The sequence below is a fragment of the Aquimarina algiphila genome, assembly GCF_007489275.1.
GTDB classification, from domain to species: Bacteria; Bacteroidota; Bacteroidia; order Flavobacteriales; family Flavobacteriaceae; genus Aquimarina; species Aquimarina algiphila.
On sequence record NZ_VLNR01000041.1, the window covers coordinates 1 to 57,671 of the forward strand.

38 protein-coding genes and 1 pseudogene (1 of these 39 running past the window's edge) are annotated in these 57,671 nt (G+C 33.1%); 23 read left to right on the plus strand and 16 right to left on the minus strand.

From position 1 onward, the window contains the following. Both FOF46_RS32585 and FOF46_RS18135 read left to right on the plus strand, forming a co-directional pair. Positions 1-115, plus strand: a pseudogene (locus FOF46_RS32585) (IS982 family transposase); the annotation flags it as partial. Then, entirely contained in the window at positions 116-619 is a 504-nt protein-coding gene (locus FOF46_RS18135; protein WP_143917432.1) for an STM3941 family protein, read from the plus strand. 93 nt (positions 620-712) lie between these two features. Here the strand turns inward: FOF46_RS18135 and FOF46_RS18140 are convergent, their stop codons facing one another. After that, a complete protein-coding gene (locus FOF46_RS18140) occupies positions 713-1,123 on the minus strand; it encodes a hypothetical protein (RefSeq protein WP_143917433.1) in 411 nt (136 codons plus the stop codon). Between the two features lie 173 nt (positions 1,124-1,296). On the opposite strand from FOF46_RS18140, the gene FOF46_RS18145 reads away from it, so the two are divergent. Together FOF46_RS18145 and FOF46_RS18150 are read left to right on the plus strand one after the other, a co-directional pair. Continuing rightward, a complete protein-coding gene (locus FOF46_RS18145) occupies positions 1,297-1,926 on the plus strand; it encodes a GyrI-like domain-containing protein (protein ID WP_143917434.1) in 630 nt (209 codons plus the stop codon). Between the two features lie 147 nt (positions 1,927-2,073). Then, positions 2,074-2,967: a PD40 domain-containing protein gene (locus FOF46_RS18150; RefSeq protein ID WP_167571874.1), complete on the plus strand. Its 894-nt coding sequence runs from the start codon at positions 2,074-2,076 to the stop codon at positions 2,965-2,967. Positions 2,968-3,296: 329 nt separating this feature from the next. On the opposite strand, the gene FOF46_RS18155 is transcribed toward FOF46_RS18150, so the two are convergent. Then, positions 3,297-4,934 carry an ABC-F family ATP-binding cassette domain-containing protein gene (locus FOF46_RS18155; protein WP_143917436.1) on the minus strand — a complete coding sequence of 546 codons (1,638 nt, stop codon included), beginning with the start codon at positions 4,932-4,934 and terminating at the stop codon, positions 3,297-3,299. Between the two features lie 261 nt (positions 4,935-5,195). Between FOF46_RS18155 and FOF46_RS18160 the strand changes: the two genes are divergently transcribed. The 6 genes from FOF46_RS18160 to FOF46_RS18180 all read left to right on the plus strand — a co-directional run bounded on the left by FOF46_RS18160 (position 5,196) and on the right by FOF46_RS18180 (position 12,653). Beyond that, positions 5,196-7,904: an ATP-binding protein gene (locus FOF46_RS18160; RefSeq protein ID WP_143917437.1), complete on the plus strand. Its 2,709-nt coding sequence runs from the start codon at positions 5,196-5,198 to the stop codon at positions 7,902-7,904. Further along, positions 7,894-8,538, plus strand: coding sequence for a response regulator transcription factor (locus FOF46_RS18165; RefSeq protein ID WP_109436563.1), 645 nt, complete (start codon positions 7,894-7,896; stop codon positions 8,536-8,538). The genes FOF46_RS18160 and FOF46_RS18165 overlap by 11 nt, the downstream gene beginning before the upstream one ends. Positions 8,539-8,894: 356 nt before the next feature. Beyond that, a complete protein-coding gene (locus tag FOF46_RS18170; RefSeq protein ID WP_143917438.1) occupies positions 8,895-10,703 on the plus strand; it encodes a fibronectin type III domain-containing protein in 1,809 nt (602 codons plus the stop codon). Between the two features lie 205 nt (positions 10,704-10,908). Further along, positions 10,909-11,070 (plus strand): hypothetical protein, encoded by a 162-nt coding sequence (locus FOF46_RS31650; RefSeq protein WP_167571876.1) that lies wholly within the window; start codon positions 10,909-10,911, stop codon positions 11,068-11,070. 150 nt (positions 11,071-11,220) lie between these two features. Then, entirely contained in the window at positions 11,221-11,607 is a 387-nt protein-coding gene (locus FOF46_RS18175; RefSeq protein ID WP_143917439.1) for a LytTR family DNA-binding domain-containing protein, read from the plus strand. A gap of 323 nt (positions 11,608-11,930) precedes the next feature. Next, positions 11,931-12,653, plus strand: coding sequence for a class I SAM-dependent methyltransferase (locus tag FOF46_RS18180; RefSeq protein WP_143917440.1), 723 nt, complete (start codon positions 11,931-11,933; stop codon positions 12,651-12,653). 29 nt (positions 12,654-12,682) lie between these two features. Here FOF46_RS18180 and FOF46_RS18185 read toward each other — a convergent pair whose 3' ends face one another. The 5 genes from FOF46_RS18185 to FOF46_RS18205 all read right to left on the minus strand — a co-directional run bounded on the left by FOF46_RS18185 (position 12,683) and on the right by FOF46_RS18205 (position 17,628). After that, positions 12,683-13,186, minus strand: coding sequence for a hypothetical protein (locus FOF46_RS18185; RefSeq protein ID WP_143917441.1), 504 nt, complete (start codon positions 13,184-13,186; stop codon positions 12,683-12,685). 27 nt (positions 13,187-13,213) lie between these two features. After that, a complete protein-coding gene (locus FOF46_RS18190) occupies positions 13,214-13,936 on the minus strand; it encodes an alpha/beta hydrolase (RefSeq protein ID WP_143917442.1) in 723 nt (240 codons plus the stop codon). 168 nt (positions 13,937-14,104) lie between these two features. Further along, positions 14,105-15,646: an acyl-CoA carboxylase subunit beta gene (locus FOF46_RS18195; RefSeq protein WP_143917443.1), complete on the minus strand. Its 1,542-nt coding sequence runs from the start codon at positions 15,644-15,646 to the stop codon at positions 14,105-14,107. A 4-nt stretch (positions 15,647-15,650) separates the two neighbouring features. Beyond that, on the minus strand, positions 15,651-17,093 hold the full coding sequence (gene accC / locus FOF46_RS18200) for an acetyl-CoA carboxylase biotin carboxylase subunit (RefSeq protein WP_143917444.1): 1,443 nt from the start codon (positions 17,091-17,093) through the stop codon (positions 15,651-15,653). 49 nt (positions 17,094-17,142) lie between these two features. Beyond that, complete coding sequence (locus FOF46_RS18205) at positions 17,143-17,628, minus strand: biotin/lipoyl-containing protein (RefSeq protein WP_109436571.1); 486 nt, start codon at positions 17,626-17,628, stop codon at positions 17,143-17,145. A gap of 74 nt (positions 17,629-17,702) precedes the next feature. Here FOF46_RS18205 and FOF46_RS18210 point away from each other — a divergent pair, with 74 nt between their 5' ends. Further along, positions 17,703-18,302, plus strand: a complete 600-nt coding sequence (locus FOF46_RS18210) for a LysE family translocator (protein ID WP_143917445.1) — start codon at positions 17,703-17,705, stop codon at positions 18,300-18,302. 57 nt (positions 18,303-18,359) lie between these two features. Next, positions 18,360-18,860 (plus strand): DUF1761 domain-containing protein, encoded by a 501-nt coding sequence (locus FOF46_RS18215; RefSeq protein WP_143917446.1) that lies wholly within the window; start codon positions 18,360-18,362, stop codon positions 18,858-18,860. Positions 18,861-18,915: 55 nt separating this feature from the next. Here the strand turns inward: FOF46_RS18215 and FOF46_RS18220 are convergent, their stop codons facing one another. Next, positions 18,916-19,929 carry a metal-dependent hydrolase gene (locus FOF46_RS18220; RefSeq protein ID WP_109436574.1) on the minus strand — a complete coding sequence of 338 codons (1,014 nt, stop codon included), beginning with the start codon at positions 19,927-19,929 and terminating at the stop codon, positions 18,916-18,918. After that, positions 19,929-21,119, minus strand: a complete 1,191-nt coding sequence (locus tag FOF46_RS18225) for a peptidogalycan biosysnthesis protein (protein WP_143917447.1) — start codon at positions 21,117-21,119, stop codon at positions 19,929-19,931. Before FOF46_RS18225 ends, FOF46_RS18220 begins: the two co-directional genes overlap by 1 nt. Before the next feature lie 278 nt (positions 21,120-21,397). Here FOF46_RS18225 and FOF46_RS18230 point away from each other — a divergent pair, with 278 nt between their 5' ends. The 11 genes from FOF46_RS18230 to FOF46_RS18280 all read left to right on the plus strand — a co-directional run bounded on the left by FOF46_RS18230 (position 21,398) and on the right by FOF46_RS18280 (position 51,348). Further along, on the plus strand, positions 21,398-21,808 hold the full coding sequence (locus tag FOF46_RS18230; RefSeq protein WP_143917448.1) for a response regulator: 411 nt from the start codon (positions 21,398-21,400) through the stop codon (positions 21,806-21,808). Positions 21,809-22,108: 300 nt separating this feature from the next. Then, a complete protein-coding gene (locus FOF46_RS18235; RefSeq protein ID WP_143917449.1) occupies positions 22,109-22,522 on the plus strand; it encodes a response regulator in 414 nt (137 codons plus the stop codon). Between the two features lie 236 nt (positions 22,523-22,758). Beyond that, entirely contained in the window at positions 22,759-25,383 is a 2,625-nt protein-coding gene (locus FOF46_RS18240; protein WP_420885151.1) for a TonB-dependent receptor, read from the plus strand. Further along, positions 25,380-27,200, plus strand: coding sequence for a YfiR/HmsC family protein (locus FOF46_RS18245; RefSeq protein ID WP_109436579.1), 1,821 nt, complete (start codon positions 25,380-25,382; stop codon positions 27,198-27,200). The genes FOF46_RS18240 and FOF46_RS18245 overlap by 4 nt, the downstream gene beginning before the upstream one ends. 273 nt (positions 27,201-27,473) lie before the next feature. After that, complete coding sequence (locus tag FOF46_RS18250) at positions 27,474-30,011, plus strand: TonB-dependent receptor (RefSeq protein ID WP_143917451.1); 2,538 nt, start codon at positions 27,474-27,476, stop codon at positions 30,009-30,011. A 3-nt stretch (positions 30,012-30,014) separates the two neighbouring features. Next, entirely contained in the window at positions 30,015-36,626 is a 6,612-nt protein-coding gene (locus FOF46_RS18255) for a fibronectin type III domain-containing protein (protein ID WP_143917452.1), read from the plus strand. A 74-nt stretch (positions 36,627-36,700) separates the two neighbouring features. Then, positions 36,701-37,087 carry a hypothetical protein gene (locus tag FOF46_RS18260; RefSeq protein ID WP_167571877.1) on the plus strand — a complete coding sequence of 129 codons (387 nt, stop codon included), beginning with the start codon at positions 36,701-36,703 and terminating at the stop codon, positions 37,085-37,087. Between the two features lie 160 nt (positions 37,088-37,247). Beyond that, positions 37,248-41,858, plus strand: coding sequence for a hypothetical protein (locus FOF46_RS18265; RefSeq protein ID WP_143917454.1), 4,611 nt, complete (start codon positions 37,248-37,250; stop codon positions 41,856-41,858). Next, entirely contained in the window at positions 41,851-43,953 is a 2,103-nt protein-coding gene (locus FOF46_RS18270) for a fibronectin type III domain-containing protein (RefSeq protein ID WP_143917455.1), read from the plus strand. Before FOF46_RS18265 ends, FOF46_RS18270 begins: the two co-directional genes overlap by 8 nt. A gap of 12 nt (positions 43,954-43,965) precedes the next feature. Then, the gene (locus tag FOF46_RS18275; RefSeq protein WP_167571878.1) at positions 43,966-50,490 is read left to right on the plus strand and encodes a T9SS type A sorting domain-containing protein; all 6,525 of its coding nucleotides are present in this window, start codon (positions 43,966-43,968) and stop codon (positions 50,488-50,490) included. Positions 50,491-50,577: 87 nt separating this feature from the next. After that, positions 50,578-51,348 carry a T9SS type A sorting domain-containing protein gene (locus FOF46_RS18280; protein WP_143917457.1) on the plus strand — a complete coding sequence of 257 codons (771 nt, stop codon included), beginning with the start codon at positions 50,578-50,580 and terminating at the stop codon, positions 51,346-51,348. A 94-nt stretch (positions 51,349-51,442) separates the two neighbouring features. On the opposite strand, the gene FOF46_RS18285 is transcribed toward FOF46_RS18280, so the two are convergent. From FOF46_RS18285 to FOF46_RS18315, 7 genes are all read right to left on the minus strand, one after another. After that, on the minus strand, positions 51,443-52,252 hold the full coding sequence (locus tag FOF46_RS18285; RefSeq protein ID WP_143917458.1) for a 3-keto-disaccharide hydrolase: 810 nt from the start codon (positions 52,250-52,252) through the stop codon (positions 51,443-51,445). Positions 52,253-52,273: 21 nt separating this feature from the next. After that, positions 52,274-53,326, minus strand: coding sequence for a sugar phosphate isomerase/epimerase family protein (locus FOF46_RS18290; RefSeq protein WP_143917459.1), 1,053 nt, complete (start codon positions 53,324-53,326; stop codon positions 52,274-52,276). 4 nt (positions 53,327-53,330) lie between these two features. Continuing rightward, the gene (locus FOF46_RS18295) at positions 53,331-54,476 is read right to left on the minus strand and encodes a Gfo/Idh/MocA family protein (protein WP_143917460.1); all 1,146 of its coding nucleotides are present in this window, start codon (positions 54,474-54,476) and stop codon (positions 53,331-53,333) included. Between the two features lie 148 nt (positions 54,477-54,624). Next, entirely contained in the window at positions 54,625-55,854 is a 1,230-nt protein-coding gene (locus tag FOF46_RS18300) for an MFS transporter (RefSeq protein WP_143917461.1), read from the minus strand. Between the two features lie 3 nt (positions 55,855-55,857). Beyond that, positions 55,858-56,856 (minus strand): sugar phosphate isomerase/epimerase family protein, encoded by a 999-nt coding sequence (locus FOF46_RS18305; RefSeq protein ID WP_109436592.1) that lies wholly within the window; start codon positions 56,854-56,856, stop codon positions 55,858-55,860. 24 nt (positions 56,857-56,880) lie between these two features. Beyond that, a complete protein-coding gene (locus FOF46_RS18310) occupies positions 56,881-57,516 on the minus strand; it encodes a gluconate 2-dehydrogenase subunit 3 family protein (protein WP_143917462.1) in 636 nt (211 codons plus the stop codon). A gap of 11 nt (positions 57,517-57,527) precedes the next feature. Next, a protein-coding gene (locus tag FOF46_RS18315) for a GMC oxidoreductase (protein ID WP_109436594.1) crosses the window boundary here: on the minus strand, positions 57,528-57,671 show its 3' end. Its footprint extends 1,548 nt past the window's final position; 144 of the gene's 1,692 nt are visible here — the last part of the coding sequence; the start codon falls outside the window, past its right edge; it ends in the stop codon at positions 57,528-57,530.

The window sequence follows — 57,671 nt, forward strand, 5'->3', positions numbered from 1 at the left end:
TGAGGGATTTAAAAATAGAATCTTATCAAAGATCACAGCAATGACCATTATTCAATATATCAATAGGTTTGAATTCAACAGAAATATAAACAACCTAAAAATTAATATTAACTAAATGCACAACGGGTTTCTATTATTAATTGGAGCATTAGTATTTGTAATATTAGGGGTGTTGTTCATAATGAGTCCTGGTTTGTTTGCGTCAGGATTTTTTCGTAATTCAGAAATTGTTAGAATTATTGGGATTGTAGCTGTTGGATTTTTTGGACTTTGTTTGGGATTTGCTGTTAAAAAACTTTTTGATAATAAAATGGGTTTGATAATTGACCAAAATGGAATCACAGACCATACCAATGCAACAAGTGTCGGATTAATAGAGTGGAACGATATCACAGGAATTGAGACTGTACAAATTGCTTCGACCAAAATTTTAATGTTACTAACAGATCAACCAGATAAATATATTGAACGTGGAAAAAATATGCTGTCTAAACGAGCATTGAAAGCCAATCATAAAATGTATGGCTCTCCATTATCAATAACATCCAATTCTTTAAAAATAAAGTATGATGATTTAGAAAAATTGATTAGTAGTGAACTTAAAAAACGAAAAAAATAGAAGATCACAATAATATCTGATATGGTATTAAAAAAGGATACTTGAATCTTTATGTTCAAATACCCTTTTTTAGTGTAGATTTATTTTGTTGCATTAATCCGTATATGAATAGTCTCTACAATTGGTAATATTAATAGGTTTTGATTTAACACAATTACCATTATATGATACATCTACGGTCCCAATAGTATTATAATGCTGTACCTGTCCTTCTGGCCTTCTAAGTTTTACTTTACATGAGTATCTGCTTGTACTTACAATTTCTATTTCACTAGTGCTGATTTCCCATGTAGGAAATCCACTGATTTGACCTACATTAGTAAGCCAAACATTGTATTCAATAGGGTCGCCATGTCGATCAAATCCACAGAGACCTACAACCCCATTAAGTTCTCCTGGGCACGAAGATTTAAGTGAACTGTTTTTTTCTTCTATGGTACTATTTTCTTCTACACTACAGGATAACATCAAGGTGATTACGAATAAGGAAATAATTTTTCTCATAATATTTAGGTTTTAAGTTACTTTAAAAATACAATGAGACGAATAGAGGAATGATAAACCAAAATTATCTTATGATCAAATAATTGTTAGTTTCGAGAAGGAAATTTATATACTTGACATAGGGTTGTCATACTTACTCTTTACCTTTATTTTTTATTATAAAACAATTCGTTATGAAACAGGAATGGAGAAAAAAGGAAAAGACAGTCTACCTCCCTAAAAATGAACCAGAGATTATTAATATTCCAGAATATAAATTTTTGACTATCAGAGGAAAAGGAAATCCCAATAGTGATATTTTCCCAGGATATATTAGTGCCTTATACTCCTTGTCATACGCTATCAAAATGAATCTCAAAAAAGAACCAACGCCTAATGGTTATGTGGATTATACAGTGTATCCTCTCGAAGGCGTCTGGGATATTAATGAGGAGGCAAAGAAAACTTATGATGGTACATTAGATAAGAATGATTTGATTTTTACATTGATGATTAGACAGCCTGATTTTGTTGAGGAAGAATTTGTACAAAAAATGATGACACAAACAAAAAGCAAAAAGCCCCATCCATTATTAGAACAAGTAAAGTTTGAGTGTATAAAAGAAGGAAAATGTATACAAATGATGCATTTGGGCAGTTATGATAATGAACATAAAAGCTTTAGAATCATGGAGACTTTTGCTCAAAAGAAAGGTCTTACAAGACTTTCTAAAGTACATCGAGAAATTTACTTAACAGATTTTAGAAGAGTTGCCGCAGAAAAATTAAAAACGGTATTACGCTTTAAAGTAGCATTTTTATAGCTGATTATTTTGTTTTATTCTTGGTGACCATATGATATATTGGTCCATAGATTTAGGTGATTTGTTATACGATTTTGGATGTAAGTGGTTGATAAATAGAGTATAAGATTTTATTTTTGTATATCAATCATCACATTTCACATGGTCATGAAAAAAAAAGCATCTTGTATTCTTATCATTTGTTGTTTTATGTTTTTCAGCTACAATATATGTGCCCAACAACAACCCCAAATTAATTATTTTGATAGCGAACCACCTCCTGCAGATGCGGCAGTTCTTTTTGCAGAAGGCATAATTTCATTAAAAAATCGATGGGAAGAAAAAATTACTTTTTCTCCAGATGGGAAAGAATGTTTTTTTGGGAGACATCCTGATGGAGGAAACAATTACTTTAAACCAAAATTGATGCACTCCATATTTGAAAATGGAAAATGGTCTACTCCTAAAATTGCCAAATTCACTGATAACAAAATTATAGGTTATCCTTTATTTAGTGCAGATGGAAAAAAAATATTTATGGAACAACCTATAGATAATGGAGCGATTGCTCGTATCGTCTTTTCAGAAAAAGAAAATAATACTTGGTCTGAAGTTGATTCAATAATTCCAAATATAAAAGCTAAAAAAGGTTTTGGTTTAGCTCAGCTTACTAAAAACAATACTTTTTATTTTTACGATAGGCATCTTTACAATGCATATTCTTCAAAGTTTAAAAATGGAAAGTACTCAAAACCAAAATTACTTCCGTATAGAATTAACCCTTGTGCAGAGTTTTTTATTTCACCAAATGATGACTATATCATTTTTAAACCTTTACATTGGTCAAATCCATTTCATATAAGTTTTAAAAATGATCAAGGAAAATGGTCCTTGCCCCTTAAATTAAACCAAAGCTATTTTACTAAAAACCCTATAACTGGTTATGGGCCTTACGTTTCTCCGGATGGTAAATATTTTTTCTTTGGAAAAGATGGAGATATTTATTGGGTAAAAACAGATTTTATAGAAGTATTACGAAAGAAATCACAATCTAATTTATAGAATTAAAAATGAATAAAACATCTTGATATATTTTATGAGTTAAAACATAAAAAAACACTCAAAGTGATACATAGAGACTAGATCAAACACATTTTGTCGAAAAGTTAGCGATAATAAATCATAACTTCTTTATGAGGTTAATGATGAAATTTTTGTCCCATACAATATTGAGATTTAGGCTTTTAGCGTTATTTTGAATGTCACAATTTTAAAAAGTGGTGTCAAGATGTTTTAAAATTAGCCAACTAGAATCAAAACGTCATTACTACAGTAAGAAGATAATTTTTTTCATTGCTAACAGATTACTTCACTACAAGTGTAATGGCGTTTTATGATTTTAAATCAATTTGTTTTAAGTTTTCGATTCTATTTCTGATTAAGAATTCATCTATAGTTTCAAAATGTTCGATTACTCTTTTGTCTTTAAATTCAAATACTTTTTGGGATAATCCTTGTAAGAAATCACGATCGTGAGAAACTAATATTAGTGTGCCATCAAATGCTAAAAGAGCTTCTTTTAATACATCTTTTGATCTAATATCCAAATGGTTGGTTGGTTCATCAAGTATAAGGACATTTACAGGTTCCAGTAAAAGTTTTACCATAGCCAGTCGAGTCTTTTCTCCACCAGAAAGTACCGATACTTTTTTATCAATATCATCTCCACTAAACATAAACTGCCCCAATATATTTTTAATTTGTGTTCTGATATCTCCTTTAGCCACTTCATCTACTGTTTGAAAAACAGTAAGACCAGGATCTAGCAGTGAAGCTTGATTTTGTGCAAAATATCCAACTTTAGCATTATGACCTAATGTACATTCTCCTTCAAAATCTATTTCACCCATTATGGCTTTGATCATAGTTGATTTTCCTTCACCATTACGACCTACAAAAGACACTTTTTCTCCTCTGGATATTGATAGGTCTGCATCTTTAAATACAATATGTTCTCCGTAGCTTTTTGATAAACCTTTTGCCAGAACAGGATAATCTCCTGATCTCATTGAAGGAGGGAAACGTAATTTTAAAGCAGAATTGTCGATTTCATCAATCTCTATAATTTGCAATTTTTCAAGCATGCGCTCTCGCGAATTGACTTGATTAGTTTTAGAGTAAGTGCCTTTAAATCGTTCTATAAAATCTTTAGTGTCTGCAATAAATTTTTGTTGTTCCTGATACGCTTTAATTTGATGTGCTCGTCGATCTTCTCGTAATTGAAGATAGTGCGAGTAGTTGGCCTTGTAATCATAGATCCTACCCATAGTAACTTCGATCGTACGATTAGTGATATTATCTATAAAAGCCTTATCATGTGAAATTACAATCACTGCTTTTGCTTTATTAATCAAGAAATCTTCAAGCCAGATTACAGATTCAATATCAACATGATTAGTAGGTTCGTCAAGGAGGATTAAATCTGGTTTTTGCAATAAGATTTTAGCAAGTTCGATGCGCATACGCCAACCACCACTAAACTCGCTGGTGGGTCTTGTAAAATCTTCTCTTTTAAACCCTAAACCTTGTAGGGCTTTTTCGATTTCTGCGTCATAATTTACTTCTTCTATAGCATAGAATTTTTCGCCTAGGTCAGTTACCTTTTGGATAATATTCATATACTCTTCTGATTCATAATCGGTTCGAGTCTCGAGTGCAGTATTAAGTTGATCCATCTCTTGTTGCATCGCAGCGATATGTCCAAAAGCTTTAGACGCTTCTTCGAATACAGTACAGTTGTCATCGGTTAAAAGATGTTGAGGTAGATAGGCAATAACAGCTTCTTTTGGATATCGTATATTCCCTTTGGTAGCATTTTGTACTCCGGCAATGATCTTCATCATAGTAGATTTACCAGCACCATTTTTACCCATGAGAGCAATCTTATCATTTTCATTGATGACAAAAGAAACATTGTTAAACAAGGTTGCACCACTAAACTCTACAGCGATATTATCTACAGAAATCATATCATTTTCTTTAAAGATGCAAAACTAAAAAAAAGCGAGTGATGACAAAGGAAATATTTGGGTTTTAGTGTTTGAGAGTTGATACTATACATTAACCCATTATCCATGCAGGATACATTATTTTTTTTGAAGAAATAGTAATACAAAATAAAATATAATGGCTATTATAAATCTCACCCTATTTATAGGGTATTAGACAGAATTTTTTTGTTGTAATTTTATGACAATATTTCCTCTATTAAAAAATCGGATATCAAGAATATGACTAAGAAGATAATATATGTACTTTTTATTCTTTGCAATGTTTGCTTTAGTCAGGTAAAACCCACCGATGAGGATAGAAAACTCATTAATCAGCATATTGATTATGTGATTCATTGTAATGAATACCTTTTAGAAGTAATTGAAGAGTTAGATGAATTGAATGGGTATATTAAGACAAACGCAGATAATCATATTGACGGACATATAGATAATGATGATCTGATTGAAATAAAAAATGCTCATGAACCTTTACCAATAATAAATAGATATGAAAAATGGGATTGGTCTCCAGGAAAACTACAACAAGAATTTATACAATTAGGTGAATTTAGAAAAAAGAACCCTTCAGAAGTTAGTAGGAAATTAAAAGAAGTAATCAATACATATCAGAGTAAGTTTAATGAATTAAAAGATTTAGAAAACCAATTAGTTAAATTATCAAATAATAAAATGTTGTTTTTTGAGTCTTTAACATTCGAAAACTCCTATGGCTTACTAACAAAATACGAATTAAAGTACAAAGAGCTGATTCTAATAAATTACCAATTTAGACAAACAACACAAAAAATATTCGGAGAAGAAGAATTGCCAATAGTTTTACAACTAACTAAAGATATTATATCCTCAGCTCAAGGTATGATTCATTCAGTACGTAAAAAAGATAAGAAACAGCTTCAAAAGTTTATAAACATCTATAAAAAAAGTATAAGAACTCATAATACATTTAAAGATAAGCAATATGAGGAATTAGAAGTTTTTTTTGAAGAGCATCATCTTGGTGTAAAACTTCGCTGCAACAATATAAAAAGTTGGAGTGATGATATTATTAATCAATCAATAAATTATCTTAAAGAAAAACATGAACCAATAACAAAAATGGGAGGTATTGATTGTGAGGGGTATAAAGGATTAGGGTATGAGATAAGAATGATAGATAGGTTTAATAGCATTTTATTAAGAAAATATAATGATTTTAATCCTAAGGTCCCTATGTTGCACATTGTTAAAGAATTAACGCCTTTTAGAGTATGTTTTCCAACGGCTATACCAGAAGAAGAATATGCTGCTGTAATGCGATGGGATGAAGATGGTTTGCATATTAAAGGAAATGTCTTTATTAATGGAAAAAAGGTAACCAGTAGAGAAAATCTTCCAACCAAGATAACCAGTAGAGAAGATCTTGTAACCAAACAAAAAGGGACTACACCAAAAAAAGAAGTCACTAATAACCTAGTGGTGCTTATAGATTTATCTACATCAAAAAAAGAAAAAAGAAAGTTAGATAAGCTAAAAAGTACTGTAATTGGTCTCATTGAAACATTACAACCAGAAGATCAACTCACCATAGTTACCTATACCGCTATAGCAGTAAATAAAATAATAAAAACAGGTACAGATTATGATAAAAAAACACTAAGACAGATAATTTCTGGGTTAACGTTTACTACAAATACTAATAAAAAAACAAGTGCAAAATCAGGGTTAATGCTTGCTTATAAGGAGAGTTTAGATAGTTTTATTGAAAAAGGGAGCAATAGGATTGTTATTTTATCTGACGGGGATTTTGAAGCGAGTACTGAGTTTAAAAACGAAATCCAGAAACAAGCAGATAAAGGAGTTTATCTATCAACACTACACTACACCACAAAAAAACAACCAGGAACCAATACACTTACAGATCTTGCTAAACTAGGAAAGGGAACCTACAATCCGATTATTAATGAGGGTGATGTGTTAGAAACATTAAAAAATGAAGTACTATCGCTAAAACAGACACAATTGCTCAAGGAAAATGAAATATTATCCCTTAGAAAAGAACAGTTGGTTAAAGAAAATGAGATATTATCGCTTAGAAAAGAACAATCGCTTAAAGAAAATGAAATAGCCCGGCAACGTGCTGTAAAGAAAACAATCTTAATCGCATTTATCATCATTTTGATCCCCATCATTGTTTTACTATATGTATACTTCCAAAAACTAAGAGCACAACATAAACTACGTGATAAGCAAGAAGAGATAAATCAACAAAAAGTAACTTCTCTAATCAAAAATCAAGAATTAAAACTGATCAAAGCTTCTATAACAGGAGAGCATAAAGAACGTGAACGTATTGCACAAGAACTTCATGATAGTATTGGAGGGAATTTATCTAGTATAAAGTTACAACTTGCAAATTTTAACGAAGGCACTTTTAATTATGATAAAATTGTAAATCAAATAGATGAGACTTATGAACTGGCAAGAGATATGTCTCATAACTTAATTCCAAAAAAGTTTGTTCAGAACCCATTTACTAATCTTATTGAGGAATATGTAGAGAATCTCAATAGTACCAGGAATCATCATATAATTTGTGACTTATATCCTGTTGAAGAATTAAATATGATAAATGAAAATCTACAGGTAGAAATTTTTAAAATTATACAGGAATTACTTACTAATACGATTAAACATGCCAATGCAGATAAAATTACGATTCAACTTAACCACTTCGAAGATGCAATTAAGTTGTTGTTTGAAGATGATGGGGTGGGGTTTGTAGTTTCAAAAAACAGATTTGGTATTGGATTAACCAATATAAAAAATAGACTAAAGAAATTGGCAGGAGAGATGCATATCGATTCTACACCAAAAAGAGGAACTATAGTAAATATTGATATTCCTATAGTTATACCAACATTAAATAATACACACGATGAAATATAACTTGATTATTGCAGATGATCATAGTATGTTCTTAGATGGTTTACTTAGTATTTTCAATGAACATGAAAAGTATACAATCTTATTTACTGCAAAAAATGGAGAAAATATTATTAAATACCTAGATATCAATCCTCCTAAATCGGTTGATCTGGTGATTAGTGATTTGAGTATGCCTTCTATGGATGGTATTACCCTAAATAAACTTATAAAAGAAAAGCATCCCGAGGTAAAAACCTTAATCGTTAGTATGCATGCAGATGTCTCCAAGATAGGAACACTTATAAATGATCATGTAGATGGGTATATACCAAAAAACGCTAAGAAAGAAGAACTACTAACTGCTATAGACACAATTCTAAATGGTTCGAGTTTTTTTTCTGATACCATCAAAAATATATATCAAGATTTCTTGTTCAACAGTAATAAAATAAAAGAAAAACAAGTGATGCTTACTCCGCGCGAAAAAGAAGTCCTAAAACTTATTGCCAAAGAACATACTTCTCAGGAGATTGCTGATATACTTATGCTAAGCAAATATACTATAGAAAGCTATCGCAAAACATTACTAGGTAAATTGGGAGTGCGTAACATCGCAGGGCTTACAAGATATGCTATAGAATCTGGATTAACTTGATATACTTATGTTAGCTTACCTCTGTTTTTTACAAGTTGTATTCCTTTAGATTTAGGTTTAACGTATTCTATGTTAAACAGAATTATCAGTATTTCTGCAATTCTTATATCTTCAATTATATATTAATACATAGGAACATATACTAGCTATTGAGCACCCGGTTTCAACTCATTAATAGGTTAAATTAGGTTTCATTACCCGATAAATAGGGTAGTGATTTTCGCCAAAAGTAGGGAAGTCAACGTCATGTTAACTTGATAATTTTGAGTATTACTAAAAAAAACTAATTCTTATTGAAATAGTGATAACCAAATGAATATCCCTAATATCAAATTAAACCTTTAAACCTATTCACTATGAAACAAATACATCTTTTTCTATCATTTTTTTTTCTAGCATTAGTAATAAGTTGTTCTAAAGATGATGAAACTATAAATGAACCATTAGAACTTGAACAAGAATTAAATAATTTACCTATTGCTCCAGAGAATATATCTCATACTATTATAGCTTTGAATTGGGAAGCAGTTAAAGCTGATAATAATGCCAAGGTTACATATGATATCTATCTGGAAGGAGTAAAAATTAAAGAGGATAATGAAGATACAGATTTTACCTTAACAGGATTAGAAAGTGATACTGATTATACAGGAGAAATTATAGCAAATAGTAGCAGCGAAAAATCAAAAAGTAAAACAAGTAAAGTAAGATTAGATAAAATACCTTTTTCTGCTAAAACTAAAAAATATAAAAATGCTAATGCTCCAGAGCCAAGTGATTTTTTGATTGAAGTAACCAATATAACATTAGTAAGTGCTACACTGCAATGGGAAGCGGCTACAATAACTGATAATTCAGAGATCAGGTATGATGTATATTTAGAAGGTGATAAAGTGTCAGAAAACAGTACTTCAACAAGATTTTTATTACCCTTATTAAATAGCAATACCGAATATACAGGTGAAATTATCGCCATAAGTTCTAATGAGAAAACCAAAAATATTGGTTTTTCTTTTAAGACAAAAGAAAGCAATAATTTGAGTACTGAGCCTTCAGATTTTACGGTCGATATTGAGTTTGTACGAGATGATTTTGCACGTGCACTATGGAAAAGACCAAACTTTGACAATGATGCAGAAATTCTATATGATGTTTATTTAGGAGATGAGAAAGTTTTAGAAAACAACACTGATGCTCGTCAACTTTTAAATATTCAATTACGTGATTTAAAACCCAATACTTCGTATTCTGGTAAAGTAGTCGCAAAAAATACTACTACTACTACTACTACTACTAAGACTGGTCATTTCTCTTTTATAACCCCTGAGACTATCACACTTTCTGATTTCACAATGAGTATTGATGATATTACTTCTAATAGTGCAAGAATTAACTGGACCTCATCTGTTGCATCAGATAATTCAGAAGTATCGTACAAACTTTTAGGAATAATAGCATCGGACAGTAGTACAGAAACATTTTTCAAGGCGAATGATTTAAGACCCTCTACGAGATACGTAATTACAATTCAAGCAACAGCAGGGAATGTTTATCAAGTAAATCAATTTATACAAAAAGAGTTTACAACGGCAGCAAGTCCCGTAGACAACCCTAACATATCTTTTCCACTATCTCATGTAGGAGGAGGTGTGATTGAATGGGTTCCTCCAATTGCTCCAGATGGTCAGGGTTTTATATATAATGTTTATGAAGGCCTTGAGTTAAAAGAAGCAAACTTACCTGGTACAACAAACATGCTTAATAACATTGTCCCCGTAGATGAGTTCGGACAATTTACTTTTGAATCTTATGGGAATTATGATATTGAAGTAGAAGCGGTTTTTTCAGATGGAAGTATAGCCATTGAAAAGTTAAATTTCAGAATAGATCCACCACCACCTTACCCCGTAGAAAACCTATCAGTAGAAAATATAACAGGCACAACCGCCACTATAAATTGGTTGCCATCCTATACTCCTAATGGGGGAACTATATATTACAATGTGTATCTAGATGGTAATCCAGTGACAAACATGTATACTTATTTCGAAACATCATATACCTTCGAAAACCTTACCCCTAATACTTTTTATAATGTGACGGTAGAGGCGCTTTCAGATGGAGGTTCGAGTGATCCTGTAGATATTTCATTTAGTACATTATAAGCAGTTATAACTTTTGATTTAAATTGATGTATCGAACTAGGGTTTAGATAATAGTTATACCTACGAAGACTAGAAGTTTTCCTTGCAATATATTACACATCTCTGCAGCTAATATTCTTTTCCAGCATATAAAAAGTGAATCCCGGTACCCAAAGCTAGTTTCCTAGCCACCGGGAACTATTAATCTATTACCGGGGGGAGTCATATGGTTGCTGGGAGAGGTCATTACTATGGTGCCGGGAGCTATCAATCTATTGCCGGGGAGAGTCATATAGCTGCAGGGAGAGGTCATTACTATGCCGGGAAGCACCAAAATACTGCCGGGATGAGTTATATCAAGGGATTGTTCCTTATAATATCTGCTTAAGAAAACATTAATAGCAAAGTTAGGGTTGTAATACGTAAAATGATCGGTAGCTAGATCCACTCAGAGTACAATATCGAATAATTAAAGCTTAGTAATTTTAAAGAATATAATTACCTTCGAACTCATATATAATTGGTAATATCTTTTATTATGGATGAAGAGTATTCAATATTTAGAAAATTTCCAACTTTAGAACAGGCAAAAGAACTAGAAGTTTTATTAAATGAAAATGGTATTGAAACTATTTTGGCAGATAACGTAGCTCCTGTTGATATTACCTTTTCGGGAAGTACATTGAATAATGAAATATATACTATCAATAAACGTTGTTTTTTACACGACAAAAATTTAGAAAAGCTAACAAAAAAACTTCCAGATAGTTTTGTTAAAGTTCATCGTTCATATATTGTTGAAAAATTTAAAATCAGTAAAGTTATTAAACATGATGGGGGAAAATATAGTTTAAAACTAATAAGTGGTGAAATAGTATCATTAAGTCGTACAATGTATAAGGAATTCTTCCAGAATAATTATTGAAAATAAAAATCAAGATGTGTATAGCGAATTCCTCCTTCTATGCATACCTGGAAAACTCTATGGATTTCCCTCTGTTTCCTTTTCTTTTATTAACTTAGGTCTATACCTTAACAACTTTTTATACACAAAGCCTTAGTGGCTATTAAGCAAAAAAACAAGTGGAATAGAATTCAATTCACTATTAAGAAAAATAATTTCACTGAAAAAAGGGAGAAAATATTCATTTAAGCTATTTACATTTGCTTTAACATTATTACATAATTTTGAAACCTCTTTCAAAAATGAAATAAGATAATGTTTACATTAAAAGATTGCTAAATATAATGAATAACCAATATGATCCAGAATATATAAAAACGCTATTCAATAAAATGAGTGGTTCATATGAAAGAGTAAATTATATTACTTCTTTTGGGTTTTCACTACGATGGAGAAAGCAATTTCTTGATCCTATCAAACCTTCTGATCAGGAACTCGAAGTTATTGATTTAATGACAGGTATGGGAGAAACATGGCATCCCGTAAAAAGACATTTTCCTAATGGAAACTTTACGGCGTTAGATTTTTCTGAAGGTATGTTACGCCAGGCACATAAGAAAAATTCCTCTCAATTTAATGATAGTGTTAATATAACAAACCAGAACGCCTTGCAGAATAACCTCCCGTCAGATCATTTTGATGTGGTACTTTCTGCTTTCGGGCTTAAAACATTTAGCGAAGAACAAATCGTAAAACTTGCAGAGGAAACAAAACGGATTTTAAAGGCAGGAGGAGAGTTTTCATTTATAGAGGTTTCTCAACCAAAAAGTTTATTCTTGAGGGGGTTATACAAATTACATTTAAAATATATTGTACCTATTTGCGGTAGATTACTTATAGGTAATCCGAGAGAATATAAAATGCTTTGGAAGTACACCGAAGTGTACGAAAACTCATTATCAGTTGCCGAAATATTTAAATCAGAAGGTTTAGATGTTACATTTCATAGTTATTTTGGAGGCTGTGCTACGGGAATTAGCGGTAGAAAAGAAGTTAGTGCCGAATAATGTAGATAAGTGTGATAAAACACCTCTAGCTAGTATATACCAACTAATTTTATAATGTTTTTATTTTTTTCGTTTTCGTTATCATAAAAAAAAGAATGATTATCCCAGTATTTTTTGATATCTTTTGTTGGTACTACTATCGTGCTAGAAGAAGAAAACATCCCATTCTCTTGTTCGAGTCTTTTGACTTCTCTAATATGGCTTGAATTAATTTTCCCTGTAAAAGGAAAAATATATTCCGGGATCAAGAAAGTAATAGCATCTTTGGATACTTTATTAACCTTTAATATTTCCAAAGCAGGCGGGTATAAGCTGATCTTGTTTTTAGGCACACCATATTTTGTATAGTTGAAGTGTTTAAATACATAATATTGTCCAGACTCTGGATTTTCATACATTGCCTTATTATCAAAATATATAAAAGCATTTGTATATATAGGTATACCAAAAAGAAATACAACAAACAGAAGCATAAACACAAGTCTTTTACGTTTCCTTTTGTCATTCTTTAAAGCGGTTATAAAATCATTCATACCCTTGAGAATTGGATTGTAGAATAATTATATAGTCTCTAAAAATGATTTTACAGCCTGCCAATACTCATCATGATCAGAAAACTTCGCCCAAAGTGCTCTAGATCCATGATTTCCTTTTGTTTTTGGAAGAAAAAAATGTTTTTTGGTAGATGGTATTGCATCATAAATAGTTGACCAACTCTTTTTTTCATTTTGAGCAGAGGTAATAAATACAGGTATTTTTATATGGCTGGCACTTTTAGTAATAAATTTTTTATCTTCAAAATATTCTCCTGGAGAAAATGAAAGTACACCATTAATTCCATCTGGATATTCACCTACATATTTAAGCACTAATGAAGAAGAGTATGAGCTACCCCAAATCACAAGTTTTTTAGGATGATATGTTTCTTTAACATAAGCTATTGAAGCTTCTAAATCTTGAAAGGCATCAACAAACTCTGTTTTTTTACCTTTCTTTTTGGCCATAGCATTAGTTTCATTTTGTACTCCGTTAACAGCCCCACCGGATCGTTGATCTACTGCTAGACAGTTATAGTCTAGTGCATTAAGTTTTGGAGCAATTTCTTTATATTCTCCACGACTCCAACCTGCCTGGTGAAAAAGAATAATAAATTGATCACTACCGTTTGCTTTATAGAAATCAGCAGTAATGTTGATTCCATCGGTAGCTTTATAGGTTATAGTTTGTTGGCTATATGTATAGCATACAAAAAACATCAAAAAAAGAGTACATATATGTTTCATGAATAAAATGACTTTTCAGTTAAAAATAAGAATCTAAAATACTAAATAATGTATTTGATACATACTATTCTTTTGTTATAATTTTGGATTTAAAAAATAGAGTCGATAACACAGTTAATATCTGAATTTTTCGACTCTACTTTTAATACTGTTATATATAATCACAAATTACAAAGGGATATTGCCGTGTTTGCGATCGGGACGAACAACTGTTTTATTTTCGAGCATGCTAAATCCTTTGATCAGTTTTCGACGAGTGTCTTTTGGAAGAATTACTTCATCGATAAAACCACGTTGTGCGGCGCGATAAGGATTTGCAAATTTATCGGCATATTCAGCTTCTTTTTCGGCAAGTTTGGCCACAGGATCATCTGCTGCACCAATCTCTCTTCTAAAGATAATCTCACTAGCACCTTTTGCACCCATCACGGCAATTTCTGCCGATGGCCAGGCAAAGTTAAGATCTGCACCTATATGCTTTGAGTTCATTACATCATATGCTCCACCATAAGCTTTACGTGTGATTACCGTTACTTTAGGTACAGTGGCTTCACTTAATGCGTATAATAACTTTGCTCCATGCACAATGATACCGTTCCATTCTTGATCGGTTCCCGGTAAGAATCCTGGAACATCGACCAAAACCAATAACGGAATATTAAAGCAATCGCAAAACCTGGTAAAACGTGCTGCTTTTTTAGAGCTGTTTACATCTAGAACTCCAGCCAAAAATAAAGGTTGATTCGCTACAACACCAATACTTCTTCCTCCAATTCTGGCAAACCCTACAATGATATTTTCAGCATAGTCTTTATGGATTTCATAAAAAGAATCGGCATCAATAAGCCCTTCAATAACCTCATGCATATCATAAGGTTTATTAGGATTATCAGGTACAATAGTAGAGAGATTGTCTCTTACTTCATCGGTTAGCGTATAGGCTAGTTTTTTGGGTTGTTCTTTATTACTTTGTGGGAGATAACTCAACAGTTTCTTAAGATCTTCGAGGCATTCTATGTCATTAGCAGAAGTAATATGAGCAACTCCTGATTTTGTAGAATGTGTACTGGCTCCTCCTAATTCTTCTGAGGTAACTTCTTCATTAGTAACTGTCTTTACTACGTTTGGACCAGTGACAAACATATAACTTGTATCTTCAACCATCATTGTAAAATCGGTCATAGCTGGAGAGTATACGGCTCCTCCGGCACAAGGTCCCATAATAGCAGAAATTTGTGGAATCACTCCAGATGCCTGTACATTTTTGAAAAAGATATCGGCATAACCTCCCAGAGATCGTACTCCTTCTTGAATTCGAGCCCCACCAGAATCATTAAGTCCGATAATAGGGGCTCCTGTTTTTACGGCCATATCCATTACTTTACAAATTTTCTCGGCATGTGTTTCTGATAATGCACCTCCAAAAACAGTAAAATCCTGTGCAAAAATATAGATTAAGCGTCCGTTTACCGTCCCGTATCCAGTAACAACACCATCTCCATAATAAATTTCTTTTTCCATACCAAAATCTGTAGTACGGTGTGTTACCAAAATACCAATTTCTTCGAAAGAACCTTCATCAAGAAGATATTCGACCCGTTCGCGAGCGGTTAATTTTTTCTTTTGATGTTGTTTTTCAATACGTTGCTCACCACCACCTAATTTTGCCTGAGCAATTTTCTCTTGTAACGTTTTTATTTTTGAGTCCATATTCTTAGTGCGTTGGTATGCGTAGTGTTTTTTGATCTTCGATATATTGTTTCATTGCAATTAAAGCAGCAATTTTAGCTTCTTCTTCAGTTGCCGATTGTAACAAATCGGGAGTATAATATTTTTTTACAAAATGTGTGTCAAAGTTACCCGAGCGGAAGGCTTCGTGTTCACATACAAATTTTCCAAAAGGTAATGTGGTTTGTACGCCTTCTACGACATAATTATCAATCGCTTTGATCATTAATTGAATAGCTTCTTCCCGGGTTTTTTCGTAAGTGATGAGTTTTGATAACATCGGATCATAATAAATAGGGATATCCATTCCTTCTTCGAAACCATTATCTACACGAATTCCTTCTCCGACAGGTAATATATATTTATCTAAATGTCCAACACTAGGTAAGAAATCATTTAAAGGGTCTTCGGCATATACTCTTAATTCCAAGGCATGTCCGGTGATACTTAAATCTTCTTGTTGTAATTCTAGTTGTTCTCCTCGTGCTATTTTTATTTGTAATTCTACAAGATCTGTTCCTGTAATGAGTTCTGTAACCAGATGTTCTACTTGTAGTCTTGTATTCATCTCAAGAAAATAGAAGTTATGGTTTTCGTCCAAAAGGAATTCAACAGTTCCTGCACCAAGATAGTCACAGGCTTTAGCTACTTTTACAGCGGCTTCTCCCATTTTAGAACGTAGTTCTGGAGAAAGTACAGCAGAAGGAGCTTCCTCCACTACTTTTTGATGTCGGCGTTGTACACTACATTCTCTTTCGAAAAGATGAAGAACATTACCATGACTATCAGCGATCACTTGAATTTCTATATGTCGAGGTGAGGCTACATATTTCTCAATAAATACAGAACCATCTCCAAAAGCAGAGGTTGCTTCACTAATAGCACGGTTCATTTGTGATTCTAAATCTTTTTCTTCTTCTACGACACGCATCCCTTTTCCGCCACCTCCTGCAGAAGCTTTGATTAAGATCGGAAACCCTATTTCGTTTGCAATATTCTTTGCTTTGACAACATCGGTAATAGCTTCATCTATACCAGGGACCATTGGGATATCATAAGCTTTAACAGCATCTTTTGCTGCTAACTTACTACCCATTACTTTTATGGCTTTAGATTTTGGACCAATAAAGATGATATTGTTTTTTTCAACTTCTTCTGCAAAATCTGCATTTTCACTCAAGAATCCATATCCGGGATGTATGGCATCAACATTCAATTGTTTTGCAACTTCTATGATTTTTGATCCCAAAAGATAAGATTGGTTAGAAGGTGCTTCTCCTATACATACTGCTTCATCTGCAAACTTTACATGAGGCGCATTTCTATCGATCGTAGAATATACAGCAACGGTTTTGATTCCCATTTTACGAGCGGTTGTCATTACTCTTATTGCTATTTCACCTCGGTTTGCTACTAATATTTTTTTCATACTGAAAAATGATTAGAACGTGCTGTTCTTTTTAATGCCTGTTGAAGGCTTATTCAAATTCGATTAATAATTGTCCTTTATCTACGGCATCACCTTTATCTGATGAAATAGATTTGATGACACCATCTCTGGGAGATAGAATAACATTTTCCATTTTCATGGCTTCCAAAATAAGAAGAGGATCATCTTCTTTTACCTCCTGTCCAACAGAAACCTGAATGTCTAATAATAAACCAGGCATTGGTGCTTTAATACTATTGACTTGTTTTGCGGAGCCAATAGAGAAGCCCATTGCTGCGATTTGCATATCCAATTCATTAGCAATATTGACCTGATAGGTAGTATTGTTAACTTTTACGGTGTATGACTTTGTATTAAAATCAGATGATACAACTTCTGTATGGTATGATTTGTTATTTTGTAGTAAATGATAAGAAGAACTTGAGTTTTTTATAGTATTTATTGTTGAAATATCTTGGTCGGTAAGATCAAACTCAAAGATCTTATTTACACCAGCCTTGTATATATTGCTCATAAGTATGACTATTTGATTCGCAAGATAAATATAGATATTATATTTACGAGAATTTAAACGTCAAAAATATCTTAATGTCTTTTTTAGAAGGATTTATTATTGGATTAGGAATGATCATTTTTGTAGGTCCGGTATTTTTTTTGCTGTTGAACAGTAGTTTTCAATTTGGTTCTAAGGCAGGAACGGCTGTCGCTTTAGGTATTATTTGTAGCGATGTTGTTTGCGTGATGTTATGTTATTATGGGTTGTCAGCTTTTGTTACTATAGAACAAAATCAATTTTGGATAGGAGTTATAGGTAGTGTAATTGTTTTTGGTTTGGGAATTAATTATTTGATGAAAAAAGTTACAACAACTGCTGATATTATAGTACAATCCAAAAAGTTGCATTCTTTTTTTTTAAAAGGATTTAGTGTCAATTTCTTTAATCCATTTGTTTTTGCAGTTTGGATAGGTGTTTATAATTATGGTCAACATAAATATTCAGAAAACGGATCATTATTTATTTTTATTGTAGCTGTTCTAACAGGTATATTGACCACAGATTTACTTAAAGTATTCTTATCAAAAAAAGTAAAGAAATTTATCTCATCCAAAAGGTTATCTGTATTTTTTAAAGTGACAGGATTTCTTCTTATTTGCTTTTCTATCAGGTTGTTATACGTGGTGTGGTAAAACCGTATTAGATTGATTTTGGTTATATTTGAGAAACAACTTTAAATACTAACTGATATGGAATTTAATTTTTTAATTACTGCACTTGCAGCGTTAATCCCTATGATATTAGGATTTATATGGTATAACCCAAAAGTTTTTGGTACAGCATGGATGAATGCTTGCGGATTTACTCAGGAAGATTTAAAAGGAGGGAATATGGCTTTGATATTTATTCTATCGTATGTTTTTAGTCTCTTCTTAGCTTTTATACTTAATACCCTTGTGATTCATCAATTTGGTTTTTTTTCTAGTATTATGAATGAGCCTGGATTAACAGAAGCAGGTACAGAAACGTATCAATATGCACAAGATTATATGGCGAAGTATGGTAATAATTTTAGAACTTTTGGTCATGGAGCTTTACATGGTACTATGATTGGATTAATGGTAGTATTACCAGTGATGGGAACAAATGCCCTGTTCGAAAGAAAAGGGTTTAAGTATATGGCAGTTAATATTGGGTACTGGATAGTTTGTCTTGCCTTAATGGGAGGTGTGATTTGCCAGTTTGCATAAATATATATAATAATAGATCGATCAGAGGGGCTTTTATTTAATGAAGTCCGTTTTTTTATGATTTATTGCCTAATACTCGACTGAATAGTTTTTTAAGTAGAGGAGTAGTGTCTTCCATATTTCGTTCTCTTTCTTTGGCTGTAAGAATACCGTTGTCATCATAAAATAATTCATAACTAAAAACAAAACGACTAGCTTCTGTGCCTACTCCTAATTGTCCAAACCTGAGATCATTAAAAAATAGTTTGTTATCGTTTTTTTCGATAGTATACCAACCTTCTGATAATTTGATTAATCTAGGGATTAGAGGATCGTTTTTCATTTTACCTAAGAGATGATGATTCTTTGGGAATTCTGAAAAAACAATGATATCTTCTTTTTCTAATAAAGAATAATAAGCTATTAAAAAAGAATCTTCTGTTTCTATGTTAGCAGTCCATAAAATGCTATTTAATGGAGTGGGTTTGGTTTGAATTTCTTTATAAGAAATATGTTGATTTTCAAGATTGGTTTGAAATATACCATATGTATACCATTTTAAACCTAATGTGATGATCATATATATACTACTAATATACAACCCAAGTTGATTGAATTTTTTCCTTTTTGGATGAGTACGTTTATAAAACATAGCAAGAATCACAAAAATTAAAAAAGGTATAGTATAGAGAGGGTCTACTACAAATATGTTTTTAAAAGAAACTTTATATTCGAATGGCCAGAATAACTGGGTTCCCCATGTAGTAAATGCGTCTAAAATAGGATGTGTAAAAAGCCCCAAAAACATAAGTTTTGACCAATCTTTCCAATCGGCTTCTTTATTTTGATAGATTTTAGAAATCATCCAACCCAATACTGGAGCTGCTAGTATGCTAAAGAGTATAGAGTGTGAAAAGCCCCGATGTAATTCATTAGCAGTGACATTATCTACAAAAATTTTTGATAGTACATCGAGATCAGGAATAGTTCCTGCAATCGCACCCCATAGCATTGCTTTATTACCTACTTTCCTTCCCAGAGCCGCTTCACCAACAGCTGCTCCCAAAACAATTTGAGTTAATGAATCCATTAATCTAATTGGAGTTTAAAAGGATTTCTAATTTCGTACTCATTTGGAGAAATTAGTTCTACTAATGGTTTTAATAAGGTGTTTGAAATAGAGTTTCCATGCCTGACATATAGTTTCATCTCAATTGGTTTTGCGCCGACACAACTTTTAATAATTTCTGCTGTTCTTCCCAATCGAAGCTCACGAGCCTTTTTATGTATGGCTAAGTCAACATAGTCATATAACATTTTTTGATATATAGAATGAGTGCTATTATACTGATAATCTATACCTATATGATTAGCATCTACGACATCATTAGTAACAAAAGAGGTTGTAAATCCAATTAGTTTTTCTTCAATAAAATATCCTTTAAATACAAAAGTTTGATCTAATGATTCTTTTAAATTTTTAAAGGTATAAGCATTAAGTTTACCAATTTTAAAATCAGCTTTTTCAATTACAGATAAATAAAGGTTGTCAATTTCGTTTTTAAACATCTCTATGTCTTCAGCATCAAAATCTTTAACGATTATGTTTTCAGATTTTTTAAAAACTTTTTTAACCCGAGTTCTAAATTTTGTTCTCATACTGGCCATATAATCGTCAAAAGTATGCCAGTTAGAATGCATATGTAGTACCATATTGACATCGATTTTAAATTCTCTAAAATCATGTTCTTTGATATAATCACTATGATCAAAAGACTCTGGCCAAAATTCTTTTAATAAAATAAAAGAGGGTTTGTCTGAGTTTTCTGATTTTCGGATTTCACGCAATGCATCAGACAAACTTTCAAATGCTGTTTTTGAGGAGATGTAATCGGTATTATATACAAAACCATGTTCGCCGCAAGAAAATAAATTACCACACACCAATACTCTAACATCTAAATTTTTAAACAATGTATTTTTAATAGTGTCACTAATACAGCAGGGGAATTCTTGTAATTTTAACTGCGCCGAATTAAATTTTATAAGCTGTGCTGCGGCAAAACCAACGGGAATGTCGTTATCATAAAATAGAATATATCTAAAGCGAATAGAACTAGAAAGAGTGCTCTCTAATGTTTTAAGATAATCTAAAGAAAGAAAGATGTTGTTTTCTGGATTTATAATATCCCAGTTAACATGAGGTATATCATCGATATGATTGTAATAAACATATTTTAAAGATGATGTTTTACATTTATTTTTTATTTTATCAAGCATATATTCCTTACAATATTCTCGAATGCATTAGAATTCGATATAATCCAAATTTACATTTATTTTTTAGAGTCTTCGTTAAAAGAACTACAAAACCAATTTAAAAGAAGATGATTATAGCGTTTTAAGCTATTCATAGTTTTACTATTATAAAAACAACTGTATAAAGTACGGTTTACCGTTAAATTTGTGTTTTTGAACGAAAAGTCTTTCATAAAATTAGATTTTCTTATGGTAATATCAAGAAAGTTTATTTCCTTTGAGTGTAATTGGGAATTTAAATGAATACATTGGTTGATTGCGTTCTGTTAATAGATGATGACAGAGCCACAAATTTCTTTAACGAAAGAGTTGTTGCCAAACACAGTGCTTTTCATAAAGTAAATACTGTGCAGAGTGGGATGGCAGCTCTTGAATATCTTAATAATGTAGCACAAAATACGGCTACAAAACCCAATCTTATATTTTTGGATATCAATATGCCTGCGATGAATGGGTGGGAGTTTTTAATTGAATTTTCTAAACTAGATGAACAAATTAGAGAAGGTATTAAAGTGATTTTATTGTCTACATCTTCTAACCCCGATGATGTAAGAGCTTCTGCCAAAAATCACTCTGTTGATGATTTTATCAACAAACCACTATCCTTAGATTTATTGGATAATGTATTAGAAAATCATTTTAATAAGTAAGAGCACTTTAGAATACTGTTTATAATATTATTACCTATCATTTTTAACGATAGATAAAGTTTGTAGGTTAGGAATTTACTTTATTTTTGACCGAAAAATAATAACAAGTATCTTTTTGTCGTTTATTTGTGTACTTAATCGTTAAATAGATTTTGTTTTTTATATTTTAAGAATGACTTAAATTTTTTTAGATTGTTTTGTACCAAGGTATTAAAGTATAAACTAAAAGTAGTGAATTTATGTTTCTTACATTAAAAAGAATAATAACGATTAAACCAGGTGAAGTAATAACCATTTAATATGGAAAAAATAAAATATTTTCTTTTAGTAGATGATAGTGATGCAACCAATTTTTTTAATAAAACAATAATCCAGAAGACAGAATGTGTTGAAGAAGTGTTGGTTGCAAAAAATGGGAGAGAAGCATTAGAGTATATACAATCAGGAATTGTTCCAGAAGTACTTTTTCTGGATGTAAATATGCCAGTGATGAATGGTTGGGAGTTTCTTACAGAGTTTAAAAAACTAGAAAGTAATTTAAAAAAATCTATTATTGTTCTTATGCTTGGTACAACACTAAATGAAGAAGAAAGAACAAAAGCAGAAAATATCCCAGAAATAAAGGAGTTTCAGGAAAAAATGTTATCTAAAGAAATAGTTTGTAAGATTGTAAATACATATTTTTCTGATGTACGTCCAGCCTTATGTTCCTAATAAAATGATTTGACATTTTATATAAAGGTATTGTCCAAAAATATTTGTAATTTGATTTAACTTATAATAGTTTTGGATATCACCATAAATCATTTATTTAATTTTAAATAAGTAAACATATTAAAACGAAGATAAAAAAAAGATCCCCTATCTCATTAGTAGGGTACAGAGTATACCTTACTCTTTTCCTATTCATTGGTGTTATTTCGGGAGTATCTTCTCAGTCTAGAGCGATTATATCGGGGAATGTTTCGGATCAGTTTGGTAATTTACCAGGAGCAAGAGTAGCTATTGAAGGCACTGATAAAAGCACAACAACAGATGTTAATGGCTTTTATAGTTTTGATGTAGATGAAGGAGAGTATATAGTTACTTCAAAATTTGTTATGTATACTTCTGTTTCCAAAACAGTTAACGTTAAAGTTGGAGATACAGCAAAACTTGATTTTATTTTAAAAACAGGTTTTTCTATTGATCAGCCTATTTCTTTAGGTTCCAGAGCCAAACCCAAATCTCTTTTAAAAAATACAGCAGCTGTTGATATTGTATCACCACAACACCTTACAAATTCATCGCAGGTAGAATTAAGTCATATTTTACATTACTTAATTCCATCTTTTCACTCTACTAATCAAACTATTGCAGATGGAACAGATCATATAGATCCGGCAACTCTTAGGGGATTGGGGCCTGATCAAGTTCTGGTTTTAGTAAATGGTAAGCGGAGACATAGTAGTTCTTTGTTAAACGTTAATGGTACAGTAGGGAGAGGGTCTGTAGGTACTGATTTTAATGCAATACCTATTGCCTCTATAGAAAGAATAGAAATACTTAGAGACGGAGCTACTTCACAATATGGTTCTGATGCTATAGCAGGTGTGATTAATATTATTCTTAAGAAACAGATAGAGATTATTCAGATAGATAATAGAGTAGGGTTAAATATTGAAGGAGATGGAGTAAATATATATTCTTCTGCAAATTTTGGATTAAAAATAGGAGAAGAAGGGTATATTAATGTTACTGCAGAATATAGAGATAGAGAATCAATAAACCGGTCCGGAGAGTATACAGGTGCAGTTTATACTAACGATGTGACAGAAGATCAGAGGTTGATTTTAGAAAATAATTTTTTCGGACAAACAGGATATTCTGGTAGACGAGTAATGGAAATAGGAAGTGCAGAGACGCAGAACTTGGCATTATCATTTAACGGGGAAATAAAAATGTCTGATTATGCAACATTTTATATGCATGGAGGAAGAAATTATAGAGAAGGCACATCAAAAGGCTTTTATCGCTTCCCCAAAGATCAGGATAGAGTGGTTCTCGAATTATTTCCAAATGGTTTTTCACCTGAGATTATGACCGATATCCAGGATGATGCAATTACCGGAGGTATAAAAGGAATAAAGAATGATTGGGATGTAGATTTTAGTCATTCTATTGGAATTAATAGATTAGATTATACTGTAAATAATTCTAATAACGCTTCGTTGGGAGTGACTTCGCCGAGAACCTTTTATGCTGGAGGATTTTTGTATAAACAGAATACTACAAATCTGGATATTTCAAGAACATTTGATTGGCTTAGTGGAGTAAATATTGCTTTTGGAGCAGAATTAAGAGTAGAAAATTATCAGATTATTGCGGGAGAGGAAGCTTCTTATATAGATGGAGGAAGTACCTATATAGATGATTTAGGAATGGAGTTACCAAGAATTGTTGGAGCTCAGGTTTTTCCTGGTTTTCAACCAGAAAATGAATTAAACCGTTTTAGAACAAATAGTTCCGGATATTTGGATATAGAGGCGAATGTTTCAGAAAAATTATTGATACGAGGCGCTGGACGATACGAGGCGTATAATGATTTTCGAGGGCAGGCTATTTGGAAATTATCGGGTCGATATAGAATTAAAGATGAAATTAGCGTTAGAGCAGGTTTCTCTACTGGCTTTAGAGCACCTTCATTACATCAGGTCTTTTTTCAAAATATTAGTACCCAGTTTATTAATGGAGAAAGTGTTCAAGTAGGGACTTTTAATAATGAAAGTGCTGTAGCCACAGAGGCTTTTGATATCGGAAAATTAAAACCCGAATTGTCCAACCATTTTAGTGCAGGAATAAGTGGAAAATTCAGCAATAATCTATCTTTTAGTTTTGATTATTATTTGATCAATATAGAAGATAGAATTGTACTTTCTGGAAGATTTGCAGAGGAGTATGAAACAATATTAGAGCCATTTAATGTAGGGGCAGCTCAATTCTTTACCAATGCCATAGACTCTAGAACGTCTGGAGCAGATATATCTTTGTTTTATAAAACCCCACTTGGTAGTGGAGAGTTTAATGCTTCTTTGGGAGCCAATATAACAGGAACTAAAGTAAAAGGAGCTATAAAGGTTTCACCAGCACTTACCGGACAGGAAGAAGTGCTGTTTAATAGAGAAGAAATTGCGAGAGTAGAATATGGACAACCTAATTATAAAATCAATTCTTTGTTATCTTATGATTTTGATAAACTAAGGTTTCAGATGGTAAATACCTTATTTGGCGAAGTTAAATTTATACATCCAAATGACGGAAATCCTATAAATTGGGTTGTAAATGATTTTACAGGAAATGTAGAAACAAGAGATCAAACATTTTCTCCCAAATTAGTTACAGATATGGCGATTTCATATCAGTTTAATGATTATATGAAATTTACGTTAGGCGGAAATAATATTTTTAATGTATACCCAGATAAACATAAACATGCAGCAAATACTGAAGATGGTAGTTTCACATACAGTAGAAGAGTGCAGCAGTTTGGTGTTAATGGAGCTAATTATTATTTAAGATTACTACTTAGATTATGATGGGGGAAAGGTTTTATATATTGACCATTCGTAAATATCTAACCCCTGTATTCTTATGTTTATTTACTGCTTTTTTCTTTTTAAATACAACTGCTCAGGAAACAGATAATGAAGAGGTTAAACGACTACATAGACCTATTTTTGTATTTAATTTTGCGCAGCAAATAGGCTGGCCAAATATTGATGAGTTAAAAAGTTTTAAAATCGGTGTTCTTGGACCGGATCGAACAATTTTAGACCTCCATGCAATGGCACAAAAACGTAAAATTCATGGTAAGCCAGTAGAGATTGTACGTTTTACAGTAGTTAAAAATGTACAAGATGTCCAGTTATTATATGTTAATCATAAGTATAACTATGATATTAAATATATTCTGAATAAAATTTCGGAAAAAAATATATTACTAGTTAGTGAAGACTATAATTATAATGCTTCTATGATTAACATGGTTAATGTTGCAGATGCATTTGAATATGAGATCAATGAAAGTAGGATAAAAAAAGAAAATTTTGTAATTGTACCTACATTAAAAGAATATGCTATTTCCTCTTCTGAAAAATGGAAACAATTGTATCAAAAAACAGAAGAAACATTAACAAAAGTACAAGAAGATAAAGATGAACAAGAAGCGATTCTTAAGGAGAAAATAACAGACCAGCTAGAAAAAATAGATCATCAAGAAAAAGAAATTGATACAAAAGAAGGTGAGATTATTCGTCGAAATGAAAAAATAGAAAACCTGTATACCGAAAGTGAGATACAGAAAATAAAGTATAAAGAAAAAATTTCTATCGAAAGAGAGCTTGAAAAAAATATTCAAGAGCAAATAGTGTTCATAAAAAACCAGGAAGAGAAAATAAAGACTAGCGCTCTGGAAATTGAAAAGCAAAATGAATTTTTAGAACGCCAGAATTCAAAAATTGAAGAACAAAGTACCATTTTAGAAAAACAAACATCAGAAATCAATGCTCAAAAAAAGATTAATATTCTATTGGTGAGTATCATTTTTTTAGCCTTGTTAGGAAGTTTGCTAATTTATCGAGGTTTTCTTCAAAAGAAAAAATTAAACAAAGAACTGGGAATAAAAAATGAAGCGATTTCTCAACAGTCACTTGAGTTAGAGGCAAAAAATAAAGAATTAGAACAATTTGCATATATAGCAAGTCATGACCTTCAAGAACCATTAAACACGATATCTAGCTTTATAGGGCTTATTGCAGAAGATTATGAAGCAAGTTTTGATGATGTGGGAAAAGAAAGTTTATCCTTTATTAAGGATGCCAGTATTCGAATGAAGAAGTTAATAGATGCATTATTAGAATATTCTAGATTGGGAAGAAGTAAAGCTTATACAAAAGTGAGCTGTAATGAAGTATTGAAGGAATTGAAAAGTGATTTAAAAAATAGAATAGAAAATACAGGAGCAATACTTCATATAGCTGATTTACCAATAGTGAATGGGTCAGAAATTGAACTTAGATTATTATTTCAAAATTTGATTAGTAACGGAATCAAATTTAGAGCTTCAGATACAGTACCAGAGATCACAATAAATTGTATCAAAAAAAATGATGATAAGAAAGATACTAAAGGTTTTTGGCAATTCTCTGTAAAAGATAATGGTATTGGAATTCCTAAAGAACACCAAGAACGTATATTTGCTATTTTTCAACGGTTACACTCCAGAGATACGTATGAAGGAACTGGTATTGGCTTAGCTCATTGTAAGAAAATAGTAGAAGCCCATGGAGGAAAAATATGGTTAGAATCTTTTGAAAACCAAGGTAGTACCTTTTACTTCACAATTCCGTTATAGGCATATTATACACTTTAACAATACAATTTTTGAATCTTTTTTTTCAAGAATATCACTGAAAACAGTGAGTATTTCCTAAACCTTTTAAATTAATTTTGGTTCCAGAAATAATGTTATTAACCATCTTTATGTACCTAGTATATTGTTGAGGTAAGATCAAAAAGTACCTTCTTCAGATATGTAAAACAACTAGCGATTAGTATGCATTAGATGTTTATGTATTATTCAAAATGTAAGTAAATCTAGAAGTTTTAATTAAAGTATTTTGAGTTTTTGGAGACCTCATCAAAAAAGTATCGTTTAGCACCTCTTTTATTAGGAAAATATCATTATTTGATTCCAAGAATACTTTGTTTCACTTTTTTTTTCTGCTTCTCGGTTACAACATTTTGTCAGGATTTAGGTCAAATAGGAAAAGCAAAACTATTTAAATTAACAGGAGGAGTGGCAGCCAACGCAATTTTTTATGATGGACAATCTAATAGAGAACCGTTTACCTATTTTTTAACGGGTAATATTAATTTGAATATTAGTGGAGTATATAATATCCCTTTCTCATTTTCATATTCTAATCAGGAATTTCGAAGTAGCAATCCTTTTTCTTATAATCGATTAAGTATTCATCCGTCTTATAAATGGGTAACTACTCATATTGGAGATGTTAGTATGACATTTTCTCCATATACATTAAGCGGACATCAATTTACAGGATTAGGAGTAGATCTTACTCCGGGAAGTCGTTTTAAAGTAAGTGCCATGTATGGTCGATTGCTTAAAGAATCAGAGTTTAATCCTGATGACCCACAATCTCAACCAGCGTATCGAAGAATAGGATACGGTATTAAGACAAGCTATGATTTTGAAAAATTTTCTATAGGAGCGATTTTCTTTAAAGCCTCTGATGATAAAAATTCTATTAATACCCCTGTCCCCATAGAATTAGAATTACAGCCTAAAGAAAATGCAGTGGTAAGTATAGAGGGGAGAGTAAAACTTTTTGATAAAGGAGAGGTTAATGTAGAAGTGGCTTCTTCTACGATAACCGAAGATACAAATGCAGAAGGAGAAGCAGAAAATTCATCAGTTTTATCGGCGTTAGTTAAAACGAATGCTACGACACAGCATTATAAAGCCTTTAATGCCAGTTTTTCTTATCCTGTGGGACAAGGAACTGTTGGTGTTGGTTATGAATATATTGATCCGGATTATAGAACTTTGGGAGCTTATTTTTTTAATAATGATCTCGAAAATATTACGTTAAATGCTACTCAGAATCTATTTGAAAATAAAGTAAATATTGCTTTTAACGCAGGTTTGCAAAGAGATGATCTTGATAATACAAAGAGTACTCAACTACAACGTGTTGTTAGTGCTGTTAATCTTACATATAATGCTTCAGAAAAATTAAGCCTTTCAGGAGGATATTCTAATTTTCAATCCTATACTAATATCAAGGATCAGTTTGATTTTATTAATGAAGTTTCACAAATTGATAATTTGGATACTCTGGATTTTCAACAAATTTCGCAGAATGCAAATCTTAATACAAATTATATTTTAACAGATACAGAAACAAGAAAACGTAATCTTAACATAGCATTATCTTTTCAGAATGCGGTGAATAAACAAGGAGGGCGAACCGTAGAAAATGGAGATTCTAATTTTTATAATGGTAGTGCCTCTTATACATTTGGTTATCCTATTATCAATCTAAATATTTCTACAGCCGTTAATATAAGTTATAGTACTATTGGTACAGATACAGGCGTGACATACGGACCTATAGTATCTGCTAATAAACAGTTTTTTGATAAAAAACTACGTACAACAGGGTCAGTAAGTTATAATCAGAGTAATAATAATGGCGAAAAACAGGGAGATGTAACGAATATAAGATTAGGTAGTTCGTATACTTATCTTAAAAAACACAATTTTAACCTTAACGTACTATCGCAATTTAGAAACTCAACAACTTCTAGTAATGATTTTACGGTAACTTTTGGATATAACTATATTCTCGATAAGTTCAACCCCAGGTTTAAACTTCCGGAAAGGGAAAAGAAAAAGAAGGAGAAGAAAAAGAGGGTAAGGAAATCAAAGGCGGATGAAATTATCCAGTTTAAATATAGAGATTCTCTGTATCGCGGAACAAGAGCAGAAATTAATGTACAACTGGAAGATCTCCAAAACCATTCACATTTTGACCATATTCCTGGATATAAAAAAGGAGAACTTAGTATGTTACGCCAGATCGTGGCTGATGAGAAAAATAAAAATGAGTACAGGGTGAAAGCTTTTGTTTTCCTGAAAGAATTATATAGTTACGAAGATTTTCTTGCAGGGTATAATCAATTGATATTCGAAACATTGATAGAGTTAAGAAGGGATATGCAGCGTCTGGATTATGCATTTGAAAAAGCCTTTGTCAAAGCCAAAATAGCCGTAGATAATCATAGTTTACATAAAAGAACAGAAGAAGAACGTCAAAATAGTGCCAAAGCATTGCAAGAACGGTATAAGGAGTTACAACAAAATTCTAATACTGCCTTGGCTAGATTGATAGGACACCGCTGGACGTTGCCGATTATTAAAAGTTATAATTCTCTAAAGAAAGTTGAAAATCCAGATAAGTTCCTGAGAGAGCTGATGGAACAAGAGAAAGAAAATATATTCCGTATGAAGGATAAAAAAGAAGATGATCAAAAAATCGAATTGTATATCATTACACAGATTATTGATTTTTATCTTAAAAAATCCCTTAAGTATACGGATCCAGATAAATTTGATTTGAAATACGTAGAAAAGAACTAACCTATGAGAAAATTAGTACTTACACTATTTATACTGCTTTATAGTTTTGGTCAAGCCTTAGCGCAACGATTTCCTATAACAGTAATTCCGCAAGTTAACCCTCCGGCACCCGTGAATTTTTATAATTATGCCGACGGTACTACAATAAACAGCCCGTTAAGAGTACAATTCTTGCTTAGCGATATTACGATATCCAGAGAACAAATTCGATTAAAAGTATCTTTTGAGGGTAATGGGATCGCTTTTGAAAGTAGAGATGTTGTAGTTGGTGCTCCTACCTTACTTATTGATGGTGGTATTCCTTTGGTATTGACAAATGCAGAGCTGGCTCCTTATTTTGAGTTTCAAAATTTACAAGGAATCAATCCAAACATTTATAGTAGAACTATTCCAGAAGGTAGTTATCAGTTCTGTTTCGAAGTTTTTGATTTCACCACCGGGAACCGTCTATCCTCAAAAACCTGCGCTAGTACCTATATTTTTAAGAATGAACCTCCAATATTAAATCTTCCGTTTGATGGAGTTAATATTGAGCCAAAAGAAGTTGATAATATTGTTTTTCAATGGACACCAAGGCATATTAATGTAAGTAATGTTGAGTATGAGTTGAGTATTGTAGAAATATGGGATGATTTTGTTGATCCCCAAACAGCTTTCTTATCATTACCTCCTGTTTTTGAAACAACAACAAGGTCTACCTCATTTGTATATGGTCCGACTCAACCTTTATTACTGCCAGAAAAACGATATGCATGGAGGGTAAGAGCAAAAGCACTGCAGGGAGCAGAAGAAGTTGGTCTTTTTAGAAATGAAGGGAATAGTGAGATTTTCTGGTTTTCCAGAACATCACCGTGTACTGTACCCATTAATGTATATGCAGAACCCAAAGGAATTTCTAAGATTAATGTCTTTTGGGATGAAGATCCTTCTGTGTATACAGAATATACCATAGCATACCGAGAAGCTAATAAACCCAATGCAGAATGGTTTACTATGCGAACCAATAGTGGTTGGGCAACTGTTTGGGATTTAAAACCCGGTACAACATATGAATATAAAGTAAAAGGGAAATGTAAATATCAATATGGACTATTTTCTGAAATTCAGGAAATAACAACAGCCACTGCACAAGATGAAACTGCAAATTATAACTGCGGTATTGTTCCTGATGCAATTGCTATAACGAATAGAGAACCACACCCTAATCTTCAGATAGGGGATCGTATCACGGCTGGTGATTTTGTAATGACAATTACTGAATTAGATAGTAACAATAGTGGAAGAATAACAGGAAGAGGGTATGTAAAAGTACCTTATTTTAAATTCGCTCGATTTGGAGTAAAGTTTGACAATGTTTTGGTCAATACTGATAATCAATTGGCTGAAGGCGAAATTGTCACTTTATATGATCCTGCTTTTGGAGAAGGAGAAGGTATGACGGTAGATGTTGATCTTGATGTTGTCGAAATGATAACCGGAGATCAGGGAGAACTCTCTAGTGCAGAGGTGGATTTTGTTATTGCTGACATAAAACCAGATGAAAACAATGCCTGGGTAATAACAGGAACCAATGGGGAGCAAGCTATTGTTCCTGGAGGACAGGATGTAGTGATTAGAGATGAAAGTGGAACTGCATGGACAATTGGTGAGGATGGAACTATAAGTCAAGAGCAAGTTGCCGATGGAGGACCCGTAACAGAAGAGAGTACTGCCGGATTAGCCAATGGAGATGTTTCTGAAATATCTGCTACAGGAGTTCGTATAGATTTTGAAAAATCTGGATTTTATGCTTTTGATGAAATGCCCAATAATGTTAAGGAACAATTGAGATCAAAATACAAATCGCTAACCATGGTAAATGGAGAGGTCTACCATATGCCTTATAAAGTGATATCTGATATCAAAGAAGAAGATAAAATAAGAGCTAAGGCTACATTTTCTGATAGTAACATTACTAAAGAAGATATTGTTTTTAAGACCAAAGAAGGAATCGAGGTTTCTGCAGAATGGTCTGGTGATATAGCAACATTATCATTGAAGAAAAAGTCAGATTATCTTATAGAGGAAATACTCGCAACTGTAAAACCAAAAGATTCAACGGAAAAATATAAAATAGCAGGAGCATTCAATTTGGTACACTTAGGAAAACCAGAAATGTATGCCATTAATTTAGTGATTGTACCGGTTAATAATGCAAATGTCAATACCAGAGTACGGGAGAATATTAATGCCATTTATAATAAAGCCGGAGTTAACTTTAAAATTACTACAGGAGATCGATTACAAATTCCAGAAAGCGTATGGGATATTGACAAAAGTGATCAAATAGTTAATGCAGGAGAAAGCGGAGTGTTGAATTATTATTCTAAAGAAGAAAAAGCAATACATGAATATTTCAAAACACAAACAAACTATAATGAACAAACCTATTATCTGTTTGTAACAGACCTAAAAGCAGTTAACAGCGATACCAAAGAAGAATTAGAAGGTTTTATGCCACTTAAAGGGCAGTTTGGATTTGTTTTCCAAAAATCTAAGGATCAATCTACCACCATTGCACACGAGTTAGGACATGGGGTTTTTGGTTTAGAACATCCATTTGTAGAATATAAAACTCCAGAAAAATCTACTGAGTTCTTGATGGATTATAAAGGAGGTATGGTTCTTAATCATATGGATTGGAAAAAGATGCATGCTCCCGGATTCAAGTTGTATTGGTTTCAAGGTGATGAAGAAGGGGAATATACAGATACAGAATTCGCAGATAAGATATTTCAAATCATACGATGTGCCTATATAAACTCCAATGCAAACGATGTTATTTCTTTTGATACATCGGTTTTTGGTAAAACGGGTACATTTCATACAGAATGGAAAGGAGACAAGATATGGGTCAAAATTGATCAAGGAAATTTTGAAGGAAAATCAGTATATGAGCCTGTAGAGATTGGTAAAAATGATCCTGGAAATCAGCCTTGGCGCTATAGTTTGCTATATAAAAATGTAGAAATATACACACCTAGACATAGTACGGGGTCAGATCCAAAAGAGTTAAAGGCATTAAGAGAGTATTTATTTCCAGAAGATAAATCACAATTTAAAAGAGAGGCAGAAGAAATTTTAGTTGAAATTCTTAATAAGAATGAGTTTGAAGACGAAGATTTTGAAAAAATTAAGAGTATAGCAAATTGCGGAGTACAATATTTTACAGCGGAACAGAGATATCAAATTATATCCAAAATAGTTAAAAGTGTAAATATCACAGAGTATTATGAAGATTTGATACTGGACTTGTTCGAAACGTCGCCTTTAGAGGATATTACCATTTATTATGATGAGTTTTTAGGCTATTTATTAGATGAAGATAACAAAGTATTAGAAGAATTATTTGCAGATGTAGATGATGCTGGAGTAGGAGTCCTTTGGAAAGGAAGAGAGAATAACTATACTCGTTTTATAAATGCATTAGCTGACGTTACTTCCAAATTAGATAAAGATGCTAAGAAATGGCAGATTGTAAACTATATCATAAATAATGATTATGGAGATATAGAAGATGTTGAAAAGAAAGGAATTACTACAATTTTAGCATCAATGAACAAAAATTCTGTAATAGCAGATAAAGTTCCTGCTATTACTGAGTTATTCATCAATATGCTTGATGATGATGATCATTGTGAAGATTTAAAAGATTATGAGGTAGTTTTTGACATTGCAACGTTAAGAAATTCTAATAGAGAGTTATTTGCCAGTTTTACACAATCAGAATCAACAGTTTTACTTAATAATGAAAAAGTAAGAATCGTAGCAGGCAAATGGAAGTTTTCATGGGTCAGTCCTGTAATTTTTGAAATCAGAGAAACACTTAAAGGTGATCGAGAAATCAAAGAAAGTGAATTAAGCAACTACTACATTTGGTCCAAGTTTTTGAATGAAGATCAAAATAAACATGTAAAAGATGTATTAGAAACCGATCCCTCAGAATATTTCCAGATCTTTTTTGATCAATTATCTAAACATTTTAATAATGCTCAAAATGATAATAATAAGTTTTGGGAAAGGACTGCTATTATCAATTGCGATAATAGAGATCAAATTATGGAGCATGTTAATGCCAATGAAAATTCAACATCGCTTAAAAATGTAGATGAACAACAACGATTAGAATTATTAGTAAAAATGTTTGATTGTGATAATTGGTTTGATATCTCTGATACCGAAGCATATTATGAAAATACAGAAGACGTTCTTATGAAACTGGTTACTAGTTTTGATCCCTCGAATACTAAGGTGCTGGTTACAATCGAAGAAATAGGATTAGACAAGATTTATGATAAACTTTCAGGAAAACAATTAAGTAAATTTTTAGCGTGGACAGGAGCTCAAATTACTAATAGTGGGCATATTGCAGAATCAGATCCATTAGAGGTTTTAAAACCAGATGGTACCCTAATTAGCAAAGATGATTTACTAAAACTAGAATCTAATCTATTTAGTTTTCAAAACTTTTCAGTAGAAAGAATAGCTAAAAAAAGTATAACTATTGATTCCAAAGAGGTAGAGTACAATCAAATGGTTTGGGTATATGTAGAAGGTAGTTTTACTTTTTTAGATCAAAAATTTAAAAAAGGAGATGTTTTACATGTTCCTTTGGTTCAGGCGTTTGCTATGAGTAATAGCAATAGAAATATAGCCTTAGGTAAAGGAGCCTGGTTTGCTGTTGATGTAGTTTCATTGGCTTTTGGTGTAGGGAGTGTTGCTGTATTTATTAAAGTAGGGAATACAGTTAGAAAAGTGGTTGTTGCATCAGATTTACTAGGTTCTTCGGCAGGAATGCTCGCGAACGCACTGAATGATGATGCGATTTCGGCAGATATGAGGTTTAAGCTAAATATTTTGGCATTGGTTGCCTCTTTACCACAATTAGCAACGATCAATAAAAATTTTGATAATGTTATTACAGAGTTAGACGATAAGATTGATCAGGCACGGGGACTTAACACTACATCGAGAGAAGTACTCGAAGAACATTTAGAAAAGATTACGGAAAAAATTGGTTCAGATGCGTTAAAACAAGCTGATGGTATTATATCTGATGCTAATAAAAAGTTACTTGAAGAAATTGAAGATATTATTCAGGAATATGATGATCCAATTGCTAATCTACATAAGGTGATTAAGGATTCACATCTTCAACAATCAGTTAAAGATGAAATAGTCAAAATTGAAGATTATAGAGCGCTATCTGATTTATTAAGAGGTAAAATAGGTGAAGAATTATTAGATCTGGCAAATTCTACAAATCCAGAATTAGTAGCCTATGTAAAGGAATTGATTAATGCTCGTGGAGCTTCTAAAATCAGTGATAAAAAAGTCCTTCTGTCTGCTTTAAAAGAAGCAGAGAATGTGTATACACTGCCAAAAGTAGTAGCAACAGAAATCACTAATGGTAGTGGAGGATTGGGACGGATTTTTTCTGGAGAATTTGATGGCAACTCTGCTGTGTTCAAATTCGATAGAACAGGAAAACAAGATTATGATACTGTACAAGAAATTGAAGATGTGGCCAAAGCGCTCGAAACGTATGGAGGACCTAAAGTATTAGGACGTGTTCGTATACAAGATACGAACGGTATATGGTATGAAGCAGTTGCAATGCAACGTATAGATGGTCATGATTTGACCAAATTAAAAAATATGAACTCCAGAGGAGAAGGGCTCCCTATTCAGGTAACGTCTGCGCACTTACGAGCAATTGATGATCTTATAGAAAGGTTGACAAAAGAAAATAAGTTTTTGGATGAAGTTAATCTCGGTGATTTTATGCTGACTACTAATCCAGATCGAGTTGTATTGCTGGATATGTTTGTAAAGGAAGGTAAAGTAAATGATCCTAAAGAATTGTTTAGCAATAAGCCTGTTCGTAGTACAATTGAAGAGCTTATAGGTAGTAAAACAAGCCTAATTTTTAATCTTAAAAAATACCCAGAACTTGATGGTGAAGTAGCTAAGTTAGATGAAGTTTTAAAACCTCAATTTTTAGAAGATTTTGAAAATGCTTCTGAAAATGTTCTGAATAAATTACAAGATGAGAATTTATTTGATATATGGAAAAATAGCATTCGCAGCAATGATATTAATATTCTTAAAAAATTTGCATTACAAGGAGATGTTAGAACTGAGTATGCAAATGCACTAGATAATTTCATCAATAAAGAAAGGAAATTAATGGATCAATTTAAGAATGATCCAAATAAATTAGAGAAAGTTGCAAAAGGAATGTTTGACTTAAGACTTGAAACAACAACACGATTTAAAGTCGAGAAAACCCCTGCTGATTTACTAGAATGGATTCATAAATTTAATGTTAACCGATATGGACCGATTGGAGGTAATAAATGGGGACATACTTGGGAAAGTATTGTTGATGCTAATAAAAGAAAAGGGTTGGAAGGAGATGATCTGTATAATAAGATAATTAGTAGTTCTAAAACCCCTCTTGGAGATGGTGATAAAGTAAAATTAGGTGATGCTATGAGAGATGTTCTCAAGAATGATAGTAAGTTTAGTGATTTAGAAATAATTCTTAAGAAATATAGATTATGGAGATATTAATAAATTTATATAGAATCCAAAGTAGTAAACATGTAAAATGTCTTTTCGATCAAAACAAATTGACAATACAAAAAATGAATTGTGACTTGAATCAAGTTAGACCTTTACATGGAGATTGTCAATTTATTAATGATAAACTAAATTGTGTATTTAGTATACATGGAAGGAATTATCTTTTTATTGAAGATGAGTTAATTGTTTTACATTCTGATCATTCCATACAATATTTTTGTGGCGAGAGAAAACAGAAGAGTTGGATAAAGATTTTTGATAAGGAAAACTTAATTTTTGATTTAGAATATATAAATCCGATTCAAGAACCATATATAGATTTCGTTTCAGGATATGAAGATTGGGAAATAGTGAATTGGGCATATCATTTAGCAAAATATATAAATCAGATTAGAGACAATCCACAAGCTATATTATTTTTTAATACTGATCAAGGTAAAGAAGTATAACACCTTAAATTTAGATATAGAATATCAAATTCACTGAAAACCGTGATTTTTTTCATCTGTATTATAAATAAACTTGTACCATAGTTTAGTAAGTGATAGCAAGAATACATAAAATAACTTTTGCTTTATGTTGTATTGCCTCTAATAGTACTCTTAAACCATGAATAAACCAATACAATCTCTATTATTCTTATGCTTTTGTTTGTTTACAACAGGTTTGTTAGCAAAGAACATTTATGGTTCAGTGAACAAAGAAACTGAATCAATAAAAGATAGTATACACAACAACAATAGCGTTACTGCTAACAAAATAATTTCTCCTTCAAAATCAGTTAAAACTTTTCGAAAATTTAAATCGTTAGAGCAATTTGATACTCCGGTAGTAGTAAAAAAATCTACCCGGTTAAAAGTTAAAGAAGGGTTTCAATTTAATACGGTCGATTCTTTACAGAATAAGAAATGGCTGGATATGGCGAATAATGTCTTTACTACAATTGATCAAACTCAAAATTATGTCGATTTACTTTCTGATAGTAGCCTAGGGCAATTGCCGGTGGCTATACGTCCGATGGAAATCAGTAACGTAAAATATACGGTTGGGATTGCCAAAGCTGTTTTTAAACCAGCGTATACAGAACTTACTGCTTTTCTCAAGATAGAAACAGCTAGAGGAGTATTGATATTAGGAGGGTCTAATATAAAACTCTCGCATGAAGGAGGTATTATTGGGGATGCAAAACTTAACTTAATATCGCAGTTTACCTTTAATATTAATGATGGTAAAGCGGTGGTAACACTTAATGGTAGTTTCGAACAACCTGGTACATATGCATTAATCGATTGTTCTGGATTCAAAGAATTAGGAGTAGATGCTGATTTAAAATTCTCTAATGGTTTGCTATATCCAGTTGATGAAAATGGTAAAGAAAGACTGGGGTATGTAGAAGGAAATTTTAAAACGGTAGTTAGTGATTGGAATGATATTGTAGTTAATATTTCACTTCCAGAGTTCGGAATTCAAGGTCTTGAAGGAACCACATTTAAATTGAATACGGCCATATTTGATTTTAGTGATTTGCGTAATGATGCTGCTATGCCACAAGATTACCTGGCTAAATATTATAATGAAAACCCAACATTATGGCGTGGAGTGTATATCAATACGCTGGAAGTTGTTTTACCCAAAGCATTCCGTAAAAATAATAGTGATAAACGCATTTCTTTTGGAGCATCAAACTTAATCATTGATGGTAAAGGAGTTACAGGAAAGTTTGAAGGAGAAAATATACTAACCATAGATGAAGGTTCAGCCTCAAAATGGCAATTCTCTTTAGATCGTTTTTTACTGGATATAGAAACCAATAGGTTAAAAGCAGGAGAATTTGAAGGAGAATTACTTCTTCCCGTATCAAAAGAAGACCGATTAAAATATGCTGCTATTATCCAGCCAGATGAATATAGTTTTAGAGTAACCAATACAAATGATATTGATTTTGATGTATGGAGTGCTAAAGTGATTTTGACCAAAGACTCATATGTAGAAATGAAGGTGAAAGAAGGCAAATTTAGACCTAAAGCAAATCTAAACGGATCCGTAAGCATCCAATCGGGGCTTAATAAATCATCATCAGGAGATAAAACGGTAGATTTTAAAGGAATTGTGTTTGAGAATATGCTTTTGCAAACAGAATCACCAAAGTTTTCTGTTGATTATTTTGGATATAGAGGAAAGATGAGCGTAGCTAATTTTCCGATTACTGTTAATGAAATAGGACTACGAACTCCGTCTGGGGATCGTGCAGAATTGGTATTTGATTTTAATATCAACTTGACTTCAGAGAGTGATGGTGGTAATGGCGGTGGAGCAAAATTAGCGATTAAAGCACAATTAGAAGATCGTGACGGAAGAGATAAATGGAAATATGATGGCATTCGCTTAGAGCGAGTTTTTGTTAAGATGGAAGTTGCCGGAATGGAACTCAAAGGAGCCATATTTATTTTTGAAGATGATCCAACATATGGTACTGGCTTTGCCGGTGCGGTTGGAGCCAAATTCAGCGTAGGAATGAAATTAGAGGTAGAAGCAAAAGCACTATTTGGTCGTAAAGAAGATTTTAGATATTGGTTTGCCGATGCGCAGGTAACGCTACCTACGGGGATTCCTATTTTTACAGCTTTTTCTATAAATTCATTCGGAGGAGGGTTTTATAACCATATGAAAATGGCAGGAGTAACGCATGAAAAAGATGCAGCTTTTAATCAAATAGGAGCATCAACTTCTGGAGTAATATATGAACCATATAAAGAAAATGGTTTTGGTTTAAAAGCTTCTGTCGGACTTATAACCACCGGATCAGAAGAGTTATTTCATGGCTCATTAGAATTCGGAATATCATTCCTCAACTCAGGAGGATTACAGGAAATCTACTTTAAAGGAGAAGGCGAAATGATCACCAGTATACCTGGAGATTTTTATGAAAAACTAGCAGACAAGTTAGCAGTAATTTCTCAAGGGAATAATCCTATACTCCCAGCATATCAACCAGAAGGAGCAATGGCAGCAAATGTATTTATAAAGTTTGATTTTGTAAATGATATTTTTCATGCGACATCAGAACTTTATATCAATTTCGGAATCCTGAAAGGAGTAGGACCTAATGGCAGAGCTGGGTGGATGGATTTTTATGTCGGCCCAGATGAATGGCATATTTTAATAGGAACACCAAGCGATCCGGTAGGAGTTGCAATGAATTTGGGTATCGTGAAAATGAGAACCGAAAGTTATTTTATGATGGGAGATGGGCTGCCAGGAAGTCCTCCTCCTCCTGATATTGTCGCTAATATATTAGGAGTAGATGTCTCAAAACTCGATTATACTCGTGACCTTAATATGTTAGAAGCTGGCAAAGGATTAGCATTTGGGGCCAATTGGAGTATGTCTACCGGAGATTTAAAATTCCTCATATTTTATGCACGTTTTGATGCCGGAGTTGGTTTTGATATTATGTTAAAAGATTATGGAGATGCACATTGTAAAGGATCTTCAGAACAAATAGGACTCAATGGGTGGTATGCCAACGGACAAGCATATGCATATTTACAGGGAGAGGTTGGGCTAAAATTTAAACTATTTGGAAAGAGGAAAAAAATAACAATATTCGCCGGCGGTGGTGCTGTATTGATGCAAGCAAGACTACCAAATCCAGTTTGGCTTAGAGGGTATCTCGGTGGAAAATATAACTTATTGGGAGGACTGATAAAAGGACGTTTTAGGTTTAAAGTAGAGTTGGGAGATAAATGTGAAATAGTCGGAGGCAGTGCTCTTGATGGGATTGTGGTCATAGGAGAAATGGCACCAAAAGAAGGAGCAACAGGAGTTGATGTATTTGCGGCGCCTCAAGTTCCTTTCAACTTACAAATTAATAGAGTATTTGAATTACCTGATGATACAGGAGATCGTAAATACCGAATTTTGATGGATAAGTTCGAAGTCACTAAAGAAGGACAACCTATCGTTGGAGAGATAGAATGGAATAATAATAATGATATTGCTGTTTTCTATTCGCATGAGATTTTACCTCCTAATACTAGCCTAAAGGCTTATGTACAATTACATTTTGAAGAAAAAATAAACGGAAAATGGGAGACTATCATGGATGATGGTAAAGTATCTATCGAATCCAAAGAGGTTAGTTTTACTACTGGAGAAGCTCCCGAAACAATACCTCTAAGCAATATTGCTTATATGTATCCGACCATTCATCAAAAGAATTTCTTTACCAAAGAATATGATAAAGGATATATTAATTTAAAACGAGGACAATCCTATTTATTCGATGCGGTTCCAAATTGGAATAAAACGATGGTAATGAAATCGGATACAGGAGCAGGGATGAACAAAAACTTCATTTATAATGCTGCTAATAGACAAGTGATATTTGATTTGCCAAAGGAGATGTCTACAACTACAGCGTATAATGTCAAGATTAAATTAGTACCTCAAGAAAATGATAATTCCAATAATGTAAAAGAATCGTATACGACTCAGGCACTAGATGGAGAATCAGGAAATGAAGTAGAAATCAAATCCAGAAAAGCAGAAGAGGTAATTATAAAAGGGGAGGAACGTGAATTGCTAACTTTTGATTTTGCAACAAGTGAATACACAACATTTGATAAAAAGATGAGTGCGATGAAAACCAATAAAGATTTGTACAGGCACGTAACTTATCCCTATGGATTAACATTATTGAATGGAATTAATTCATTAGAACCTTTTGACTTGGTTGAATTGGTAGGAAATAGATTTTCTGGCAACAAACCGCTCGTAGTAGCAAGGGCAATTTTGGATAATTCATATTATCAAAATCAAATTTACCCATTATTATATCAAAATTATCCTATAGAAGGTACTATAACAGTGTCCAGAGATACAGACAAAATAAGTGTTCCTCCATTAGAAGGGGTAGAACCAATGTCTTGGTACTTAACATATTTAGAAAATGACCGTACCAGTGATATTAATGTATATAACCCATACCGCTATAATCTTACACATTATTATTATCAGGACTATGAAGATTTGAGATATCAACTGATAAGTTCTGATTTACCATGGGAGACGATGCCAAAATATAAGGCATTAATCATTGACCCTTTTCCTATAATGAGAAAAGGAAAATATAGGACAAAACTTCAATATGTATTACCTGGGCAGGTAAAAAATGGAGGAAATGATATTGTAAAATATAATAATCCATTATATGAATAAGCAATTAAAATACAGTTACATCATAGGGGTGATATTGTTTTGTTTTCCGATTTTAGGAATTGCGCAAGAACCTATTGGAGATCAGGAACCGGCTGTTAAGGTTATAGGAACAGTTACAAAAGATGCGATTATGTTACGTTGGGCTGCAAATACCCCTTTAGCATGGAAACGAGCAAACCAATATGGATATATAATTGAGCGTAAAACGATAGCCATAGGGGAAGAGATATTGAAAGAACCAATTGTAAAAAAACTTACAGTAACTCCATTAGTACCAAAACCTATGATGGAATGGGAGGATTTTGTAAATAAAAACGATAATGCAGCAATTGCAGCTCAAGCAATTTATGGAGAAAGCTTTGACGTAGAATTAGAAGATGGAGGTAATGATATCATGAGTATTATCAATCAGGCAAAAGCATTAGAGCAACGTTTCTCTTTTACTTTATTTGCGGCCGATCAGGATTATGAAGTAGCAAAATATGCTGGATTAGCCTATGTGGATACAGAGGTAAAACCAAATGAACGGTATTTGTATAGAATATATACAGCAATCCCTTCAGAAAAAATGAAAGTCAAGTTTGGAGGAGTATATCTTGGGCTGAATGATTACCGCCCTTTACCAGAACCTCAGGATTTTGTTGGAATTTTTGGAGATAAAAACGTAATGTTAAGTTGGAACTTTACATTATTAAAAAGAGAATATACAAACTATATTATCGAACGATCTGAGGATAACGGAAAAACGTTTAATGCCTTGGAGGATGTTCCAATAGCAAACTTAAGCGAACGAGAGAAAGAATCTTCTGATAGAATGTTTTATATCGATACGTTACCTCAAAACAATAAAGAATATCAGTATCGATTAAAAGGCATTTCTCCTTTTGGACAAATAGGTCCTTCTTCAACAGTGGTTTCTGGAAAAGGAACAAAAAAATTACAACATAACCCAGCGATACAAGAAGCTAAGTTATTAGCTGATAATAGTACCGCAAGAATAACCTGGGAATTTCCAGAAGAAGGCTTGGAGTCTATTGTTTCTTTTGAGCTAAATAGATCTGATTTAATCAAAGAAGGTTATAAAGTTGTTGTACCTAATATCTCAAAAGAAACCAGAAGCATAGAGTTTAAGAATCTTAATGTAATTAATTATTTTACGATAACGGCTGTTGGTGCCGATGGTACAAGGAGAGTTTCTTTTCCACAAATGGTACAACCTGTTGATGATACACCGCCTAACAATCCATATGGTTTAACTGGAATAATAGATTCTACAGGTGTTGTAACGTTAAACTGGCAGGCGAATACCGAATCAGATTTTTTAGGATATCGTGTATTTAGAGCAAATTTAGAAAATGAGGAATTTACACAAATTACTTTCCGTCCGACGCCACAAAATAAAATTATAGACACAGTAAATATCAAAACCCTTAATGCAAAAGTCTATTATAAGGTTCAGGCGTTTGATAAGCGATATAATCCTTCTGGTTTTTCTGAAATACTAATGCTTAGGAAACCCGATATTATTCCGCCTACAAAACCAGTTTTTAAATCTTTTAAAGCAGATAACGGAGTGATTGCATTACAATGGATCACAAGTAGTAGTATAGATGCAGCAAAAACATTGGTGTATCGTAAAGAAAAGGGAAGCGATACGCCTTGGGTACTCGTAGCAGAAAAAAATATTCCAGAGAATAAGTATAACGATACAACTGCAAAACCTACAATAACATATTTATACACATTGGTTACTATGGATGAATCTGGTCTAGAGTCAGAACCCGTAACGCCTTTGTCTATAAGTTTACCTGATAATAAAACAAAACCAGAAATCGATAAGTTTTTGGCTTTGGTGAATCGGGAAGAGAAAAAAATTACACTAAGCTGGAAATATGGAGTAAATAATGTGGTAGAATATCTTTTGTATAGAGCAGAAGAAGAAACAAAACCAACATTATACAAAGTTTTTAAAGAGCAGGAAAAGAGGTTCTTTGATATAAACTTAAGGGTCAACACCAAATATACATACATATTACAAGCCGTATTTGATTCAGGGACGAAGTCTCCTTTTAAACAAATTGAAGTAACGTATTAAAGAGATATGGGTATGAAGAAAATATTTACTCTACTGATACTATTTTTTAGTATATTTTCTACAACAGCACAAGATGACTATACTTTGACTATAGATGGATACGTAGGACAAGGTAGATCAGGTTGTGGAAGTAATAGTAATGGTTTAAAGAGAATAATAGTACATTATGAAAGAGGTGCTCCCAGAACAATTCATGATTTTGGACGCTATTTAAATCGGGATTTTGATTATACCGTAAATTTTAATGAATCCAATAAAATAGTTCGTCTGGAGTTTCGATCAACTTCGAGAGATAGAAATAGTTTTGGAGATTGTAGTCGTAGCTATCGCGATACAAAATTTATTGATGTTTCTACTCCTTGCTTTGCTAGACGTTATCAAAAAGACGATTTTTTAGAAAGAAGGTTTAGAAGGGGAAATATGTTTATTACCATAGAACCCAATATAGATATCTCTTTTGTAGATGGAACCCCTGCTACTTCTATTAATAGTATATGTATAGGTTCTGATATCGATATTACGACGAATCCTGATAACCTTCCTGTTGATGCTTATGATTGGGAGTTTTTTGATACTGTAACACTAATACAGCAACAGACAGCAGCATACCGAAGTTTGGTTAGAGCAGTAGAAAGAGCACAACAAACATTGGATTCATGCCCTCCTGGGTTTAATGAATGTAGAGGTCGAGCTCAATATGCCTTAGATCAGGCAAGAGCTGCTTTAAACGCGTATACAGGGCCACAAGAAGAAATAGTACCCATAAATAGATGGGTTACACTAACATCTTTTAGAAGAAACCCTAGTATATCGCTTGGGTTAGAGGATATGTTTGATAATGTTATAGATCCATTAGACCCAAGTGGATTACCAATTCGAGAAAAAGCTATAGGAAAACCTATTAATATTAGATTGAACACTGATTTTGCTTGCGGTCCATTATTTAGTAAAGAAACCAATGTAGTTACGGTACAATATCTTCCTGCTGCACCATCAATATCCACAACACCAAGTGTAGAACAACCAACATGTTCGTATTCTGATGATGCAGGATTTACAATACCTTTTGATCGTACTATATATAGTGGAGAAGTATTAAGTATTAGTTTGAAGAAATTAGCGGAAGGACAGACAGCTCTTCCGAATCCTAAAACACCAGCACAAGAAGCATTAACACAAAATCAATATTTAGCCCTTGTAAATTCCAGATATAGGATTGATGCTGGGAATAATACAGGAATTACAAATACACATCCTAGATTTAATACTTCTACTAATACCTATCGATGGAGTGGTAATCTTACACAAGGACAATATGCTATCGAAATTTCGGGAAGCAGAACCGCGAACGGAAGTTTACTTCCTTTTTGTGAATTATTTCATTATTTCTTTGAAGTCAGAGCTCCAGAACGAGTACGATTTACAGCTACACCAGCTCAGGATGAAACCTGTTTTGATGAAAATGATGGTCAAATTAGAATTACCGCATCAGGAGGGTCCGGTACGTATCAATATAGCCTGAATAATGGAACAACATGGAACACTTTACCAAGAACTCCTTATGTGGTTCAAAATTTATCTCCTCAGACATATAATGTTAAAGTAAGAGATTCCAGAGGGTGCCTTGATAAAGAGAATATATCTGATCGGGATGAAAGTATTTCTGTACTTATACAGGAAATGGATCCTATAACACACACTATTGCCGTCAATGGTATTATACAGCCAAGTGCTCCCAGAGCAGAAGACGCGATGATTCGTATACAAAATGTTACTGGAGGAGTTCCAATTACAGGAAGCGGCTCTGCATATTACAATTATGAAGTGTTAATTAATGGTTCAACGACTAATACAATAACAGGAAGAGCTTTTCCTGGAGGGTATGATATTGAAGACCTCCCGGCAGGAAATCATCAAATTAGATATACAGGAGCAGCTACATGTAGGATAAATCCTGTAATTAGCTTACCAACCATCACAGATCCACAACCAGTAACATTTAGAGTTCAAAAAGAAGACCCAAGTTGTTCTGATGCAAGGGATGGAATACTTACAGCTGTTAATATTGAAGGGGGATACCCTCCTTACAGAATTCAATGGAGAGCACAAGGCGCTGCGAGTTATGTTTCAAGAAACCCTTTTGAAGCAGGGCAAGGTACTTATGAAGTTTTAGTTACAGATAATAGATCAGGGAGAGCAGAGCAAACTAATATTCAGTTTGATAATGTACCACTACCGATCTCAATTTCCAATATAGATATAGAACCAATAACATGTTATGGAGAACAATCTAGAGTAACTATTACAGCTACAGGTGGAGGAACTGGGACATACCAATATGCACTTTGGACAGGTCCAACAACGACCTGGCGGGATAGTAATGTATTTGCTTTAGATGCAAATACAACAACAGGGTATCTATTTAGAGTAAGAGATAGAGTTGCTAATGATTGTATATCTGAGATCTCTGATAGGCAATTTATAAGTCAGCCTTCAGAGATTAGAATTACTCCTGATAATGTGGTTCAAAATAATATTTTTGGAGATAACGAGGGAGAAATAGAGATTAATATTATTGGAGGAACCCCAGGATATACTGTGCGTTGGGAAAGAAATGGAACTCCTATTGCAGATACAGGAATATCTATTTCATCTTTGATTGCAGGTAATTATGTAGCGATAGTAAGAGATACGAGTGATTGTGAGGTGAGTTCAACAGAAATAGAGATTACACAACCTGATAGACTTTTAGTATCTATTGAAGAAACAAACCCTATTCAATGTTTTGAAGGAAGAGGAACCTTATCTGCAGTCGTGAGCGGAGGATCAAATACGTATACTTATCAATGGTTCAGAGACGGAGCAATAATTGATGGAGAAACATCGAGGGTATTTAATAATGTTCAACAAGGAAATTATAGTGTACGTGTAGAGGATGGGTTTACATTTAACAATGCGAGTGTTACGTTTACAGAGCCTGATGTTTTAAGTTTGTCAATTACAAGAGGAGATAATATTTCTTGCTATAATGGAAGTAATGGAAGAATTGTTCTAAATCCACAGGGAGGAACCAGACCTTATTCCTTTTCTATAGATAATCGATTAACTTATATTTCAGAAGATGATCTTACTGATTTTACAATAGAAAGTTTGATATCAGGAGATTATGAAGTCTGGTTAAGAGATGCGAATAATTGTGAAATAACAACTCCGCAATCGATAACACTTACACAACCAGAAGAAATTGTGATCACCCCGGTTACTATATCCCCGGCAACAACTATTGGAGGTTCTGATGGGAGTTTGGTTATTGAAGTTACAGGAGGTACTGGCGATTATCGTTATGTATGGACAAAAGAAAACGATGCTACTTTTAACAGAACGACAAAAGATATTGATAACCTATCAATTGGAGCTTATACCGTTGTAGTAACAGATGATAATGATTGTACAGAAAACAGGACATTTAGGGTTATAGAACCTGATCCAATGGTAGTACGTATAGAAATTGATAATCCCATTTTGTGCCATGGAGATAGTCTGGGAGAACTTCGAGCAATTGTTACTGGTGGTTTTCCTATTGTATCTGTTCCTTCTGATTTCGAATACCAATGGTATCGCATAGAAGGTACTACAGCGACTCCAATAAATACAGATTTGTCCCTCAATAGTATAGATAATCTTCCAGCAGGAATATATAGAGTAGTGAGTACCGATATAACAGGAGTAAGTGATGAAACAACAATTGAAATTACTCAACCAGAAGATTTAGTGGTTACCCTTTCAAGTCCCCCAACGCAGATACTTTGTTATGGAGAAGACACAGGAACCATTGATATAACGGTTACAGGTGGTCCTGTTGATGAAGATACAGGAGAATATCTTCCTTATACATTTAGGTGGACAAAAGTAGAAGACGCTGATTTTCAATCTTCAACAGAAGATTTGAGAAATATAACAGCAGGAACTTATGAGGTTGTTGTTATCGATGATAATTTGTGTACAACGTCTCTTAGTGAACCTGTTGTAATAGGACAACCAGATGCAGCATTAGAAATATATGATGTTATTCCGGTTAACTTAACAGGGTTCAAAACAGGAAACGGAAGTATATCTCTCGAGGTAAGAGGAGGAACAGCGCCATACAGATATTCCTGGACAGATTCAGAAGATGTGACATATACAGCTTCTACCCAGGATATCGATAATCTATCCATTGGGATATATACTTTAGAAGTTACAGATGAGAATGATTGTACAACAACGGTTACTCGAGAGATAACAGAACCTAATCAGCTTATCGTTGAAATTATACCAATTTCTGAAGATGAAGGAGTGCAATGTTTTGGAGAAGAGACCGTAATTCCTTTGAGTACAACAACGCAGGGTGGTATTGGGGCATATACTTATGAATGGTTTGAGCAAGGAGAGCCAACTGAAGTGATTTTCACAACTCCTGTTACAACCAGAGTCAGAGCAGGTATATATACTGTTGTAGTAACAGATGAAAACGGTAATACAGATGATTATGTCTATGAAGTAATAGAACCAGAAATACTATCTATCATAGAGAATGTAGATAATGTAGTTTGTAGAGGAGATGCTAATGGTAGTATAGATATTAGCGTTTCTGGCGGAGTAGCACCTTACTCATATCGATGGAGTAATGGACAAGTAACAGAAGACTTATCTTCATTAAGAGCGGGGAATTATACCGTAACAATCACAGATGCAAATAATTGCCAACTCCAAAGAGAAATTGAAGTAACTCAACCACCACGATTATTTGTGAATGGAGCTATAGTGAGAATACCCCCTTCTTCTAGCGGGGCAAGAGATGGAAGTATAACGGTTACTATTGGAGGAGGAGTACCTTCTTATATTTATGAATGGAGAAATTTTAGTAATGAACTACAATCTTCAACAACCAATGTTCTTAGTAATATTGGAGTAGAAGGGTATTCTTTAACCGTTAGAGATGCTAACGGGTGTGTCTTATTTGTTGATAATGTAGATCTATTTGAACCTCCGGTTTTACAAGTTAATATAGAACACGTAAATGTAATTTCTTGTTTCGGAGATTCCTCTGGTAGTTTGAGCGCTATTGTAGAAGGAGGAGTACCTTTTAATGCAGCAAAACAATATAATTACCAGTGGTTCAACGCAGAAGATAATACTCCAATTGGTCTGGATCGATTTTTACTAGAAGGAATTCTTGCAGGGGAGTATTATGTAATAGTTTCAGATGCGGCAGGAACAGATGTAACCAGTGCTACATTTCGATTAACACAACCAGATGTTTTAAGTGTGAATTTTGATACAGATTATGTGAATTGTGGTGATGGTAATGATTGGACAATAATTCCTCAAATAAATGGAGGAACAGGTCCATTTAGTTATTTATGGAGTACTGGAAATACAACAAACCGTTTAGAAAATATTGTTGCAGGGACATACAGTGTAGAAATTACAGATCTAAGAGGATGTAGTATAACAGAAGAAGTTACTGTTAACGTACCAGAACCATTAATAATTACTGAAACATTAACAGTCCCAACGTGTTATAGTGGATGTGATGGAGTAATTAATATCAGTGTACAAGGAGGAGCTGCTCCTTATACATATCTGTGGAGTAATGGCAGTACAACAGAAGATTTAACAGCAGTATGTGCGGGGACATATGATGTTATTGTAACCGATGTCAAAGGCTGTGAGATGAGAAGAGAGATTATCCTTAGCAACCCAGATGAATTAATTGTAAATCTAGGGGAAGACATTACTTTATGTTTTGAGCAAACCATAGTATTAAATGCAACTATAAATGATCCAAACGCCAATTATCAATGGACCTCGACAAATGGGTTTACAAGTGATGAACCAATGATCGAGGTTAGTGAAGCAGGTATTTATGATGTTCTGGTTACTGACGCTAAAGGGTGTGAAGCATCTGATAGTATTTTTATAGATACTACTACCGAAGTTATCTCTGCAAATTTCATTGCTTCAACTCAAGTATTTGTTGGAGAAAAATTTGTTATAGTGGACAATAGTGATCCTATACCTGATACTTTAGATTGGATATTCCCAGAGGAAGCAGAAGTTACCTATGAAGATGATAATTATGCAGAGTTGATTTTTGAGACACCTGGAGAATATGAGATTATGCTACAGACGTATAGAGGATTGTGTACAGCTACAACGACAAAAACTGTGATTGTTGTAGAAAAGGAAATCGATGGAGAAGGAGGAGAAGGTGATGAGGATAGTGTCGATATCCAAAGCTCGATTGATTATCTAGTATATCCAAACCCTACAACTACCGGAAGATTTACAGTAGATGTGAATTTATCAAAATCACAACCAATCAACTTAAAGATTTTTAATATAGTTAATAATACGCTTATAGATTCTAGAGCCGGTGATGGAAACGAAGAATATACTTTTGAATATGATATGTCTGTATTACCCTCAGGGATATATTTCATTTTATTAGAAACATCTTCAGCAAGTCAAGTTAGAAAACTAATTATTGAATAGTAAGAATAGAATCATTTTTAAAATAATAATATTCGGTACAAAGAACAAATCAAATAATTTTTTTATAAATCTCTTAAAACCTAAAGCATGAGAAAATTTTTATTATTGATGTTATTCATCGCATGTAACACATTTGCACAAGATTATCAATTGATAGTAAGTGGATATATTGGCTCAGGGCCATCTTCTTGCGGTTCTAATAATAATGGTTTAAAATGGATAAAAGCCATATTCGATGATGGGTCAGAAGACTTTTTGTTTAATCAGCCAGGAGGTCAGTTTAGAAATAGAACATATTCTTTTTCTCAGATATATAGTGAAAATAAACGTTTAGTCGGAGTAAAGTTTAGATCTGTTTCCAGAAGGAGAAGCAGTTTCGGGAGTTGTAGAAGTTCTAGATCAAGTGAAAAGTTAGTAAATGTAAGTTCTCCATCGTTTCACCAGGTTTTTACAAAAAATGAAATTTATGAAAGTAGAATAAATAATGGTTCTGCAACAATAACTGTTGTTCAAACTACAAATGCCATTAGATCAAATCAGAGTACTCTTTTAACTGAAAAAAATGAAAATATATTGAGTAATCAACGTGATAAAGAATCAAAATTATTTAAAACATCAATGTATCCGAACCCATCTCTGGATGGTAAGTTTAGTATTAATATTTCTTCAAAAGAACTAACTCCTGTAGTAGTTCAAATCTTTGATTTGTTAGATAGGAGAAAAGTATTTGAAGAGGTGAAATCAGGAAATACAGAATATGTTTTCGAATTCAATTCTTATCCTCTAAAATCTGGTTTTTATTTGGTTCAAGTTGAATCAGGTGGAAAAAAACAATTGAAAAAACTCATTATAGAATAGTATAATTTAAAATTCGTAGCTTCCAAACCTCACGGGTTTTAAAAATCTGTGAGGTTATTATGTATTGAAACTCACATCATAGATCTTTAAAAAGCTAAAGTTCTCTAACCCAAATATTACGATACTGCACCAAATTACTATGATCCTGTAATTTAATAGGTCCTTTATTATGAGCTTCATTTTTTGGAGGACCAATATATTCTGTAGATCCAAGAATCTCTACATGATCTTGTACCAACACACCATTATGAATTACAGTAAATGTACCTGATTTTGTTTTTTTACCCTCTGTATTAAATTCTGGAGCATGAAAAATAATATCATAAGTTTGCCATTGATCAGGAGCTTTTGTTGCATTTACCAATGGAATATGCTGTTTGTAAACAGCAGTTGCCTGACCATTAGCATAGGTTCTGTTCTGATAACTATCTAAGATTTGCACTTCGTATTTGTTTTGAAAAAATACTCCACTATTGCCGCGTCCCTGACCTTCACCTTGAATAACATCTGGAGCACTCCATTCTAAGTGTAACTGAATACTACCATAATTTTTCTTGGTTTGGATATCTCCGGTTCCTGGTTTTACGGTCATTGTTTTATCAGTATTAAGGGTCCATGCGGCTGCAGTAGAATCTTTGGCAGACATCCAGGCTTCAAGATTAGAACCATCAAATAATACAGTAGCATCAGACGGAATATTGTTATCATTAAAAGAAATAACTTTTGGTTCAGGTTCCCAAACTTCGGTTTCTTTAGGATCAGTAATTTCCTTTTTTGGTGTTTCTACGATTTCTTCTTTTTTGCTATCATTTTCTACTTTATCTTCAACAATAATGGTATCTGCTTTTTTGTTACATGATAATGTTATTACAAGTACCCAAAGGAGGTAGATTAATTTTTTCATTGTGGTGTGGGTTTTTGTTGGTTATAATCCTAATATCTTTTTTAGTTGATCTTTATCGATAGCTGCTCCAGCAAAATCATCAAATGCTTTCTGAGTAGCTTCTATAATATGATCTTGAATAAATTTAGCTCCCTCTCGAGCTCCCTGTTCAGGAGATTTAATACAACATTCCCATTCCATTACTGCCCAAACATCACATCCATATTGTGTAAGCTTGGAGAATATGGTTTTAAAATCTATTTGTCCATCTCCTAAAGAACGATATCGTCCAGCACGGTCAACCCAGTCACTATATCCTCCAAAAGCTCCTTTTTTTCCGGTAGGGTTAAACTCAGAATCTTTTACGTGAAATGATTTAATAAATTCATGATAGTGATCTATGTATTCAATATAATCTAATTGCTGTAAAACGAAATGACTTGGATCATAAAGGATATTTACACGTTTGTGATTTCCTGTAGCTTCCAGAAAACGTTCAAAAGTAATTCCATCATGAAGATCTTCACCTGGATGAATCTCATAGCAAACATCAACACCCTCTTGGTCAAAATGATTTAATATAGGTAGCCATCGTTTAGTTAATTCTTCGAACCCCATTTCGACCAAACCGGGAGGTCTCTGTGGCCATGGATGCATAGTATGCCAAAGCAAAGCTCCCGAAAATGTAGCGTGAGCATTTATACCCAGCCTTCGACTGGCGGTAGCTGCATTTTTTACTTGTTGTACTGCCCATTCAGTTCTTTTCTTAGGATTGTTTTTACAATCATCAGGTGCAAAATTATCAAACATTAAATCATAAGCAGGATGTACAGCTACCAATTGTCCCTGTAAATGGGTAGAAAGTTCGGTTATTTCTAATCCGTAATTGGCAATTTGTCCTTTTAACTCATCACAATAAGTTTGACTTTCAGCGGCTTTGTCTAGATCGATAAGTCGTGTTTCCCATGTAGGAATCTGAATCCCCTTATAGCCTAAATCTGATGCCCATTTGCATAATCCATCTAAAGAATTAAAAGGAGCTTTATCGTCCATAAATTGCGCTAGAAATACAGCAGGACCTTTGATTGTTTTCATGTTGTTACATTTTTATCCAACGTGCATTATTTTGACTACTCTCAACAGCAGCATAAACAAACTTCATTCCTCGTACACCATCTTTGGCAGTAGGGAAATCATGTTGTGCAGAGGGTTGTTTTTCTTTGGTTAATAAGAGTTCTTTGGCAAAACTTCTATATATGGTAGCGAAGCCTTCAAGGTATCCTTCAGGGTGTCCTGCAGGAATACGTACATAATCAGAAGATTCGGGATATCCACCGTTACCTCCTGGAGTGAATACTTGTTTAGGTTGATCTAACCAACGTACTACCAATTCATTTGGGTTTTCCTGATACCATTCGATACTACCTTTGGTACCATAAATTTTTACTCCGAGATTATTTTCTTCCCCAGTAGCAATCTGAGAGAATGTCATTATTCCTTTTGCTCCGTTTGCAAATCGTAAAAGGACATTGCCATCATCATCAAGGGTTCTACCTTCTCCAAAAGCAGAAAGATCCGCGGCAAGTTCTGTAATTTGTGTTCCGGTGATGTATTCAACCAGATTTTCTGCATGAGTTCCAATATCTCCAAGAGCTCCACCAATACCAGATCGCTTAGGGTCGACACGCCAGGCTGCTTGTTTATGATCTGTTTTTTCTAGGGCAGTAGAGAGCCATCCTTGCAAATATTGTACATTGATTTTACGAATAGTTCCCAAATCACCTTTAGCAATCATAGCTTTGGCTTGTTTAACCATAGGATACCCTGTATAGTTATGAGTTAACGCAAAAACTTTTCCAGATGCAGCTATGATTTTTTCAAGTTCAACAGCTTCCTCCAGGGTTAAGGTCATAGGTTTATCACAAATTACATGAAAACCGTGCTCAAGAGCCATTTTTGCAGGAGGAAAATGCATGTGATTGGGAGTAACGATCGCTACAAAATCCATGCGTTCATCTTCTGGTAGTTTAGCTTCTTCTTTGATCATTTTCTCAAAACTACCATAAGCTCTATTTTTTGATATTCCGATAGCTTCTGCAGAAGTTATACTTTTTTCTTCACTACTAGAAAAAGCTCCACAAACTAATGATATCATTCCGTCGATACCTGCAGCTTTTCTATGGACATCACCGATAAAGGAACCGATTCCTCCGCCGACCATTCCCATTTTTAATTTTTTATTCATTTACGTTATTGTTGGTGTAATAAATAATTTTCCGATTTTTTATGTAATAAGATATTCACTCTAATATTACATGATTTTGAATACGAAAAATACAAAATATGGTATTAAAAGAAACGAACTAAATGTCTCATTTTATAGCTTAATTGGTTTATTTTTCATGATCTAATTGAGGTACTCTTCTTAATTCTAATTTTTTACGAGTGAAAAAAAGTATAGCAAATAATAGTATTAACAATAATGGAAAGAATACTATATTGCCTAAAGTCGCTTGTCCTGCCGCAAGTTCAGCTGATTCTGGCGACATTCCAGAAGAAAGTGCTTTTGCCCTTTCAGTATCTAACCAGGAACCTATAACTGGTTGCCATATTCCGGTGGCAAACATTCCTGCTCCACCTACTATTGACATGCCTAAAGCTCCAGATTTAGGAATATATTCACTAACAAATCCTATCATCGTTGGCCAGAAATACATAACTCCAATGGCGAATAAAATAGCAGAAATATAAACCATTGATCCTGTAGCATTTGACATTAGGTAAATAGCAATAGTGGCTATTATAGATGAAAACCAAAGAACTCCGGTGGGATTAAGTTTATGAATTACAGGACCAGCAAAATAACGTCCTACGGCCATTAATCCAGTTACCATCGCTAAAATAAGCATAGGACTGGCACCAGAACTCCCCAAAATACGTTCTACCCATTGCTGGGTTCCCAATTCTGTAGTTGCTGTAAGTGTCATACATATAGCAATGAAAACGAATAAAGGGGTAAATAAGTTTTTAATATTCACTGAAGTATCGGATACAATATTTTCATTTTTAGGAAAAGTCAATTTGAAAAACATAACTCCATATAGTAAAGTAGGAATTAGCATTAATGCAATTTGTAATTGCCATCCTAAATTGATATCGGTCATAAATTTTGAGGCTAAAGCACCAATAACAATACCTCCTGGAAACCAAACATGAAATTTATTGAGCATTGTAGTTCTGTTTTTGGTATACATGTCTGCAATTAAGGGATTACATGCAGCTTCAACAGATCCATTTGCAAAACCTATAAATAGTGTAGAAATCAATAGCCCCCAAAATCCACTTGCAAAAATTGTAAGTAGTAATCCTGCAAGGTGTGAGATAAAAGCAATTATCATTAATTTTCTTGGACCTAAACTATTGTACACCAAACCTCCAAAAATAGTTGCAATAGGAAACCCCCAAAAAGCCATACTATTTACAAATCCCAATTGTGTATCAGATAAACGAAATTCTGTTCCTAATTGTGCCAAAATACCTGCGCGAATTGCGAAAGTCATTGCCGTAACTACAAGAGCAATGCAACTCGCCGTAAAAAGCTGCGTTTTATTAATTGTACTCATATCTTAGTTAAGGTTTTTGGACGCATTGATTAATAAATCACGAGTCGCAGTAATACCTTCAATTTCACCAAGACGTTCTCCTTCATATTCAACTCCTATAAAACCAGTATATTCAGCTTTTTTTATAATCTCCAGCATTTTTCTATAATCGATTGTAGTTTCATTACCTTCACTATCAAAATCATAAGATTTTGCACTTACTGCTTTAGCATGAGGCATCATTTCTTCTACACCCTGATATTTAGGATATTCTTTAATACAACTCGTACTCCAACGTTCACCGTCTTTACGCTCTAAACAAAAATTACCAAAATCAGGTAATGTACCACAATTGGGTTTATTAACTTTTTGCATTACTTCTGCTAACATAGCTGCGTTAGAAGATAGGTATCCATGATTTTCTACAATAACATTAACATTTTTGGATGCAGCATATTCTGAAAGTTTAACTAGACCATGAACAGATACCTTTACCCATTTTTCTGGATCATTAGTGCCAAATAGATTCACGCGAATAGAATGACAACCCAAAAATTGTGCTGCATCTACCCATTTCTTGTGATTTTCTACGGTTTCATTTTGTTCTTTTTCATCAAGAACTGCTAGGTCTCCCTCACCATCAACCATAATGATTAGATTTTGAATATTAAATTCCTCACTTTTTGATTTTAAAGTTTCCAAAAGTTGTTGCATCGCTTTTTCTGGATTTGGGTCACTTTTAAGATCTTCTTTATATAACTGACTAACATATTCTATCCCCTCAAAACCTAATTCACTTGCTTTTTGAGCAAAATCCTTAGGATCCATTTCTCCTGATTTGATAGCTTTATGTAATGACCATTGTGCTAGTGATAATTTGAAAAAGGGTTTGGATTCTTGTGATGAAACTTCCATAGTGGTGGATTCTTCTTCTTTTTGAGTTTCTGTATTTTCTGAAGTATTTTGTTTGCATGAGCTTAGGATCATAAATACGATAAGCCCTTTTAAGATGGTGTGTTGCATGAATTGTGGTTTAAAGCCTCATGATTAAAGAGACCAGGCTTTGCCTTTGGTTAATTTTTCTAGTGAGTCGCACCCAATTTGTTCTCCTGGTACTGGAGCATAAGCAAGTACATTCTCGCCAATTTCTTCTGTAGTTTTAAACCCCCAAATCGATAACCATCTCACAGCAGATAAGTAATTAAAGATGATTGCTTCTTTAGAAGCGTTACTTAAATCATCAGGATTTTTTACTTGCGACATTTCCTTTTGATATGCTTCTTGTTGTTCTTTAGAAGATCTAAGATATTTTGTTAGAAGAGCATCATATTCTTCGATCTTGATCTTTTTTACGGGTTTATCTTCATTTACTCCTAACGCTTTCATTACATAATCAGCAGTTTTCTTAAATATTTGAGCATCTTTTTCTTTTGCTACTGCATTCATATAACTGTCAATGAACATGGGGACATTTAATGATTTGGCTCCCGGAATATCAGTTTCTGGAATAATAAGATCGACAATTTGATCAAGTACTTTTGCTTCATCTTCAGAAAGCAATTTAGGTATCCATGTTAATTTTATTTCACTGGTACAACTTTGTAATATACTAAGCAGTGTAGGAGTAGCAGCAATATAACCTGCTGATAACCCAATGTTTTTTAAGGCTTCTCTTCTGTTCATAATCTATAGAATTAAGCGTTTTCCTGAATTTGTTTTGCAGCATGTTCTGCTGCCCTTGCTGTAAACGCCATATATGTAAGTGATGGGTTTACACAACTAGCTGAGGTCATAAAGGATCCATCGGTTACATACACGTTTGGCACAGCATGAATTTG

Bases quoted from the DNA above. Each gene is read 5' to 3' on its own strand.
- FOF46_RS18135 (WP_143917432.1), top strand. From the start codon at position 116: ATGCACAACGGGTTTCTATTATTAATTGGAGCATTAGTATTTGTAATA.
- FOF46_RS18140 (WP_143917433.1), bottom strand. From the start codon at position 1,123: ATGAGAAAAATTATTTCCTTATTCGTAATCACCTTGATGTTATCCTGT.
- FOF46_RS18145 (WP_143917434.1), top strand. From the start codon at position 1,297: ATGAAACAGGAATGGAGAAAAAAGGAAAAGACAGTCTACCTCCCTAAA.
- FOF46_RS18150 (WP_167571874.1), top strand. From the start codon at position 2,074: ATGAAAAAAAAAGCATCTTGTATTCTTATCATTTGTTGTTTTATGTTT.
- FOF46_RS18155 (WP_143917436.1), bottom strand. From the start codon at position 4,934: ATGATTTCTGTAGATAATATCGCTGTAGAGTTTAGTGGTGCAACCTTG.
- FOF46_RS18160 (WP_143917437.1), top strand. From the start codon at position 5,196: ATGACTAAGAAGATAATATATGTACTTTTTATTCTTTGCAATGTTTGC.
- FOF46_RS18165 (WP_109436563.1), top strand. From the start codon at position 7,894: ATGAAATATAACTTGATTATTGCAGATGATCATAGTATGTTCTTAGAT.
- FOF46_RS18170 (WP_143917438.1), top strand. From the start codon at position 8,895: ATGAAACAAATACATCTTTTTCTATCATTTTTTTTTCTAGCATTAGTA.
- FOF46_RS31650 (WP_167571876.1), top strand. From the start codon at position 10,909: ATGGTTGCTGGGAGAGGTCATTACTATGGTGCCGGGAGCTATCAATCT.
- FOF46_RS18175 (WP_143917439.1), top strand. From the start codon at position 11,221: ATGGATGAAGAGTATTCAATATTTAGAAAATTTCCAACTTTAGAACAG.
- FOF46_RS18180 (WP_143917440.1), top strand. From the start codon at position 11,931: ATGAATAACCAATATGATCCAGAATATATAAAAACGCTATTCAATAAA.
- FOF46_RS18185 (WP_143917441.1), bottom strand. From the start codon at position 13,186: ATGAATGATTTTATAACCGCTTTAAAGAATGACAAAAGGAAACGTAAA.
- FOF46_RS18190 (WP_143917442.1), bottom strand. From the start codon at position 13,936: ATGAAACATATATGTACTCTTTTTTTGATGTTTTTTGTATGCTATACA.
- FOF46_RS18195 (WP_143917443.1), bottom strand. From the start codon at position 15,646: ATGGACTCAAAAATAAAAACGTTACAAGAGAAAATTGCTCAGGCAAAA.
- accC (WP_143917444.1), bottom strand. From the start codon at position 17,093: ATGAAAAAAATATTAGTAGCAAACCGAGGTGAAATAGCAATAAGAGTA.
- FOF46_RS18205 (WP_109436571.1), bottom strand. From the start codon at position 17,628: ATGAGCAATATATACAAGGCTGGTGTAAATAAGATCTTTGAGTTTGAT.
- FOF46_RS18210 (WP_143917445.1), top strand. From the start codon at position 17,703: ATGTCTTTTTTAGAAGGATTTATTATTGGATTAGGAATGATCATTTTT.
- FOF46_RS18215 (WP_143917446.1), top strand. From the start codon at position 18,360: ATGGAATTTAATTTTTTAATTACTGCACTTGCAGCGTTAATCCCTATG.
- FOF46_RS18220 (WP_109436574.1), bottom strand. From the start codon at position 19,929: ATGGATTCATTAACTCAAATTGTTTTGGGAGCAGCTGTTGGTGAAGCG.
- FOF46_RS18225 (WP_143917447.1), bottom strand. From the start codon at position 21,119: ATGCTTGATAAAATAAAAAATAAATGTAAAACATCATCTTTAAAATAT.
- FOF46_RS18230 (WP_143917448.1), top strand. From the start codon at position 21,398: ATGAATACATTGGTTGATTGCGTTCTGTTAATAGATGATGACAGAGCC.
- FOF46_RS18235 (WP_143917449.1), top strand. From the start codon at position 22,109: ATGGAAAAAATAAAATATTTTCTTTTAGTAGATGATAGTGATGCAACC.
- FOF46_RS18245 (WP_109436579.1), top strand. From the start codon at position 25,380: ATGATGGGGGAAAGGTTTTATATATTGACCATTCGTAAATATCTAACC.
- FOF46_RS18255 (WP_143917452.1), top strand. From the start codon at position 30,015: ATGAGAAAATTAGTACTTACACTATTTATACTGCTTTATAGTTTTGGT.
- FOF46_RS18260 (WP_167571877.1), top strand. From the start codon at position 36,701: ATGAATTGTGACTTGAATCAAGTTAGACCTTTACATGGAGATTGTCAA.
- FOF46_RS18265 (WP_143917454.1), top strand. From the start codon at position 37,248: ATGAATAAACCAATACAATCTCTATTATTCTTATGCTTTTGTTTGTTT.
- FOF46_RS18270 (WP_143917455.1), top strand. From the start codon at position 41,851: ATGAATAAGCAATTAAAATACAGTTACATCATAGGGGTGATATTGTTT.
- FOF46_RS18275 (WP_167571878.1), top strand. From the start codon at position 43,966: ATGAAGAAAATATTTACTCTACTGATACTATTTTTTAGTATATTTTCT.
- FOF46_RS18280 (WP_143917457.1), top strand. From the start codon at position 50,578: ATGAGAAAATTTTTATTATTGATGTTATTCATCGCATGTAACACATTT.
- FOF46_RS18285 (WP_143917458.1), bottom strand. From the start codon at position 52,252: ATGAAAAAATTAATCTACCTCCTTTGGGTACTTGTAATAACATTATCA.
- FOF46_RS18290 (WP_143917459.1), bottom strand. From the start codon at position 53,326: ATGAAAACAATCAAAGGTCCTGCTGTATTTCTAGCGCAATTTATGGAC.
- FOF46_RS18295 (WP_143917460.1), bottom strand. From the start codon at position 54,476: ATGAATAAAAAATTAAAAATGGGAATGGTCGGCGGAGGAATCGGTTCC.
- FOF46_RS18300 (WP_143917461.1), bottom strand. From the start codon at position 55,854: ATGAGTACAATTAATAAAACGCAGCTTTTTACGGCGAGTTGCATTGCT.
- FOF46_RS18305 (WP_109436592.1), bottom strand. From the start codon at position 56,856: ATGCAACACACCATCTTAAAAGGGCTTATCGTATTTATGATCCTAAGC.
- FOF46_RS18310 (WP_143917462.1), bottom strand. From the start codon at position 57,516: ATGAACAGAAGAGAAGCCTTAAAAAACATTGGGTTATCAGCAGGTTAT.